This is a genomic window from Microbacterium sp. zg.Y1084 (genome assembly GCF_024623595.1).
Lineage (GTDB): Bacteria > Actinomycetota > Actinomycetes > Actinomycetales > Microbacteriaceae > Microbacterium > Microbacterium wangruii.
Window position 1 is genome coordinate 57,672 of record NZ_JANJGV010000003.1, and the last position, 57,671, is coordinate 115,342.

Consider the following 57,671-nt stretch of genomic DNA (forward strand, 5'->3'; position numbering starts at 1 on the left):
TCCCTCGACGGGGAGGTGCCCGTTGCTCGGCCCGCCGTCGGTGGTGTCTTGGAACACGCGGGAGGCGAAGTCGCGCAGGTTCTCCTGCCAGCTCTCCCAGGTGCCGCCGCTGTCGGGGTTGGCGCCGTCCATCTCGTATTCGACGCCGGCCGCGCTCAACTTGTCCGCGAGGCTCACGGTCTGGTTGTACGCGCGGTCGGTGGTGTTGCCGACGTACAGGCGCACCAGGTCGGTGCCCGCGTTGATCTGCGCCGCCTTCGCGGCGCTGACCGATGCGGTCAGGCGCCCGGAGAACGACCCGACCTGGGAGAACTCCCCGGGGTCGGTGACCATGAGGGTCAGCGCCTGCGACGCGCCGCGGCCGATGCCGGCGATGGCCTGGTCGGCGGGGTCGGACGACACGTTGAAGCCGTCCCGGGCGGCGGGCAGGAGGTTGTCGAGTACCTCGGTGCGCGCGTCGGACGAGTCGCCATCACCCATGACGACCACCATCGGCTCCAGGTCGCCTTCGACGGCGAGGTTGTCGAGGATCTGCGCGGCGCGCCCAAGTTCGCTCCACTCGGCAGGGCTCTGCCCGGCATCCTGCAGCAGGTAGAGCACCGGGTACGGCTCGGCGCGGTCGGCGTCGTAGCCGGGCGGCGTCCACACGTACGCGGAGCGTTCCTCCTCGGCGACCGTGCTGTCGTAGGTCAGGGTCTCGATCTGCCCACCTGCGGGCACATCGGCCATCCAGGCGACCTCGTCACCGGGGACGAAGAACGTGTTCCACGCCGGCTTGGACGTCACCGCCTGCGGGCTGTCGGGGTTGCGGAACCCGACCTTTTCGCCGGAGGCCAGCGTCGCCGTGTACTGGTAGTAGTACAGACCGGGCTCCAGCGGGCCGATCGTCGAGGTCCAGCTGCCGCCGGAGAGTCCGGAGTTCAGCTGCGCCCACTGCTTGTTCTGCGCGAGGTTCCCCTCCACCGCGATCGCGGCGGGGGTGGCGCCCACGGCGGCATCCGCTGCGGCCGCCGGAACCGTGAAGCGATGCACGCCGTCCGCGGGCATCGAGAGCCACGGGTCTTCGCCCGGGGCGGCCATCGCGGGCTGCGCCACCAGCGCGCCGCCCAGTCCCACGGCCGCAGCGGTGCCGAGTGCGATCCACCTGCGGTGGCTTCGCTCGGCACCTCCCCGGCCTCTGATCGTCTTGCCTGACATCATCGTCGTCTCCGATCGCCGAGCGCACGGCAGCGTGCGCGGATGAGGCTCGAGGAACCAGCTGTCCAGCAGTGATCGGGGCGAGCCGTCGCGGAGCCCGATCACCCGTACGCCGCGCGCCCGGATGGGGTTTTACAACGTAGTAAAGCCTCCGCACGGATATGTTGTCGATCCCCCCAAGCCCTGTCAATACCCCGCGTGTTCCCGCGCCCCACTCGCCGCGGCATCCGCCGCTCCCTCGACGCTGAAACGAATGCCGACAGCCGAGACCATGGGGAATACCCACTGTCTCGGCGGTCAGGATTCGTCTCAGCGCTGACGCGGCGCCGACGCGGCGGCGCGGCGCGCGCCGGCGGCGGCGCCGGCGGCGGGCAGCGGCGCGCGCCGGTCAGTCGCCGAGAGCGGCGGCGACCACGGCGCGGGCCTCGGCCTGCACCTCGCGCAAGTGGTCCGGGCCGCGCAAAGACTCGGCGTAGAGCTTGTACACGTCTTCGGTGCCGGAGGGGCGGGCGGCGAACCACGCGTGCTCGGTCTGCACCTTCAGCCCGCCGATGGCGGCGCCGTTGCCCGGCGCATGCGACAGCTTCGCGGTGATGGGTTCGCCGGCCAGCTCGGTGGCCGTGACGGCCTCGGGCGACAGCTTGGCCAGCGTCGCCTTCTGCGCGGGCGTCGCGGGGGCGTCGACGCGCTCGTACGCCGACGCGCCGAACTCGGCCTCGAGCTCCGCATAGCGCTGCGACGGCGTCTTGCCCGTGACGGCCAGGATCTCGGCGGCCAGCAGGCACAGCAGGATGCCGTCCTTGTCGGTGGTCCAGACGGTGCCGTCCTTGCGCAGGAACGACGCCCCGGCCGACTCCTCGCCGCCGAAGGCGACCGACCCGTCGAGCAGCCCGGGGACGAACCACTTGAATCCGACCGGCACCTCCAGCAGACGCCGGCCCAGGGACTCGGCGACGCGGTCGATGATCATCGACGACACCAGCGTCTTGCCCACGGCGGCATCCGCCGGCCACCCCTCACGGTTGCGGAAGAGGTAGTCGATCGCGACGGCGAGGTAGTGGTTGGGGTTCATCAGCCCGGCGTCGGGGGTCACGATGCCGTGGCGGTCGGCGTCGGCGTCGTTGCCGGTGAGGATGTCGTACTGGTCGCGCCGGGCCACGAGCGAAGCCATCGCCGACGGCGACGACGGGTCCATGCGGATCTTCTCGTCCCAGTCGAGCGTCATGAAGCGCCAGGTCGGGTCGACGTCGGGGTTCACGACGGTGAGGTCGAGACCGTACACCTCGGCGATGAGCGCCCAGTATTCCACCGAGGCCCCGCCGAGCGGGTCGGCGCCGATGCGCACACCGGCGGAGCGGATCGCGTCGATGTCGATGATGCTCGCGAGGTCGCGCACATACGCGTCGCGGAAGTCGTAGCTGCCCAGCGCGTCGGCGTCGATGTCGGCGAACCGGGTGCGGCGCACCCCGTCGAGGCCCGCGGCGATGAGGGCGTTGGCGCGCTCGGCGATCCACCCGGTCGCATCGGTGTCGGCGGGTCCGCCGTGGGGCGGGTTGTACTTGAAGCCGCCGTCGCGCGGCGGGTTGTGCGAGGGCGTGACGACGATGCCGTCGGCGCGGCCGGGGTCACCGGCATCCCTGCCCCGGTTGTGGGTGAGGATCGCCAGGCTCAGCGCCGGCGTCGGCACCCAGGCGTCACGGGAGTCCACCCGCACGTCCACGCCGTTGCCGACGAGCACCTCGATGGCGCTGCGTTCGGCCGGGCGCGAGAGGCCGTGGGTGTCGCGGCCGAGGAAGAGCGGACCGGTGATGCCCTGCGCGGCGCGGTAATCGACGATCGCCTGCGTGGTGGCGAGGATGTGGTCTTCGTTGAAGCTCGTCGACAGCGACGAGCCTCGATGGCCGCTCGTGCCGAACGCGACGCGCTGCTCGGGGATCGAGGCGTCGGGCTTGCGGTCGTAGTAGGCGTTGACCAGTTCGTCGATGTCGACGAGGTCGGAGGCTTCGGCGGGCTGTCCTGCGCGGCTCATTCGCTCAGTCTGTCACTTGATCCGCCCGCGTGCCCAGGCATCGGGACGCGGCGGGACACGCGACTAGGCTTGCTCCCCGTGACCACCGATCCGTCCACCACCCGCCGCACCTACAGCTATCTGGGTCCGGCAGGCACCTTCACCGAGGCGGCGCTGGCGCAGGTGCCCGAGGCCCGTGACCAGGTGTGGCGCCCGGTGCGCAACGTCGGCGAGGCGCTCTCCGACGTCGTCGACGGGCGCTCGGATGCCGCGATGATCGCGATCGAGAACTCCGTCGACGGCGGTGTCTCCACCGCGCAGGACGCCCTGGCCACCATGCCGGGCCTGCGCATCGTGGGCGAATACCTCGTGCCGGTGAACTTCGTGCTCGTCGGCCGCCCCGGCACCCGGATCGAGGACGTCTCCCTGGTCGCCGCCCACCCCGTCGCCTACGCCCAGTGCCTGCGGTGGCTCTCGGGGGCGCTCCCGGCGCACGCGCACCTGCCGGCCGCCAGCAACGTCGCCGCGGCGGTGGACATGCTCGACGGCACCAGTCGAGCCGATGCCGCCATCGCCCCTCCCGGCATCCTGGAGCACCACGATCTCGAGCTGCTCGCCGAGTCGATCGGAGACAACCCCAACGCCGTGACGCGGTTCGTGCTGGTGAGCCGGCCGGGCACGCCGCCCACCCCGACCGGCGCCGACAAGACTTCGCTGATCGCCGAGCTGCCCGAGGACCACCCCGGGGCGCTGCTGGAGCTGCTGGAGCAGTTCTCGACCCGGGGGATCAATCTGTCGCTCATCGAATCGCGCCCGATCGGCGACGCGCTGGGCCGCTACCGTTTCGTCATCGACGCCGACGGCCACATCCAGGACGAGCGCATGGCCGACGCCCTCATGGGGCTGCGCCGCTTCAGCCCGCGCGTCATCTTCCTCGGCTCGTACCCCCGGGCCGATCGCGCCATCGTGCGCTACCCCGACCGCTACTCCGACGAGGTGTTCGTCGAGGCGCGCGACTGGCTGCGGGGGCTGCTGTCGGGCGAGCCCGCCGACTGACCGCCGCCTCCCCGCGGGCGCGGCCGGTCAGCCGGCGATGGCGGCGGCCAGCAGCTCCAGCGTGCGGTCGCGACCGGTGGGGGCATCCATCGGCTCGTCCTCGCGGGCGGCCGCGATGGGGGAGACCATGATCTCGTCGACGTCGTGGGTGCGTGCGAGGGTGCGCAGGTCGGATGCCGCCTGCTCGCCCGTGCCGATGATCCAGCGTTCCCGCATCGCCTGGATGAGCGGCGTCATCGCGTCATCGGGCGCGGCCGCGAGTGCCGCCTCGACCGTCTCCATCGGTCCCATCGGGCGGTTCAGCCGAAGGCGGGCCATCGCCCGCAGCTGGGGGAGTGCGCGCGCCTCGGCCTCGTCGGCGGTGTCGGCGGCGACGACGTTGGCGGTGAGGAATGTCACCGGCTCCGGGTGCGCCTCGCTCGGGCGGTACTGCCCGCGGTACAGCCCCAGCGCCCGCTCGAGCCCTTCGCCGGAGAAGTGGTTCGCGAAGACGTAGGGCAGGCCGAGGGATGCCGCCAGCTGCGCCGAGTAGTCGCTCGACCCCAGCAGCCACACCTGCGGCGTGCCGGTGGCCGCGGGCGTCGCGTGCACGTCGTAGGTGCCGCCCGAGGTGAACTGCAGCGTCGCCCCCTCGGGGGAGACGAGCGCGAGGATGTCCTGCACGTGCTGCGGGAAGCGCTCGACGTCGCTGGAGGTGCCCGACATGCGCAGCAGCTGCGTGATGACGGGGTCGCTGCCCGGCGCACGGCCAATGCCCAGGTCGACGCGGCCCGGTGCCAGCGCTTCGAGCGCGGCGAACTGCTCGGCCACGACGAGCGGGGAGTGGTTGGGGAGCATCACGCCGCCGGAGCCGACGCGGATGCGGGACGTGCGTGCTGCGGCGGCGGCGATGAGCACGGGGGGAGTGGTCGAGCCCACCGACGGCATGTTGTGGTGCTCGGCGAACCAGTACCGCCGCAGTCCCAGTCGGTCGGCGGTCTCGGCCAGCGACAGCGCTGCTGCGACGGCTTGGGCGCTGCTCTGCCCGGTGCGGACCGGGACGAGGTCGAGGACGGAGAGGGCCGGGGCGGGGGTGGGGGTGCTCATCACTTCGTGCAACCGGACGCGGGCTCCAGGCATTCCAGCCGACGGCTACGCCGAATCGCGCCAGACGATCGGGCACTCCAGCAGCTGCCGACCGCCATCGCCCTCGCCGCGCAGCTGGCGCAGCACGGCCTCGGCGGCGGCGCGGCCGAGTTCCGTGGCGGGCTGGTGCACGGTCGACAGCGGCGGGTCGCACCGCAGCGCCCACGAGCTGTCGTCGAAGCCGACGATCCCGACGTCGCCGGGAACGGAGCGTCCGGCCGCCTGCAGAACGTCGAGGGCGCCGGCAGCGACGGCGTCGCTCGAGGCGAACACACCGTCGATGTCGGGGTGGCGCTCCAGCAGGGCCCGCATGCCGTCCTGGCCGCACGAGAACGAGTAGAGCGGGACGCTCTGCACGAGCTGCGGGTCGAACCGGTGCCCGAGTGCGTCGACGAAGCCCGCGAGGCGGTCCGATCCGGAGTCGCGGTCCAGCGCCGCCGCGATCATCCCGATGCGACGGCGCCCCGTCGCGGCCAGCCGAGTGGTGATCTCGCGGGCAGCGGCCCGGTTGTCGATCGCGACGTAGGCGGCATCGCCGATGTCGCGCGGGTGCCCCACGAACGCCGCCGGCAGCTGCAATTGCGCCACGGCGCGCGTGATGGGGTCGCCGACCCGCGCGGAGACGATGATGACGCCGTCGATGAGTCCGGCGCCCAGGTAGTGCGACAGGCGCTCGATGTCGCGGGGGGAGTCGGCGATGAGGCAGGCCATCTGGTAGTCCGCCTCGGAGAGGGCGGCATTGGCGCCCAGCAGGATCGACCCGATGTTGGGGTCCTCCACGAACAGTGAATGCGGCTCGTGCACGATGAGCCCGATCGCCTGGGAGCTCTGGACCACGAGGCTGCGCGCGGCTCGATTCGGCACGAATCCGACTTTCGTGATGGCGGCGTCGATCGCCGCACGCGCCTCGGCGGAGACGTAGGGCTGACCGTTGAGCACGCGGCTGACCGTGCCGCGGGACACCCCGGCCTCGAGTGCCACGTCCTTGACCGTTGCCCGGCGTCGTCGCCCCGTCGCTTCCACGCTCACATCGTATGTGCACGCGCACACCCCGGGGTGCACGTGTTGACAGCGATGGGTGCCGCTCATAATGTGTTCACGTTCACAGGTTCTCAATGCGGAGAAAAGTCGCATCGGGCTGTGCACGTTCACAGATCCGAGGAGACAATGACGCCCCCCGCCCGCCGACCCTTCGCGCACGACGGCATCGCGTTCGGCTGCGATTACAACCCCGAGCAATGGACGCCCGACGTCTGGGACGAGGACATCGCCCTCATGGCCGAGGCGAAGGTCGATCTCGTCGCGATCAACATCTTCGGCTGGTCGCACATCGAGCCGCGCGCGGGGGAGTACGACTTCACCCGCCTCGACGACATCGTCGCGCGGCTGCACGCCGCCGGCATCCGCATCAACCTCGGCACCGGCACCGCGTCGCCGCCCGCCTGGCTCACCCGCAGCCACCCCGAGATGCTGCCGATGGCCGCGGACGGCACGCGCCGGTACCCGGGCGGCCGGCAGGCGTTCTGCCCGAGCTCGCCTGTCTTCCGCGAGGCCGCCGTGCGCCTGACGACCGAGGTCGCGCGCCGCTACGGCGACCACCCCGCGGTGGCCCTGTGGCACGTGTCGAACGAGCTGGGATGCCACAACGCGCTGTGCTACTGCGACGTCAGCGCCGGCGCCTTCCGCCGCTGGCTGCGCGAGCGCTACGCCACGATCGACGCGCTCAACACCGCGTGGGGCACCGCGTTCTGGAGCCAGAGCTACCGCGACTGGGACGAGATCCTGCCGCCGCGCACGACCCTCTCGACGGGCAACCCGTCGCAGATGCTCGATTTCCACCGCTTCAGCTCCGACGAGCTGCGCGGGCTGTACCGGGCCGAGGCCGATGCCATCCGGGCCCTCAGCGACCGGTCCGTCACCACGAACTTCATGGTCACGGCCCACATCGAGAACATGGACTACTGGTCGTGGGCCGCCGACATGGACGTGATCGCGAACGACCACTACCTGGACGGACGGCTGGCCGACCCGGTCTCGGAGCTCGCCTTCGCCGCCGACCTCTCACGGGGCCTCGGCGACGGGGCGCCGTGGCTGCTGATGGAGCACTCCACCGGCGCGGTCAACTGGCAGCCGCTGAACACCCCGAAGGCGCCCGGCCAGATCATCCGCAATTCGCTCACCCATGTCGCCCGCGGCGCGGACGGCGTGTGCTTCTTCCAGTGGCGCGCCTCAGTGCAGGGCAGCGAGAAGTTCCACTCCGCGATGCTGCCGCACGCGGGCACCGACTCCGCGCTGTGGCGCGAGGTGACCGAGCTGGGCGGGATCGTCGAGCGCATCTCCGAGGTCGCCGGATCCCGCGTGGTCGCCGATGTCGCGGTGGTGTTCTCGTGGGAGGCGTGGTGGGCGACGCAGACGGAGTCCCGACCCAGCCAGGCGCTCGGCTACCTCGACCAGGTGCACGCCGCCTACGGGGCGGCCCATGCCCTCGGCCTCACCGTCGACGTCGTGCGGCCGGGGGCCGACCTATCGGGTCACCGGCTGGTCATCGTGCCCGGTCTGCACCTCGTGCGTGCCGACGAGGCCGCCGCGATCACCGACTGGGTGGCGGCGGGCGGCACTGCGCTGGTCACGTTCAACAGCGGCATCGTCGACGCCGAGGACCGGGTGTGGACGGGCGGCTACACCGGCCCCTTCCGTGAGGCGCTGGGCGTGCGCATCGAGGAGTTCGCTCCTGTCGCCGCCGACGACGTCATGCATCTCACCGACGGCACGACGGCACGGCTGTGGAGCGAGCGGGGACAGGCCGACACGGCCGAGGTCGTGGCATCCTTCGCCGCCGGGCCCGCCGCCGGGCACCCCGCGCTCACCCGCAACGCCTGGGGCGACGGTGTCGCCTGGTATCTGGCGACGCTGCCCGACGAGGCCGCCTACCGGGACCTCATCGCGCGCCTCGCCGCCGACGCGGGCGTGCGCCCGCCCGCGCACGTGCACGGCGATCTCGCCCAGCTCGAACTGGTGCGCCGCCGGGGGCCGCAGGCGTCGTATCTGTTCATCGTCAACCACGCGACGGATGCCGCGAGCGTCGAGGCCGACGGCGTCGAACTCATCACGGGCGACCCGGTGCGCGGTCGCGTCGACGTTCCCGGCGGTGCGGTGCGCATCGTCAGAGAGGAGGCGGCAGCATGACCGCCACAGAGGCCATCACCCGCGCCCCCGACGCCGCACGCCGCTCCCGGCCGCGTCGCGGCGAGCGCCGCAAGGTGCAGCACAAGGGCGCGATCGCGATCTTCACCGGCCCGTTCGGGGTGCTGTTCCTGCTGTTCTACCTGATCCCCATCGGCTACGCGGTGTGGAAGTCGCTCCAGGTGGTCCAGCGCGAGGGCACGTACGGGGCGCCGCAGGAGGTCTTCGGAGGGCTGACGCAGTATGCGCTGGTGTTCCAGAACGGCCCTTTCTGGGAGTCCGTCGGCCGCGTGCTGCTGTTCGGCGTGGTGCAGGTGCCGATCATGCTCGGGCTGGCGCTGCTGTTCGCGCTGCTGCTGGATTCGCCCGCGTTGAAGGGCAAGCGGTTCTTCCGCCTCGCCTTCTTCGCCCCCTATGCCGTCCCCGGTGTCATCGCTGCGATCATGTGGGGCTTCCTCTACTCCCCGAACCTGTCGCCGTTCACCGATGTGACGCGCACGATCAACTTCCTCTCGCCCGAGATGGTGCTGTGGTCCATCGCGAACGTCGTGACCTGGGTGTTCGTCGGCTACAACATGCTCATCATCTACTCGGCCCTGCTGGCGATCCCGTCGGAGGTGTACGAGGCGGCGCGCCTGGACGGCGCCGGGCAGATCCGCATCGCGTGGTCGATCAAGATCCCGATGGTCGCCCCGGCGATCGTGCTCACGGCGGTCTTCTCCATCATCGGCACGCTGCAGCTGCTGGCAGAGCCTCAGGTGTTCCGCTCCTTCAGCTCCGCGGTCTCGTCCGGGTTCACCCCGAACATGCTCATCTACGCCACCAGCTCCGTCCCCAACACCCAGCTGGCGGCGGCGTTCTCGGTCGTGCTCGCGCTGGCGACGTTCGCCCTGTCGTTCACGTTCCTCAAGTCCACCCAGCGGAAGGCAGCGCAATGAGCATGCTCACCCGTACCCGCGGAGCCACCGCGGACGATCTCGCCCCCGCCCGTTCGCGCGGTGCGCGCGAGAGCATCTTCTCCCGGGGCGCGGCACTGCTGGTGATGGGGGTCTTCACCCTCTACTTCCTGGTGCCCATCTGGTGGCTGTTCATCGCATCCACCAAGGACCGCGGCGACCTGCTCACCACGCCCGCCCTCTGGTTCGCGGAGTGGAACTTCTTCACCAACGTCGGCGACCTCATCTCCTACGGCGACGGGATCTACTTCCGCTGGCTGCTCAACAGCATCGGCTACGCCGTCGTCGGCGCGCTGCTGGCGACCGTGTTCGCGGGCATGTGCGGCTACGCGCTGGCCAAGTACCGCTTCCCCGGCAGGGAGCTGTTCTTCAACGTGGTGCTCGGCGGCGTGCTGGTGCCGGCGACCGCGCTCGCGCTGCCGCTGTTCCTGCTGTTCAGCCAGGTGAACCTGACCAACACCTACTGGGCCGTGCTGCTGCCGAGCATCGTGAGCCCGTTCGGCGTCTACCTGAGTCGCATCTACGCCGCGTCGTCGGTGCCCGACGAGCTCATCGAAGCCGGGCGCATCGACGGGGCCGGCGAGGTGCGCACTTTCTTCACCGTGTCGGTGCGACTGATGACCCCGGCGCTGGTGACGGTGTTCCTGTTCCAGTTCGTGTCGATCTGGAACAACTTCTTCCTGCCGCTGATCATGCTGCGCAGCGCGGAGCTGTTCCCGATCACGTACGGGCTCTACTCCTGGAACACCCAGCTCAATCAGATCCCCGAACTGCGCACCTACGTGCTCACCGGCTCGTTCCTGTCGATCGTGCCGCTCATCGTCGCTTTCCTGCTGCTCCAGCGGTTCTGGCGCAACGGACTGGGCAGCGGCTCGGTCAAATGACCTCCGGAGGGCTGCGGCCCTCCGGTTCCCTGTAACACCACCACCGAGTAAGGAAGATCATGCAGCACAACAAGAGGGCAGTCGCCACCGGCGTCGCACTGCTCAGCGCGATCGCGCTGGCCGGATGCTCCGCGGGAGGCACCACTGACAGCGGCACGGATGCCGCCGCCTGCGCGCCGTCGGAGGGTGACGTCACGCTGGAGTTCACGTCGTGGATCCCGGGCATCGAAGACGTCGTCGACATGTGGAACGAGGAGAACCCCGACATCCAGGTCGCGGTGCAGACCGGGCCCAACGGCAACTCCGGCACGTACAAGAGCTTCTTCAGCCAGCTCGAGGCGGGCAACGCCCCCGACCTCGGTCAGATCGAGTACGACGCGCTGTCGAGCTTCCGCGTGCAGGACGGCCTCGAGAACCTCGCCGCGTGCGAGGACGTCGTCGCCGCCGAGGCCGACTTCATCCCGTGGACCTGGGGTCAGGTGACGCTGGGCACGTCCGACGGCGTCTTCGGCATTCCGCAGGACTCCGGGCCCATGGCGCTGTTCTACCGCTCCGACCTGTTCGAGCAGAACGGCATCGAGGTTCCGACCACGTGGGAGGAGTTCAAGGAGGCCGCGGTGAAGGTGCGCGAGGCCGGCGGCTACATCACCAACTTCTCCACCGGTGACATCAACCAGTTCGCGGGCTTCGTGTGGCAGGCCAACGGCGACTGGTTCACCAATGACGGCGATGCCTGGACGGTCGACCTCACCGCAGGCCCGTCGACGCAGGTCGCCGACTACTGGCAGGAGCTGCTCGACGAGGATCTCGTCTCGACCTACCCGGCGTGGACCGAGGAGTGGAACAACGCCTACAACTCCGGCGCGGTGTGGGGATGGAACTCCGCGGTCTGGGGTGCCAACTCCATCTCGAGCGGCGCCCCTGACACGGCCGGCAAGTGGTCGGTCGCGCCCGCCCCGCAGTGGGAGGCCGGCGGGCAGAGCTCGGGCAACTGGGGCGGCTCGTCGATCGCGGTGTTCAAGGGCACCGACCACCTCTACGAGGCGACGAAGTTCGCCCTGTGGCTGAACACCTCGGAAGAGGCGCTGACGGCGCTGAACACGTCGGCGAACATCTACCCGGCCACGACCGAGGGGCTGTCGCTGCCGTCGCTGCAGGAGGGCGTGGAGTTCTACGGCGGGCAGAAGATCTACGACGTGTTCGCCGAGGCGGCCGAGCAGGTCAACCCCGACTTCGTGTGGGGGCCGACCATGACGCAGACCTACGCCGACGTCTCCGACGGCTTCCAGAAAGCCGTGACCGGTCAGGGCACCCTGCTCGAGGCGCTCGAGAAGGCGCAGGCGTCGACCATCTCCACGCTCGAGGCTCAGGGCATCCCCGTCGCCGAATGATGACCGCGGCGTGAGCCGCCGTGACCCCGTGCGCTGCGTGCGCGCGGGGTCACGCGCGTTTCACGGACTCGAAGGCGTCGAGCGCCGCCTGGCGCGACAGCTTGAGATCGACCAGCGGCTCGCGGGCACCGGCATCCGGCGCCCATCGGCCGGAGTAGGTGCCGTCGGGGTCGAACTTCTCGCGCTGCAGCTCGGGGTTGAAGATGCGGAAGTACGGCGCCGCGTCGGCGCCGGAGCCGGCGACCCACTGCCAGTTGAACGGATTGCTGGCGTCGTCGGCGTCGACGAGGGTGTCCCAGAACCACTGCTCGCCGTGCCGCCAGTCGATGAGCAGGTTCTTCACCAGGAACGACGCCGTCACCATGCGCACGCGGTTGTGCATGTACCCGGTGCGCCACAGTTCCATCATTCCGGCGTCGACGAGGGGGATGCCGGTGCGCCCGCGCTGCCACGCCTGCAGGTGCGCCCCGTTCAGCCGGGGCCAGGGGAAGGCGTCGAACTGGGGGCGCAGGTTCTTCGTGGCGAGGTCGGGGAAGTGGAACAGGGTGTGCCAGGCGAACTCGCGCCAGCCCAGCTCGGAGAGGAATCTGCCGGCGCCGGGCGTCTGCGTGGCCGCGTGCCACACCATGAACGGGCTGATCTCACCCCACCGCAGCCGCGGCGACAGTCGAGAGGTCGCCCCCGCCGCGGGGGAGTCGCGGGCGCGGTCGTAGCGCCCGAGATCGTCGGCGAGGAACTCCCGCAGCCGCGCGCGGGCTCCCGGCTCGCCCGGCTCCCACGTCTCGCGCAGACCGCCCGCCCAGTCCGGCCGGGTGGGCAGCAGGTCCCAGTCGCCGAGCGCGTCGGATGCCGCGGCGCGCTTGGCGGCGGTGAGCCTGCGCGGTTCGGGGAGCGGCGCGCGGGGAGCGGGGAGCGAGAGGCACGCCCGCCAGAACGGTGAGAACACCGAGAACGGGGTGCCGCCGCCGGTCCGCACCGTCCACGGCTCGAACAGCAGCGACCCCGCGAACGAGGCCACCTCCACGCCGTCGGCGCGCAGCGCGGTCTTCAGCTGCGCATCCACCTCCCGCGCCGCGCCACCGTAGCGGCGGTTCCAGAACACCGCCCCGGCGCCGACATCGCTCACCGCCTCGCGCACGACACGGTCTGCCGGTCCTCGGCGCAGCAGCAGGGTGCCGCCGCGCTCGGCGAGGCGTTCGGACAGCGAGGCGAGGCTGTGATGCAGCCACCAGCGGGCGGCGCCGCCGTGGGGGCGCAGCCCCGGCGACTCCTCGTCGAGCACGTACAGCGCGATGACCGGCTCGTCGCGGTCCACCGCCGCGCGCAGCGCCGGATTGTCCGCCAGACGGAGGTCGTCGCGCAACCAGACCAGCGAGGGTGAGCCCATCACCCCATGCTGAAGGCGCGGTCGCCGCCCCGCGCGGGCTTGACAGCAGGCATCCGCCGCCGGCGTCAGCCCCGCGTCCGCCGCCGCGGCGGCGGCGGGGTGAGGGTGTGGCCCGTCGGCACCGCCACCAGCAGCGACCCCTTCTCGACGCGGGCGCGCACGTGCACCGCCTCGCCGAACTCGTCGCCGTCCAGCTGCACCGGCTGCGGGCCGGCCGGGGCCAGCTCCAGTGCAGGGCCGCGGGCGTAGCGCACCGCGGTGTCCGGGGTGCGCAGGGCCAGCACGTCGCGGCCGGCGCGGAACCGGCGCAGCACGCTGTTGTCCCACGCGACCCGCCGCCACACGAACAGCCACCCGAACGGTCCCTTGGGCTGGAAGACGACGATGTCCAGCAGCCCGTCGGCCACCGACGCCTCGGGGATCAGCTCCAACCCGGCCGGCAGCGAGCCGCAGTTGGCGAACAGCACGCTGTGCGCCCGAGCCGAATGCATGCGGTGTCCGGCCACCTGGTAGACCACGCGGTACGGCTTGGCGCCCACGAGGGAGCGTGCGGCCCCGTCGACGTAGGCGATCCAGCCCACCGATCGCTTCAGCTGGGGGCTGGTCCGCGCGATCATCGCAGCATCCAGCCCCATGCCGCCCATCACGACGAACGCGTGCTCATCGACGTCGCCCTCCGGGCGGCGCAGCTGCACGAAGCCGACGTCGATTGCGTGCCGCTCGCCGGTGAAGGTGGCGCGGATCATGGCCTCGGGGTCGGTCAGCGGCAGGCGCAGATTGCGCGCCAGCAGGTTGCCCGTGCCGACGGGGACGATCGTCAGCGGCACGCCGCTGCCGCTGACCGCGCCGGCGACGGCGCGCACGGTGCCGTCGCCGCCGGCCACGAGCACGGCGTCGACCCCCAGTCCCAGCGCCTCGCGGGCGGCCACGTCGCCCAGGTCGTCGAGGGTGGTGCCGAACAGCAGCGGCTCGTCCCACCCCGCCTCCGCCGACAGTCGCTGCACGGCCGTGCGCAGCGCGGCGGCATCGGTCTTGATGGGGTTGTAGACCAGGGCGGCGCGCGGCGCGGCGGACGAGGTCATGCCCTCACGATAGCCGGGGCCCGGTGGTGGCTCCTGTGCGAGGATTGTGGGGTGATCGATCCCTCCCTCCTTCGCGACCAGCCCGACCTGGTGAAGCGCTCGCAGCAGGCCCGCGGCGAGTCGCCCGAGACGGTCGACGCCGCCGTCGCGGCCGACCGCGATCGGCGCGCCGCGATCACCGCGTTCGAGGAGCTGCGCGCCGCGCAGAACGCCCACGGAAAGCGGGTCGCGCAGGCGCCCAAGGAGGAGAAGGCCGAGCTCGTCGCGCAGGCCAAGCAGCTCAGCGAGCAGGTCAAGGCCGCCCAGCGCGCCGTCGTCGAGTCCGAAGCCGCCGCCGAGGCCGCGTTCGCCCGGCTCGAGAACATCGTGCTCGACGGTGTGCCCGCCGGCGGCGAGGAGAACTTCGTCACCCTGCGCACGAACGGCGAGATCCCGACCTTCGATTTCGAGCCCCGCGACCACCTCGCCCTCGGCGAGATGCTCGGAGCCATCGACATGGAGCGCGGCACCAAGGTGTCCGGTGCCCGGTTCTACTTCCTCACCGGCATCGGCGCCCGGCTCGAGCTGGCGCTCATGACGCTGGGACTCGACCGCGCGCTGCAGGCCGGGTTCACCCCGATCATCCCCCCGACCCTCGTGCGTCCCGAGGTCATGCGCGGCACCGGATTCCTCGGCCAGCACGCCGACGAGGTCTACCACCTCGCCGAGGAGGACCTCTACCTCGTCGGCACCAGCGAGGTGCCGCTGGCCGGCTACCACATGGACGAGATCCTCGATCTCTCCGCCGGCCCCAAGCGCTACGCCGGCTGGTCCACGTGCTACCGCAGCGAGGCGGGCTCGCACGGCAAGGACACCCGCGGCATCATCCGCGTGCACCAGTTCAACAAGCTGGAGATGTTCGTCTACACGACCCCCGAGGACTCCGAGCGCGAGCACGAGCGGCTCGTGGAGATGCAGGAGGGGATGCTGCGCGAACTGGGCCTGAGCTATCGCGTCATCGACGTCGCCGCCGGCGACCTGGGATCCTCCGCCGCGCGCAAGTACGACATCGAGGCGTGGGTGCCCACGCAGGACGCCTATCGCGAGCTCACCAGCACGAGCAACTGCACGACCTTTCAGGCGCGGCGACTGAACATCCGTCACCGCCCGGACGGCGGCAAGACCACACCCGTGGCGACCCTCAACGGCACGCTGGCGACCACCCGCTGGATCGTCGCGCTGCTGGAGACCCACCAGCGCGCCGACGGTTCGGTGGCGGTGCCCGAGGTGCTGCGGCCGTACCTCGGCGGGCTCGAGATCCTGGAGCCGATCGCGTGAGCCGTGCCCATCTGCCCCCCGCCGGAGAGGTGGAGGTCACCGACCCCGCCGACGCCGCCGAGATCGTCGAGGACATCGCAGCGGATGCCGAGAACCCCGCGGTCCGCACTGAACGTCTGCTGATCGTGCTCGACATCGACGGCACCATCCTGCTCGAGGACGAATCGCTCAGCCCCGGCGTGGTCGAGGCCGTCGCCCACGCGCAGCAGGCCGGGCATGAGGTCATGCTCGCGACCGGACGCAGCTGGGAGAGCACGAGGGGCATCCTGCGCGTGCTGGAGATCTCCCCGACGTATGTGGTGTGCTCCAACGGCGCCGTCATCATGAAGCGGGTCAAGGGCGATGAGGTGCGCTACGAGCGCTTCCACACCGAGACGTTCGACCCCGCCGAGGTGCTGACGCTGCTGCGCGAGCACCTGCCGAACGCCCGCTACATGGTCGAGCTTCCCGACGGCCGACGGCTGTACACCGAGGAGCTCGACGACTGGAACCTGCAGGGTGCCCGCCGGGTGTCGTTCGAGGAGCTCTCGGCCCAGCCGGCCTCCCGCGTCGTCGTGGTCTCCCCCGACGAGACCGAGCAGGACTTCGTCGACCTCGTCGCGCGCATCGGCCTGAATGAGGTGTCGTACGCGGTCGGATGGACCGCCTGGCTCGACATCGCCCCCCGCGGCGTCGACAAGTCCAGTGCGCTGGCGCTGGTCTGCGACTGGCTCGGCGTCGAGCCGTCGCATGTGATCGTCATCGGCGACGGACGCAATGACATCGGAATGTTCCGGTGGGCGCGGGAGAACGGCGGTCGCGCGGTCGCGATGGCACAGGGCGTCGACGAAGTGCGCTCGGTGGCCGGCGAGACCACGGGCTCGGTGCAGGCCGGCGGTGTCGCCGAGGTGCTGCGGGCCCTCTGACACACCCGCCGTCGCCGGTCATCACGGTGCTGCGCGCCGTACAGCGGCTGCCCAGCCGTCCCGGCGAGAATGGGCACTGGCGCCGTCGACTAGACTCGGGGCCTGTTCGACGGATGCCGTGAGGCGTTCGCCGGGAGGGTTGTCCGAGCGGCCGATGGACCTGGTCTTGAAAACCAGTGGGCAGCAATGTCCCGTGGGTTCGAATCCCACACCCTCCGCAGACGCGTCCCGGGTGTGGCGGCACGGCCCGCCCCACCGAGAGGACACCCGTGACCGACGCACCCGAACCCGGCCGCGCGCCCACCGCGCGCTCCGGTCGGCGTCCGCTGGCGCGCCACGGCGTGCAATCATCGCCCGGTCCCGTCGCGCAGCTGATGAAGGCGGTCGCGATCGTGCTGGCCGTCGTGCTCGTGTCGGGGGTCGGTGTCGCGGCCTACACCTGGTTCACGCTGGCATCCACGTTCGCCGACGGCTCGGTCGATCTCGATGGGCAGGAATCGGTGCCGCCGGACATCGGCGCGATCGAGGGCGGAGTGAACCTGCTGCTGGCGGGCACCGACGCCTGCGAGCCCGAGTACGCGCAGTATTTCGGCGACCGGTGCACCGGAGCGGATGCCGAGGCCGAGCTCAACGACGTCAACATGCTCGTGCACATCTCGGATGAGCCCCGGCGCGTCACCGTCATCTCCTTCCCGCGCGACCTGATGGTCCCGATCCCGTCGTGCACGCACTCCGACGGCACGGTGACCTCCGCGATGAGCAAGCGCCCGCTGAACTCCGCCTACACGAACGGCGGCGACGCCGGCCTGGCCTGCGTCGTCTCGACGATCGCCGCGCTCACCGGCCAGGACATCCCGTTCGCCGCCAAAGTGACGTGGGGCGGGGTGATCGAGGTGACCAACGCCGTGGGCGGCGTGGAGGTGTGCATCGCCAACGGCATCCGCGACCACCACACCGGAATCGACTGGGAGGCGGGCAACCGCACCATCGCCGGGCTCGAGGCCTTGCAGTTCCTGCGCACCCGCCACGGCGTCGGCAACGGCGGCGACCTCGGGCGTATCTCCAACCAGCAGCAGTACATGTCGCGGCTGGCCCGCAAGCTCATCAGCGACGAGGTGCTGACCAACCCGGCGACCCTGTACTCGCTGGCGTCGACCGCGGTCGAGAACGTCACGCCCAGCAAGAGCCTCACGAACCCCCTGACGCTCATGCAGATCGCTCTGGCGGTGAAGGACGTTCCCTTCGAGGAGATCGTGTTCCTGCAGTACCCCGTGGTGGAGGACCCCGACGACCCGAACAAGGTCGTCCCCGACGAGGCGGCCGCGGCGGCGCTGTGGGCGGCTCTCGAGGCGAACCAGCCGATCGTGCTGAGCGGCGAGGCCAGCCAGGGCGACGGCGTGGTCGTTGTCGAGCCGGAGACCCCGCAGGAGGCCACGCCCGAGGAGCCGGCGACCCCGGCGGACCCCGGCGAGACCGCCGCGCCGGGGGAGACCCCGGGCACCGTGACGACGCTGCCGGAATCGATCACCGGGCAGACCGCTGCGCAGGAGACCTGCTCGAACGGTAACCTCGGAGGATGACCTCGCGCGGCACCCGGACGCACGGGCGACGCCTTCCGGTGGCACGCCACGGAAAACTGCGTTCCCCGCACCCCCTCACCCAGGCCCTGACCGTCCTCGGCGTCATCGTGGCGGTCGTCGCGGTGTCGGGCGCGACGGTCGCCGGCTACGCCGCCGTCGGCCTCGTCTCGGACTTCGCCCAGAACTCGGTCGCACTCGATGACGCCCCGGCGCAGCCGCCCAGCCTCGGCCCGCTCGACGGTCCGATCACGATGGTGGTGACGGGCACCGACGAGTGCGAGGCAGAGATCGCGGAGTGGTTCGGCGATCGTTGCACGGGCAAGGATGCCGGTGGCCAGCTGAACGACGTCAACATGCTGCTGCACATCTCCGACGCCCCCCGTCGGGTCACGGTCGTGTCGTTCCCGCGCGACCTGATGGTGCCGATCCCTTCGTGCACGGGCGAGGACGGCCGCCAGACGTGGGCCATGAGCAAGCAGCCCCTGAACTCGGCGTACTCCTACGGGGGCCTCGGCTGCGTCGTGAACACGCTGTCGGATCTCAGCGGCATGAGCGTGCCCTACGCCGCGAAGGTCAGCTTCGGCAACGTCATCAACATCACCGACGCGATCGGCGGCGTGGAGGTCTGCATCGCCGGCGGCATCCGCGACCCCTACACCGGCATCGACTGGCCGGCCGGCACGCGCACCGTCGCGGGCTACGACGCGCTGCAGTTCCTGCGCACCCGGCACGGCGTCGGCGACGGCTCGGACCTCGGGCGCATCAGCAACCAGCAGCAGTACATGTCGCGTCTCGTGAAGAAGCTCGTCAGCGAAGAGGTGCTCACCGACGTCGGCACGCTGGGCTCGCTCGCGGGCACCGCGGTGAAGAACGTCACGCCCAGCGAGTCGCTCACCAACCCGATGCGCATGGTGCAGATCGCCCTCGCGGCCAAGGATGTCGCGTTCGAGGACATCACCTTCCTGCAGTACCCGACCCTCACCGACCCGTACGACGTCAACAAGGTCGTCCCCGACCACGCTGCAGCCGACCTGATGTGGGACGCGCTGCGCGCGAACCAGCCGCTCGAGCTGAGCGGCGAGGCCGGCAAGAACGACGCCGTCGTCGTTGTCGAGCCGCCGGCGGATGCCGCGCCGGCCGATCCCGCGGCGCCGGCCGCGCCGCCCGTGGGCGAGGGGGAGGGCCCTGCGGAGACCGAGGCCCCGGTCGAAGACGCCACCGTCTCCGACGGCACCGTGGTGCTGCCGCGGTCGATCACGGGCTCCACCGCCGCCCAGGAGACCTGCTCGGTCGGCAACGTCCGCGGGTGAGCGTGTTCTTCGGAGGGCCCGCGACCAGGTTATGATGGCTGAGCGCATCCGTCGCTCGTCGTCGGATGCCTGGAGACGTCGCATAGTCAGGCCTAGTGCACCACCCTGCTAAGGTGGAGTCCCCTTATGGGGACCGAGGGTTCAAATCCCTCCGTCTCCGCTCCAATAATGACTCGATCAGACGTGCAGTCGGGTCTTCAATCCGCAGATCTGCGTCCGACCACGCGTGCGCATGGAGCATTGCCGGAACGCACGGTCAGAGGAGACCGCGCACGTGGGCTTCGCTGAGGAAGTCGTCGCGGCTGGTCGCACGGAACTTGCGGTAGATGCTCGAGATCTGCGTCTTGACGGTGTTCTCCGAGACGAACAGGCGCTGCGCGATGTCGCGGCGGGGCAGGCCCTCCAAGAGCAGCGGGAGCAGCTCGCGTTCGCGCGCGGTCAGCGCGCCGGCCTGCGCGAGGACAGGCCAATCGGCGACCATCGCGCCCGCGGATGCGGCGGGGCCGACAGGCGCGGCTACCGCGAGGTCGAACGCCGGAAGGCCGTGCGCGAGCGCATGGGCGCGGTCTCCGGCGCGCTGCGCGGCCTCGGGTTCGTCGAGCGCGCGGTGCGCGAGGGCGAGGAGCGTGAGGCGCCACATCTCCGCTTGACGCAGCCCCGCAGTGTGCGGTGCGAGGCGCAGCGCGATCGTGCGGGCGCGTCCGGGCTCGCCTGCGGCGAGCGCGAGCGCAACCGCGAGGAGGCGGTTGAGCGGTGCCTGGGCGTCCGCGGTCGGCAGGGTGTCGCGCGGGACCGCGACGTGTCCGCGCGAGAGCGCGAGGGCGGCCTCGGCCAGATCGAACACCGCGCCGGGCAGGCCGTCGCCGTCCGCGCCGGGTGGGTCGGCCGCGCGCAGGTTCGCGAGGAGGCCGTCGATCCCCGCCGACGGGTCGGCGAGCGCGATGCGCGTGAGCGCGAGGACGTAGAACGGCCACATCTCGCCGATGTCCGGCCGTGGGATCGCGCGCACGCGCTCGAGGCGTGTGGTGGCATCGATGTCGTCGACGAGCGCCGCGGCGATGCCCGCGGACGCGTCGACGACGTGCTCGGCCCAGCTCGCGGTGCGCTCGACGGCTGCGGCATCCGCGAGTTCGCGGCGTGCGTCTTCGGGATCTCCCAGGACGGCATGGATGATGGCCGACTTCACGTGCGCGTCACGCACGAGGAAGCGCAGCTCGGCGGGCGGGCGGGTCCACTTGGCGCGCTCGAAGTCGGCGAGCGCGGCGCGGTACCGGCCCGCGAGCATGCGCGTGATGCCGGCCTGCACGGCCAGGAAGATCCCGGAGACGGAGGCCGCGTCCGCGAAGAGGTTGCGCGCACCCGCCCGGGAGCCGCCGCCGGACAGCAGTGCGAGCGCGGTGCGGTGCTGCCCCGTGACGCGCGCGCCGAGCACCGCGAGCGCGAGCGTGGCGGGGTCGCGGCGCAGTGCCTCGGCGCCTGCGCTCGCGCGATCGACGTCATCCATGAGCGGGACGTGCTCGCCGCGCAAGAACGCGAGCACGTGCGTCGACACGACCGATGAGCGCAGCGCGTCGTCGGGCGCGGCCTCGAGGATCTCGCGGACCTCGGCGGGGGGCAGCCCGAACCACGCTTCGATCGCGGAGTCAGCGAACACCGCGGGGATCTGCTCGCGCGGACCGGCGCTCCGCAACGTCCGCAGCCGCTCGACGACACTCATGGCGCGCGCACTTCCGATCTGGCGAAGGCGTTGCACTCGGGTGGGTGCGCGGGGTCGCGTCGCCAGTCCCAGCCCCGCGGATCACTGTCCAGGATACCCGCGGCCCGCCCCGATCCCCGCCGCGGAGGCGGCACGGGTGAACCGGCGGGTGAAATCGCCCGCAAACAGCCGGGCGCGCCGAGTCGCGTGGAGAAGAGTGGTGCATGCGGCGCGAGCCGCCCCGTAGCTGTGCTTGCACTGCGTCCCCTCAGCGTCCACCCGAAGGACCGACGGGCGCGCGTGCGCACGCGCGTCCGTGGAACCAGGGGGGAACCATGCCCGAAACCCGTGTCGCCGATACGCGCCGATCCCGGCGCGTCGCCCGTCGCCGCATCCGTTCGCGCGTGGTCGCGTTCGTCCTGGCTCCCGCGCTCGCGCTCGGCGCCGTCGGCGCGGGTGCGCTGACCGTGACCAGCGCGTCGGCGGCCGCCCTGCCGGCCCCCACAGCCGGCATCGCGCTGCGCGACACGGGCGGCGCGCACGGCGACGCCGACGCCAAGCCGTTCATCCTCGCGGGTGAGGACGCCGTGCTCGACGTGTCGCTGACCAACAGCGCGCCCGCCGACGGATTCAACATCGCGTTCTCGCTCGCGCTGCCCGAGGGCATCGCTTTCGTCTCGAGCGGTCTGGGGACCCCCGTGCGCTACGGGCCGGGGGAGACGCTGCCCAACAGCGCCAAGACCCCGCCCGCAGCGGCCGTCCCGGCGGGCATGCAGCTGTGGGTGTTCGAGGACGTCGCCGACCTCCCCGGTGGCGCGACGTACGACGCGAGCATCATCGTGCGGCCCGACGCCGCCGTGTTCCCCGTGGGTGCATCCCCCGACTTCGCCGTCGCCGGGCACGTGTCGTCGGCTGCCCCGTTGCGCCCGATGTTCGACGGGTCGACCGGTGTGGGCGGCGCCGAGGCGCTGCGGCACTCCTCTTCGGGCACGGACGTGCAGAGCGTGCCGGTGCAGGCACTGCGCCTCACGAAGCACGAGCCGAGCCCCGAGGAAGAACTCCTGCGCGGCGTGCACGACAACCACACGACGTACACCGTCACGATCGAGAACACGCCGCAGGGCACGACCGACGACGTCGTCGTCGTCGACTACCTGCCGGCGGGCCTGGAGTTCCTCGTGTGCGCCGACACCGACAACACGCAGGCCTCCCCGCTACTGTATGACGGCGTCGGTGCGCTCGGTGGCACGCGCGAATACCCCGGCGCCGGCCCGATCACCTCGACGGCGCCCGCCGACTGCGTGCAGCCGGTGCGCGTCGAGACGGTCGACTCCGACCTGCCTGCCGGCCTGCCTGCGGGCGTCTATACGAAGGTCACATGGGAGCTGCCCGCGCTGTCGGGTGCGACCGCGCAGGCGTTCCCGGACACCGCGGGAACGCCGGGCGTCACCACCCTGCGCTACCGCGCCGCGGTGCCGCTGTTCGAGAACACGATGACGTTCACGACGGCCGTCGGCGACGCGACGCCCGATGCGCAGACGGTCGCGCAGGCCGCGAATCTCAACAACAACACCGGCGCGTCGACGCGTCACGGCCTCGGCTCGCGTCACGACGACGGGCGGCAGTTCCGCAACGCGGCGACCGTGAGCGGCACCTACACGTCAGCGACTCCCGCATCCGCGCCGGTGCCGGCGAGCGACAGCGACACCGAGCGCATCATCGCGATGGACCTGCGCATCCTGAAGTCCGTCGCGACGAGCGCCGGCACCGACTTCGTCACGGGCGAACTCGCGACCTTCACGCTTGACCTGGCGACGAGCGAATACGCGGGCGCCGACCGGATGCGGATCACCGACGTCCTGCCGAACGGTCTGTGCCCCGCGCTGCCCGCGTCGACCGCCGTACTGACCGGCGACCCGTGGCCGGGACACTGCGCGCATCCGTCCACCGCGCCCGGCGCACAGGTCACGGGGGCCGACGTCGCCGGCATCTCCTACGACCAGGGCTTGGGCGAATTCACGGTGACGTTCGAGCCGGATCCCGACGCCCTCGCGGCGAAGCAGACGCACCAGATCGTCTACACCGCGCTCATGCGTCCGTCGTACACCGACCACCATCCGTTCGTGGGCAGCACGACCTCGGGCGATCGGCTCGTCAACGAGGTCGAGATCGAAGGCGTCACGCTCTCCATCGACGCGCTCGACGGTGTCGCCTCAGTCGCGGGCGCGCCGGCCTTCGGGGAGCAGGACGTGTGGGACGACTCGTCCGCATCGCTCGGCTCCCAGTTCTCCGCGATCGGCAAGCGCGTCCTCGCGCGCGACGCGGTCATCGAAACCGCACCCGCGGCGCCGACCGCCGCGACCGCGTGCCCGGTGGATGCCACGAACGCCGCATGGGCGGACGACGTGACGGGCCCCACCCACGTGCCCTTCGTGCCCGGTGACGTGGTCTGCTACGAGCTGACCGTCCGCTTCGCGAACCAGCTGGACGTGCGCAACGCGCGCGTGACCGACTTCCTCCCCGCGGGCGTCGCGTACGTCGATTCCGCGGTCGCGGCCGGTACGACGCCCGGGCTCGAGGTGTCGGCGCCGTCGCGCGACGGTCAGCGCGTCGACTGGCGCGTGGGCACCGAGGGCGCCGACGGCGCTCGCTTCGTGCCGCTCGGCTCCACGCTCGTGCTGCACGTACTGGGCGCCGTCACGTCGTGGACCCCCAACGATGCGGCCGACCTCGACAAGCCCGCGAATCTCATGAAGTACCGCCAGGAGAACGTGCACGGCGACGTCTTCTTCCTGCGCGACGAAGCTGTGATCGCGACCGGGCGCGGTCCCGCGCTGATCAAGGGCGTCCACTCGGTCGACGGCGACCCCCGCCGCACGGCGCGCACGCAGCGCGACGGTGACGGCGACACGTTCGCGTCGAACCGCGACGGCATCCACGTGCGCCAGGGTGAGATCGTGCGCTACCGCATCGACCTCACCGGCGGCACGAATGCGGTCACCGACCTGCACGTGTGGGATGCGCTGCCTCCCGGCGTACGCGCCGTGGACGTGGACGTGGACGTGGACGTCGACCCGAGCTGGGCGCACGGCACGGTGCTCGATCCCGGTGCCCCCGGCTATCCCACGTCACTCCCGGCCGCGCTCGCCGACCGCTCGGTGATCGTGTGGGACGGCATCGGCCTCGCGGCGGGAGCAGAGCGCACGCTCATGTACGAGATCACGGTGCCCGACGGCACGCTCGTGAACACGACGCTGCCCAACACCGCCGCGATCCCGCGATACGACCTTCCGCTGAACACCGGCGGCACCGCGACCGTGTACCCGACGGGTTCCCTCGATGAGACGCCGCGCGATCCGGTGGTCACCGTGCCGGGCGCGGGCACGCGCGACGACTCCGCGGTGCACACACCGCCCGCGGCCGTGCGCAAAGACCTCGTCGGCTCCGAGATCAGTCCCGCGACCGCCGACCGCGACCCTGCGGACGGCCCCGCCGACGTCGTGCAGGGCGAGATCATGACGTTCAGCTATGCGGTCACCGTTCCCGCCGGCACGTCCGTGCGCGACGGTGTCCTCGCCGATCGGGGCACCCTCACTCCCGGCGCCGTGCCGTTCATCGTGACGGGCGGATCGTGGGCGGCCTCCGCGCTCACGGGTGCGACGGCATCCGACTTCACGTTCGCCGAGACGCCGCCGGCCGGCACCCAGCGCGGGGTGCTGACCTTCCCGACGACCTACACGAACAGCTCGGCCGTCGACCAGGTGTTCACGGTGACCCTGACAGGTTACGTGGGGGACGCGGGCGCGAACGGCACGACGCTGAGCAACCGCGCGTCGTTCACCTCGGCGTCGTGGAACGGCACGGACGACGCACGCGTGACGTACCGCGAGCCGGCGCCGGAGATCGACAAGACCGCGTCGAAGACGACCGACGTGAGCAGCAGCGACGTCATCACGTACACGCTCACGGTCGGCAACGCGTCCGGCCGCGTGCACAGCTACGACAACGTTGTGACCGACACGGTTCCCGCGGGCCTGCGCGTGGACGTCGCAGGGATCACGCCGCAGCCGGTGTCGGTGGATGCCGGCGTGAGCACGGGCGTGGGCGGCGACATCGTGTGGCATCTGGCGACGCTGTCGCCGACCGCGACGATCACGTACAGCGCGCGCATCGACCCGAGCACGGGTGCGGGCGGCGCGTTCACCAACGTCGCCGACGTGCACGGCTATACGCTGCCCGCGACCCTCGCCCCGGACGCGGACGACCGCCGTGGCGAACGCGCCGCCGACGACGACGCGACCGTGACGGCGGTCACCGCCGATCTCGCCAAGGGTGTGCGCATCGCCGGCACGACGGCCGCGTTCGCGGAAAGCGCGAGCGCGCCCATCGGCCAGACCGTCGAGTACGAGATCGTCGCGACGCTGCACGCCGACATCAACTACTACGGCGCGCGCATCCAGGACGACCTGCCCGCCGGCGCGCAGCTCATCGAGTCGTCGATCTCCGGACCGGCCGTGGCACCGCTGGCGCTTCCCGGAGCGTGGACGCGCACGCACGACGCCGCGACGAACACGTGGACGTGGGCGTACGGCGACATTCCGTCGGCGGGCGTCGACCGGACGCTCACGCTGCGTTACCGCGTGCTGCTCTCCGACGACATCGCGAACTCGATCGCGTCGCTGCCGAACACCGCGGCGCTGTCGTGGACGACGGCCGCGGGCGACGAGTCCACGCGGACGCCGGTCGACGACACGGCGACCGTCACCGTGCTCGACCCGCGCCCCGCGATCACCAAGACCGTGGACGACACGACCCCCGCACCCGGGCAGCGCTTCACATACACGCTCGAGGTCACGAACGCCGGCGCGACCCCCGGGTACCGCCTCATCGTGACCGACACGGTGCCCGACGGCGTCGTCGTCGACCCCGCGTCGATCTCGACGGGTGGCGCGCTCTCCGGCGCGACCGCGACCGGTGGCGGGGTCATCACGTGGGATGCCGCGGACCTGCCCGGCCCGCTGCATCCGTCGGCCTCGTCCGCGTCGCCGACCGCGATCACGCTCACATACGACGCGGTCCTCGCGGCGTCCGCGACCATCGGTGACGATGACGAGTTCGAGAACACCGCACGCGTCACGAGTGTGGAGTCCTTCCCGGACGGCGGCCGTGCGCTCACGCCCGCCGACGTGCAGGACACCGCGATCGTCGACCCCGCGTTCCCGCACGTCGTGCTCCACAAGACCGCCGCCAATGGCACGACTGCGTACGCCGGCGAGCCGTTCGCGTGGACGCTGACCTTGCGCAACACCGGCGACGGCGACGCGACCACGATCGCGGTGACCGACGTGCTGCCGCAGCACTGGAGCTACGACATGGGATCCGCGACGATCCGCGTCGGCACGGACGCGCCGCGCGCGCTCGCCGACCCGAGCGTCGCCGCGGCAGGCGACGTGCAGACGCTCGTCTGGAACGCCGCCGCGATTTCCGCCGCCGCGCCCGCGCTGCCCGGAACCGCGAGCGGCGCGTACGAGGCCGCACGCACGATCGTGATCGGGTTCACGGCGACCCCCGCGGTCGCCGCGCTCACCGCCGCGGGCGCCACGACCGACGCGGGCGTGCGCGTGCCGCACACCAACACCCTCTCGGCGACGACGACCGACCCCACCGGCGCGACCGGCAACGCCGATGGTCCGTACACGGCCGCCGACGACACCGCCGACGCGTACCTGCACGCCGCCGACCTGCGCCTCGACAAGGTCGCGGGCCCGGGCCTGGTCGCGGGCGCCGCGCCCGCCGTCGCGTGGACGATCACGGTGCGCAACACCGGACCCGACACCGCGGTCGGACCGTTCACCGTGACCGACGAGTGGGGCACGCTGCCGGACGGGTTCACCGTGACCGGTGTCGCGGGCGACGGCTGGACGTGCGACGCGCCGACCGCCGTCGGCGTCACGTGCACGCGCAGCGACGCCACCGAGACGCTCGCGAAGGACGCGGCGTTCCCGGCGCTGTCGATCACCGCCGCCGCGGCCTCGAGCTTCGACCTCGCCGACGCGCCCGTTTCGAACAGCGCGACCGTCACGGCGCGCACGTTCGACCCGGATGCGGACGACAACACCGACTCCGCCGAGGTGCCGGTCACGGCATCCGCCGACCTCGCCGTGGGCAAGACCGGACCGGCCACGCCCCCCAACGCGGGCGATGCGCTCACGTGGACGATCACCGTCACCAACTCCGGGCCCAGCGACTCGGTGAGCACGACCGCGAAGCCGATCACCGTCGCCGACACGATTCCCGCGGGGATCGAGGGCGTGGTGCTCGGCGCGTTGCCGGCGGGATGGAGCGCGAACACCGCGGCGGCTCTGGACGCCGGCGATGAGCTCACGCTCACGCTCGCGGACGGCGCACGGCTCGTGAGCGGTGCGGCCGTGACGTTCACGCTGACCGGTACTGTGTCGCCGTCGCTCGCGCCGGGCACCACGATCGCGAACACCGCGACCGTCACTCCGGGTGCGACCGACGACCCCGTGCTGGCCAACAACACGAGCACGACCACGACGATGCCGGCGACGGACACGACGATCGGGGTCAGCAAGACGCGGCAGGTGCTCGAGGGCGGGACGTGGCGTGACGCGACCGCCGACGACGCGCCGGTCGCCGGTGCACCTGTGTCGTACCTCGTCGCCGTCGCGAACACGGGAACCGCGGATGCGCGCGGCGTGAGCGTCACCGACGCCGTCGCGGACTATCTCACGTACGCGTCGTTCGTGAGCGTCGAGGGAAGCTGGACGCGCACGTCGACCACCGCGACCGCGGGCGACGACCAGGCCTTCGCACTCGCGGGTGCCCTCGTCCCGGGTGCGACCGCCGCGTTGCGGCTCACGTTCGATCTCGCGGCGGGCCACACCGGCGACGTGGTGAACGCCGTCGTGGCCGGCGCGGAGAACGCACCCGACGCGAGCGACGACGACGGACACGGCGCGGCGCGCTTTGCGAACCTGTCGATCGCGAAGACGCACACGGGGGACGCCGTGGCCGGCGAGAGCATGCCGTACACGCTCACCGTCACCAACCACGGGCCTTCCGACGCCTCCGGGCCGCTCGTGGTCACCGACACGCTGCCCGCAGGGTTCGCGTACGCCGCGGGCTCCGCGACCGTGCGGGTCGACGGTGGCGCGGCTGCCGCGCTCGAACCGACGGCGCGGGACGGCGTGCTGACGTGGACGATCGGCACCGCCGCATCCACCTTCGCCGTGGGCAGCACCGTGACCGTCGCGTTCACGGCCGATGTCGACGCAGACGTGACCGCCGGCACGTACACGAATGTCGCGACCGTAGACGGTCCGCACGACACGGATCCCAGTGACGACGTCGCGCACGACCCCACGATCGTCACGACCTCGGCCGACCTCTCGGTCGTCAAGACCGCCGCGGCCGGATCGCACGTCGCCGGCACCGACGTCGCGTTCACGCTGCGCGTCACGAACGCGGGCCCCTCGGTCGCGCGCGACGTCGCCGTGATCGACGCCGTGCCGTCCGGCATGACCGTGACCGCACTGAGCGGGGCGGGCTTCACGTGCGACGTCGCGAGCGCGACGTGCGTCCGTGCGATCCTGCCCGTCGGCACGTTCGACATCGCCGTGACCGCGCGCGTCGCATCCGCCGTCGCGGACGCGACCGACCTCACGAACACCGTGACCGTCACGAGCTCGACGCCCGACCCGGACGGCCCGGCTACCGACGACGAGACGGTGCGCGTGAACGCGCTCGCGGATCTCGCCCTCACGAAGACGGCCGTAGACGACGCGCTTGTGCCGCGCACGACCGCGGACGCGGGGGCGACCGTGCGCTACCTGCTCGAGGTCACGAACGAGGGCGCATCCGATGCCGTGGGGCCGCTGCGCATCACCGACACGCTGCCCGCGGGCATGACGTTCATCGCGGTCGCGGACGGCGGCGCCGCGTGGACGTGTGCCGCGGACGCCGGTGCACCCCGCCTCGTCGAGTGCGTGCACGCGGGCGGGCTGCCTGCCGGCGCACACGCGAGCGCCCTCGTGATCCATGTTTCGCTGGATCCGGGAATGCCGACCGGTCCCGCCGTCAACGTCGCGAGCGTGTCGTCGGCGACGCCGGATCCCGAGCCCGCGAACGACACCGACGACGCGCTCGTCGAGGTCACGCACGCGACCGACCTGTCGATCACGAAGACGCACGACCCGGCATCCGTGCGGATCGGCGATGCGCTCACGTTCGGTCTCGTCGTGCGCAACGACGGGCCGTCCGTCGCGACCGGCATCGAGGTCGTCGACACGCTGCCGGCGGGCCTGGAGTACCTCGACGCGGGCGCGACGGCCCCGGAGTGGTCCGTCACCGCGGTGCCCGCGGCCGACGGCACGACGGTGCTCACCGCTGCGCTCGCGACGGCCCTCGCGCCGGGTGCGTCCGCTCCGGTGCTCGAGGTGGCCGCGCGCGTGCACGCCGCTGCGTATCCCGCTGTCGTCAACGTCGCGCAGGTGAGCGGCGCGCAGCCCGATCGGGACCCCTCCGACAACATCGCCGAAGACCCCGTCGATGTGCCCGCGCAGGCCGCCCTGGTGCTCGAGAAGCTCGCGCACGGCGCGTTCGAGGTCGGGGGGACGGGCAGCTATACGCTCACGCTCACCAACCGCGGTCCCACCGAGGATCCGGGTCCGGTGGTCATCACCGACGACCTGCCCGCGGGCCTCGACGTCCGTGGCGTGACCGGGCACGGCATGACGTGCGCCGACGCGTCCGGGACGGTGACGTGCACGGTGAACGGGCCGCTCGCGGTCGGAGCATCCGCGACCGCGCGCGTGAGCGTCGCGATCGGCGTCGCCGCGTTCCCCGAGGTGGTCAACACGGCCGTGGTCGACTCGCCCACCGAGCAGACGCCGGACGCGCGGCTGAGCGCGTCGGCGACGACGTCCGTGTCCGCGCAGCCGCTGCCTGCGACCGGGGGCACGCCGTCGCTGTGGCTCGGCGCCACCGCTCTGCTGCTCGCACTCGCGGGTGCCGCGCTGCTGATCGTGCGGCGCCGCGGCGCCGTGCGCCGGGCGTGAGTCGCCCTCCGGGACGGAACTGCGCGCGGTGCCGCGAGTTCCGTCCCGGAGAGTGAGCATCGCGCACGCGAGCATCCCCAGTCAGGCCTCGTGCACCACCCTGCTAGGGTGGGGTCCCCTGAGGGGGCCGAGGTTCGATTCCTCCGTCTCCGCCATTTCTTCTCGCCTCTCGCCCTTCTCGGCAGCGAGGCCCGGGCCCGGCGCTCGTCAGAGCACCGTCGGAGGTGAGGTGTCATGAACACGATCCTCGTCACGGGAGCCTCCGGGGGCATCGGTGCCGCCGTGGCGCGACGGTTCGCCGCCGCGGGCTCCCGCGTCGCCGTGCATTACGCCACCGACCGGGCCGGCGCGGAGGAGACCCTTCGCTCCCTCGACGGCACCGGGCACGCGATCGTGACCGGCGACCTGGGAGCTGCAGAGGGGGGACTGCGCACCGTCGAGTCGGCGCTCGAGGCGGTCGGACCGCTTGACGTGCTCGTCTGCAACGCGGCCGTCGCTCCGGTCGCCTCCCGCCGGCATGTGATCGGCGAGACCTCCTATGAGGACTGGAACGCCGTCTTCCAGCAGATGGTGAGCGTCAACCTGGTGGGTGCCGCGAATCTCGCGTGGGCGTTCGCCGACCACCTCATCGGTCGCGGTGCACCCGGCGCCATCGTCAACGTCGGGTCGCGCGGCGCGTTCCGCGGCGAACCCGACTTCCCCGCATACGCGGCCAGCAAAGCCGGCCTCCACGCCCTCGGTCAGTCGCTCGCGGTGGCTCTGGCCCCCCACGGCATCTCCGTCACCTCCGTCGCGCCCGGGTTCGTCGCGACGCCGCGCCAGCTGTCGAAGCTCGACGGCGCCGAGGGCGACGCGCTGAGAGCCCAGAGCCCATTCGGCCGGGTCGGCACGCCGGAGGAGATCGCCGCGGCGGTCTTCTGGCTCGCCTCGCCCGAGGCGGCCTGGTCGTCGGGGACGATCCTCGACGCCAACGGCGCGTCCTATCTCCGGCCGTAGCAGCGCCGGTCGCGCCCCGCGCGTGCCCGGTCTCCTCCCGTCACGCGCGTCCCTTGAGGATCATGTGCCAATAGACCCACGGCAGCACGTAGCGGTCCATGATCCAGGTCAGCCGATTCTCGCGCATCGACCCCTTCCACCACGGCAGCGTCGGCTCCGGGCCCCCGAGCCGGTCGAACTCGGCGAAGACCACGGTGTGCCGCGAGACGGTGAACGGGCACACCGAGTACCCGTCGTAACGCGCCGCGGGTGCCTCGCCGTCGAGGGCGGCGAGCAGGTTCTGCACCAGCACCTTGCTTTGCGTGCGGATCGCGCCTCCTGAACGCGGCGTCTGCGTCTCGGCGACGTCCCCGAGCGACCACACCGACGGCACCCGGCGGTGGCGCAGCGTCTCCGGGTCGATCTCGACGTAGCCCCGCGCATCGGTGAGCCCGGAGGAGGCGAGCCACTCGGCCGGCGCCTGCGGCGGCTCGGCGTGCAGCAGATCGTAGGCCAGCGCCTCCTCGCCGCCCTCGCGGCCGAGGGTGATGGTGCGGGCGTCGGCATCCACCGCCCGCAGTTCGGTGGCGCGGCGCACCTCGATGCCGTACTCGGCGACCTTGCGCCGCAGCTCGGCATCGACCTCGGCCACGTGGAAGAGCGCCGGCTCCGGAGTGACGAAGACGACGCGGATGCCGGGGAGCACGCCGCGCGCCCGCCACCAGTCGCACGCGAGGTACATCGGCTTCTGCGCGGCTGCGGCGCAGGATGCCGGGCTGGGCGACTGCACGAAGACCACCGTGCCTCCCGTGACATCGCGCAATGCCGGCGACGCCTTGCGGGCCAGGTCGAGATCGTAGTTCGACACCCCTGCCTCGGTCGACATCGCCTCGGCGAGGCCGGGCACGGCGTCCCAGCGCATGCGGATGCCGGGGCAGATGACGAGGTCGTCGTACGGCATCTGCGCGCCCGATGTCACGGTCACGATGCGCCGGTCGGGATCGATCCCGGTGGCGGCATCCTGCACCCAGGTCACGCCCCGCGGGGTGACCTTCTGCTGCGGCCGCACGGCGTCGGCCACCCGCGCCCGACCGCCGGCGATGTGTGACTGCAGTGGGGCGAACACGTGGGTCGTTCGCGGTTCGATCACGGTGACATCGCGCACCCCCGCCCGGCGCAGGCGTCCGGCGACGCTCAGGCCGGCGTTGCCGCCGCCGATCACCACCACCCGATGTGCTGCTCTGGTTCTGCGCGCTGCGGTCGTCATCGCCCCAGTAGCCCTCACCCGGCGCGGCCGGGCAAGGTCTTGTCCTGTCGCAGATGATCGCCTAGGCGGTCGCTGGGGCGTCCCCCGTCGCGGGGCCGGTCAGCAGGCGCTGCAGGCTGGCGCCGTAGAGCGCCAGGACACGGTCGGCTTCGACCGTCTGCAAGAACCGGTCGTCGTAGACCTCGAGGGCGCACAGGATTCCGACGAGCTGGGCGGCGAACAGGTGCGCCCTCACCTCGGCATCCGGCAGTGTGATGCGCGCCTTCAGCGGATCGACGAAGATGTCGGCCACGATTCCGGCCAGGTGTGCACGCACGTCCGTCCGCCCCGATGCGCGCACCGTCGCCGCGAAGATCCGCTGGCCCGGTCGACCGCGCTCCTGCATGACCACGCGCACCACCTCGTGGCCGAGCCGATCCAGCGGTCCGTTCAGAAGGTGGGTCAGCGACTCCGCGGCATCCACCGAGGTGAGGAACAGGCGCTCCTTCGACTCGAAGTGCCGGATGACGATGGCCGGATTCACGGCGGCGTCGGCGGCGATGTCACGGATGCCCGTGCTGTCGAAGCCGCGCTCGGTGAACAGCTCCCGCGCCGACCGGAGGATCGCCTGCTTGACGTCGTGTGAGCGGTCGGCGCCGGGGGTGGGGGTCATGTCTGCGCTCTCCTCGGGTTCGGTGCCGCCGGATTCCTGCTTGTAAACGCCGTTTACTCTCGATAGGTTTCGGACAACAGTCGATCGGGGCCGCTGGCCCCAACCATGTCAGGAGAATCATGTCATTGGATGGAAGAGTCGCCGTCGTCACGGGTGGCGGCCGCGGTATCGGCCGCGCGATAGCGACGGTGCTGGCCGGCAAGGGTGCCGCCGTAGCCGTGTGGGACCTCAATGCAGAGGGTGCAGAAGCGACGGCCGACAGCATCCGAGCGGCAGGCGGAACCGCGATCGCGTGCGCCGGCGATGCCGCGGACGCCGAGGCTGTCGCAGCGGCGGCGGCGCGGACCAGGGAAGAACTCGGTCCGGTCGGCATCCTCGTCAACAATGCGGGCATCAGCGCTTTCGAGCCGTTCCTCGCGATCACCGAGGACTCCTGGGAGCGCGTCATGCGCATCAACCTCAAGGGACCGTTCCTCTGCACGCAGTCGCTGCTGCCCGACATGCTCACCGCAGGCTGGGGGCGCATCGTCAACATCTCGTCGTCGTCGGCGCAGACCGGTGCTCCGGCGATGGGGCACTATGCGGCGTCGAAGGGCGGCGTCATCGGCTTCACGAAGGCGCTCGCGGTCGAGTTCGCCTCCCAGGGGATCACGGTCAACAACGTCCCGCCCGGGTTCGTGGACACCCCGATGCTGCGGGAGTCGCCGGTCGACGTCGACCAGCACGCGCGCGAGACGATGATGGGTCGCGCGGGGACTCCCGACGACATCGCGTACGCAGTCGCCTACCTGGCCTCGGACGAGGCGGGATACGTCACTGGCCAGACCCTCAGCGTCAACGGCGGCCGCTACCTGGTCTGACGCTCAGTCCGCCCCCGGCTCCGCGCCGCCGGGGGCGGATACCCCCACCGGCTGAGCGGGCCGCTCCCCGAGCAGCGAGTGCGCGAGCATGGTCGAGCCCACGACCGCGGCCGGCATGACCGCGACCGCACCGAGGGGGACGAGGAAGCACAGCTGCGTCGCCACGCCGAACCCGAGCGACCGGCCGCGACTGCGCCGCAGCAGCCGCCGCCTCTCCGCTGCGCCGATCCCGCGCGCGGCGAGCGCACGTGCGGTGAGTTCTTCGGCCAGCAGCCATCCGGTCAGCAACACGCCGACGACGGCGCCGAGTGCGCCGCCGACGAGCGGCACGAGCCCCAGCAGCGCCGCAAGCGCCGCGATGACGGCACCGCGGGCGAGAAGCGCCAGCGCGTCGCGCACCGACCGCCAGAACCCGTAGTCCGCCTCGGCCCGTCCGTGGCCGGTCTCCGTCTCGGCGGCCTTCCAGATGCGGTCGTAGAACGGCTCGCCGACCACGAGCGTGAGCGCAGTGAACGACACCGCGGCGACGACGAGCGCTGCTCCGAGCACGGCCGTGCCGACGGCGAGGCGCACCACCGTCGCCCACATCACCGGCCACGCGTCGGCGAAGGGGGTGAGGGAGTCGGCGATGTCGGGGAAGAAGGTGCCGAGCGTCACCAGCCCCGCAAGCAGCAGACCGGCCACGATCGCGGCCGGCAGCAGGCCCAGGGCCATGAGGCCGGGGCGCCGCGACCAGAACGCGAAGCCCCGCACCAGCAGCCGCATACCCCGGAAGAACTCGCGCATGGGATCCGAGCCTAGATCCTGGCGCGCCTCCGGCGACGCAGAGCACATGCCGGCGGCCTTGGCAACCGCCTGCGCGGCGGCGCCGCTTCTTCGGATACTGGCTTGTCGATGACCCACCCCGGGGCGATCCGCACGGCAGAGGACGATGACGATGAGTCAGCAGCAGAACACCAGCACCAACCCGCCGCACCCCGAGCAGCCCGGCAAGCCGGACGCGCCCACCCAGATCAGCAAGAGGTCGTGGAAGTACGTCCTCGGCAAGACCGTGCGGGAGTTCACCGCCGACGGCTGCGTGGATGCCGCGGCGGGCCTGACCTACTACGCCGTGCTGGCGATCTTCCCGGCGCTCATCGCGATCTTCTCGCTGCTCGGCGTCGTCGGTCAGAGCGGCGCCGCCGCCGACGCGGTGCTGGGAATCGTCGAAGACGTCGCCCCCGGCGACACCGCTGACGCGCTGAGCGGTCCGATCGAGCAACTCTCGCAGGCTCCTGGCGCCGGCCTCGCACTGATCACCGGCATTCTGCTGGCGCTGTGGTCGGCGTCCGGCTACGTCGGCGCCTTCAGCCGCGCCATGAACCGCATCTATGAGATCGAGGAAGGGCGGCCCTTCTGGAAGCTGCGGCCGATGCAGCTGATCGTCACGATCATCGCCGTGGTGTCGCTGGCCGTCGTCGCGGTCGGCCTGGTCGTGTCGGGCGATGTCGCCGACGCGGTGGGCGGCGCACTCGGGGTGGGCGAGGGCGTGCGGCTGGCCTGGGAGATCGCCAAATGGCCGGTGCTGCTGCTGATCGTCGTCTTCCTCGTGGCGGTGCTCTACTACGCCACCCCGAACGCCAAACAGCCGAAGTTCCGCTGGATCAGCGTCGGCGCCCTGCTGGCGATCGTCGTGCTGGCGCTGGGAACGCTCGGGTTCGGCCTGTACGTGGCGAACTTCTCCAACTACGACCGCACCTACGGGTCGCTGGCCGGCGTCATCGTCTTCCTGCTGTGGCTCTGGATCGCCAACCTCGCCCTGCTGTTCGGCGCGGAGTTCGACGCCGAACTCGAGCGTGGCCGCCAGCTGCAGGGAGGGATGGCGGCGGAGCAGGACATCCAGCTGCCCGCCCGCGACACACGCAAGAGCGACAAGCGTGCGAAGAAGGAGCGCGAGGACATCATCGAGGGGCGCCGCATCCGGGTGGAGGCCGCCGCGCACAGCGACGCGTCAGAGGGCGACACGGACACGCGCTGACGCTGGATCTTCCAGTCCGTAGAGGATCTTGTCGTGCAGCTCTTCGGCGAGCTTCATCTCCGCCCGCCCGAACCAGATCGGCAGCGGGATGCTACGCGCAGGCGGCGGGCATGCTCGAGGAAGGACATGGGCCACACATACGGCCGGGCGGGCGCGCCGCCTCCGAGGCTGCATCCGCCTCCGCGACCTGAACTGCACATGAGCAACTCCTCACGTGGCAGGGAGGTTTCACGGCTCTTACACAGTCTGCGGCGTCGTAGTGTGAGAGACCAGGTCCCGCAGACGACGCTCAGTCATCGTCCCCGCAGCAACCCGAATCGCTCGTAGCAGTCCTTCTCTTTGAACACTCTCCGCGACCTGGTCCCGCTAGGCAAAGGAGAGCGCCATGGGCACGTTGTATTACGGATCCGCCACCTCACCCATTCACATCCAGGATGAGATGCTGGCCCACCTCAAGGTCGTGATGGCCACCAAGCTGCGTCGCGGCGAGAGCTTCACCGTCACGTGGCGCCACGACGAGAACAGCCCCGCCGGGCGCACGACGCTGTGGATCGAGCCGAGCATCCCGCTGCGGTTCACTTTCGACTCGGCCGACCCGGCCGTGCTCGATCCCGCGCTGCTGCGGGAGTTGGCCGACGAGGTCAGCCGCGGCGGAAGTCTCACCCTCCCGCCCCTGTGGACACCGTCCGCCGACGCCGCCCGCACCGGAAGGCACCTCGCTGGCCCTCGGCGCTCGCGGGTGCCCGTCGCCGTCGATCTGGCGGCCGAGACCGCCTGACGGGGTCAGAACCCGTCGGCATAGGGCGCACCGTCCGGGTCCTGCGGATCGGGCGCGCCCGAGGTCTGCGGGGCGGGGCTGCGTTCGTCGCGCACCCGTGCCGCCAGCATGTTCAGCCGCTCGACCAGCTCGGCATCGACGATCTCGTCGTGAGGGGAGCCCTCCGAATCGGAGATCAGCTGACTCGCCGGTCCGATCAGCACCTCAGAGCGCCCCCGGGTGCCGTCGTCTCGGAGGGTCGGGATCGACACGGTCGCCGACGACTCCGCCTCCGCCAGCGCCTGGGCGTAGCCGAGCAGAGCGTGCGCGATGTCGGTGCCGGTGACGATCGAGTTGCCGGCGTAGTGCAGTCGGTCCATCAGGCGTGTCTATCCGCGCCGTCCGCGGGCGGATAGGGGCTTCCGCCCGCGGGGCAGGTGGGCGAGGATGGAGCGTCGGCCGTGTCGGCGGGGGGAAGTGGAGAGGTGCCACGATGGGCAAGTTCATCTTCGAAGGCCAGCTGAAAGCGGACTTCGAGGACCGGCTGCTCTCACACCTGCAGCTGGTCATCGGGAACAAGCTCCGCCGCGGCGAGTCCTTCCACTTCACCTGGCGCGACGACGCGAGCGTCGGCGACGGACGCACCTCCATCTGGGTGCACCCTCGCAGCGTGATCGTCTACAAGTACTACGGCAGCCGTCGCGCCGCGCTGAATCCGGCGTGGCTGGGAGCGCTCGCCTACACAGCCAACTCCCCACAGGGGCTGTACGTGGTGCCCGAACCCGCCCCCGACACCGCGACTGCGAGCTTCGATGAAGCGGATTGACATCGCCTACGGCGCCAACTCCTACTCGGTCGGCGGTCGCGACCTCGATGAGCTGCGCGCGCAGATCATGGCGAGCGTCGAGGGGGCCGCGCCGCCGTTCTGGCTCGAGGTCAACCACGGCGAAGGCCAGCCCCGGCCGACGTCGCTCCTGATCAGCCCCGCCACCCAGCTCGCGCTGACACCCATTCCGGGAGATGACGAGCTGCTCTGACGCCCCGGCCGCGGACGTGTCAGCGGTCGTCGCCCGCGGCGCCCGCCCAGGGCACCTCGGGGACGCGCGCGTAGCGGATGCCGGCGGCATCCCATGCCGGCCCGAGGGCGGCGACACGAGCGACGAAGTCCTCCGCGTCGCGCTCGCCGGCCGGCGACCAGCCGATCTCGGCCAGCGCCGCGACGCGGGGGAAGACCAGGTACTCGACGTCGGCCATCGTGTGGGTGGTCTCCGCCCAGAGGGGTCCCTCGACGCCCAGGATGTCGGCCTCGGAGATGCCGTCGACGATCGCCGTCGGCTCCCAGCCGTATGCCTGTGCCAGTGAGGTCGCGCCGTCGGCCCAGTCGAGCCCCAGCGGGCGGCCGCCGGGGGTGGCGGGCGGCTCGGGGTAGGCCATGTCGAGGTAGGCCGCATCCGCGGGCGACATGATCACCTGTCCGCCCTGGGCGACGACGGCCCGCACGTTGTCGGCAGAGTCGCCGACCGGACTCACGTAGCTCCAGTACTGCGCGACCGTCCCCGCGGGCAGGTCTTCGGACGCGCCGATCTCATGCCACCCGATGACGCGCTTGCCGGTGGCCGCCGCCGTCGCGGTGATGCGCCGCACCAGGTCGCGATAGTCCTCGGCAGGTGTCGACCACGACTCATCCCCACCGATGTGCAGCCACGGTCCCGGAGTCAGCGCGGCGACCTCCCCCAGCACATCCCGCAGGAACCGGTCGGTGGCCTCGGCGCGCTCCGGAGCGGCGCTGAGGGACGAGAAGCCGACCTCGACGCCGTGGTAGGGCTCGCGGGCGACGCCGTCGGCGTTGAGCTCCGGGTAGGCGGAGAGGGCGGCGTTCGTGTGGCCGGGCAGGTCGATCTCGGGCACGACCGTGATGTATCGCTCCGCCGCGTAGGCGATGATGCGGCGGAGGTCGTCCTTCGTGTAGAAGCCGCCGGGAGCATCGTCGACCGCCCCGCGGGCGCCCACGCTCGTCAGACGCGGCCACGAGTCGATCTCGATGCGCCACCCCTGGTCGTCGGTGAGGTGGAGATGCAGGTGGTTGATCTTCAGGAGGGCGAGCGCGTCGATGAGGCCGAGCACCTCATCGACGGCGAAGAAGTGCCGCACGACGTCGAGCATCACGCCGCGGTAGGCGAACCGGGGGGAATCCTCGACATGCACCGCGTCGACCGCCACCGCACCGGAGAGGTCCGGCGGCAGCAGCTGCAGCAGGGTCTGTGAGCCGCGGAAGAGGCCGGCGCGAGTCGGAGCGGTCAGCTCCACCCCGGCCGAGGTCACGTCGAGGGTGTACGCCTCCTCCGGCGCCGAGGTCGCGGTCGCACTCGGCTCGGCGGGCTGCTGACGCAGCGCGATGCGGGTCGCCGGGCCGTCGACCTCCGTGGTCGTGACGCGCCGGCCGCGCGCGCGGAGAGACGCCGCCAGCAGCTCGGCGACCGCGGCGGCACCGGGTTCGGCCTCGATGCGCAGAGTCTCGGACAGGTGCAGCGGAGTCTCCCCGGCCGGTGCCTGCTGCACGCGGGGGAGCGGGACGATCGATGTCATGTTCTCTCCTCTGGGCACCGCTGCGCCGCGCCGCCGGAGGCCGGTGTTCGCGGTGAGCAAGTGATGTCGGTGGGACGTGCTTGCGACTTGAGCATACGCGGAGTCGCGGTATTGTGAACGCAAACATCCATCTCATCGACGAAGATGGCGAACGCACAGCTCGCAGAAGTCGCCGATGGGCAAAACGCCGCGCGACATCGTTGCGGCATCCTCGAAGGGGAGCGATCACATGACAACGAAGTTCCGCGCCGGACGTCCCGCCGCCGTCACAGCCCTGGCGGCTTTTTCCGCGGTCGCGTTGGCGGCATGCAGCACCGGGGGAACCGGTACCGAGCCGGCGGCATCCTCGGATGATGTCGTGGAACTCAGCTATGTCCACCGCCTTCCCGACGGCGAGGGCATGACGGCGGTCTCCGACATCGTCGACCGCTGGAACGCGGACAACCCCGGCATCCAGGTCACCGCCACCAAGTTCGACGGCGCGGCCAGCGACCTGATCCTGAAGCTCGAGACCGACGTCAAGGCCGGCAACGGCCCGTGCCTGGCGCAGGTGGGGTACTCCGAGGTGCCGCAGCTGTTCGTCAAGGGTCTGCTGCAGGATGTCGCCGAGCACGCCGGCGACTACAAGGGCGACTTCGGCGCCGGAGCCTACGCGATGATGACCGTGGGCGACGCCGTCGTCGGTCTGCCCCAGGACACCGGCCCGCTGGTCTACTACTACAACGCGGCCGAGTTCGAGAAGCTGGGCCTCACCGTCCCCGCCACGGTGGAGGAGCTGGCCGCCGGTGCGGCGATCGCCGCGGATGCCGGCAAGTACGTCGCCGCGTTCACCCCGGATGAGGCCCTCAACTGGCTGTCCGCGCAGTCCGCCGCCGCGGGCGACGCCTGGTTCGACACCTCCGGCGACGCGTGGAGCGTCCAGGCGGAAGGGCCCGGAAGCCAGAAGGTCGCTGCGTTCTGGCAGGGACTGATCGACGGTCAGGACGCACTGGTCACCGAGCGCTGGGGCGAGGGCTTCACGCAGGCGGTCAACTCCAGCTCCCTCATCGGCCACATCGGCGCCGCCTGGGAGGCGGGCTTCATGCTCGACTCGCTGGACGGCACTCCCGCCGAGGGTCAGTGGCGCGTGGCGCAGCTGCCCGACTTCGGCGCCGGTGAGCTCTCCGGCCCCGACGGCGGCTCGGGCGTGGCCGTGCTCGACGGTTGCGAGTACCCGGCCGAGGCCATGGCCTTCAACGGCTGGTTCAACACGCAGATCGACGACCTGGCCTCCCAGGGCCTCGTCGTGGCCGCCAACGGCACCCCGGAGACCAGTGAGAAGATGCTGCGCCAGTTCGGCGGACAGGACGTGCTGGCCGAGCTCGCCACCGCTTCCGCTCGCATGAACCCGGAGTTCGTCTACGCGCCGGGCTTCGCCTCGCTCACCACGATGAACGAGACCGCTTCCGGCGTCGGCGCGGGCAAGACCACGGTCGCCGACATCTTCACCACGGCTCAGAACGACGCCGTCGCCTCGCTGACGGATCTCGGTCTTCCCGTCGCGGACTGACGCGCTTCGCTGACTCCCGCTGAGCCGGCGGAGCGCAAGGGACCCGCCCCTGTGCTCCGCCGGCTCCTGCCCGTGAAAGACGAGAAATGACACTCACCACGCCCACCGTGGCCGCAGCCGCAGCGACGGCCCCCGCCACCCCGCCCTCGCGACAGCGCCGCGGCCGACGCGGCGGCAGCCGTCGCGAAGCGCTGACGGGGCTGCTGTTCCTCACCCCCTTCGCCCTGCTGTTCATCGTCGTCTTCGTCGTGCCGATCATCGTCTCGATCCGGGCATCGCTGTTCGCCGAGCTGCCCTCCGGCGAGGGCCTCTACGGCGGCGGCGGCCTCGTGGAGACCTTCGTCGGGTTCGACAACTTCGCCCTCGCGCTCGGCAATGCCACGTTCTGGGCGGGCATGGGCAGGGTGGTGCTGTACGGCCTCGTGCAGATCCCGGTCATGATCATCGCGGCGCTCGGACTCGCACTGCTGCTGGACTCGTTCATCGTGCGGCGCCCCGGCTTCTTCCGCCTGGCCTTCTTCCTCCCCTATGCGATCCCCGGGGTCATCGCCGCGATGATGTGGCTGTACCTGTACACCCCCGAGGTCTCGCCGTTCATGCAGTACCTCCCCGAGGGGACGAACTTCATGGCTCCGGGCACGATCCTCTTCTCGATGGGGAACATGACGACCTGGACCTACACCGGCTACAACATGCTGATCTTCCTCGCGGCGCTGCAGGCGGCGCCGCGCGAGCTCTACGAGGCGGCGCGCATCGACGGCGCCACCGGCTGGCAGATCGCGGTCAAGATCAAGGTGCCGCTCGTGCGGGGCGCCGCGCTGCTGGCCGTGCTGCTGTCGATCATCGGGACCATCCAGCTCTTCAACGAGCCGACCGTGATGGAGAGCCAGAACCCGTGGATGGGCAAGGGCTACACGCCCATGATGCTCACCTACAACTCGCTGCTGGGCGCGGTCTCGCCTTCGGGCACCGGCGTCGCCTCGGCTTACTCGCTGCTCATGGCCGTGATCGCCGGCATCCTCGCGATCATCTATGCGCTCGTGCAGCGCCGTAAGGGAGGAATCTCATGACCACGGCACTCCTGCGCACCGTGACGCGCCGTGCGCCCAAGGTCGACTACGACCTTCCCCCCAAGAACGCCCTGCCGTCGCTGCGCGGCAAGATCGGCGGCATCGCCGCACTGGTCGTCGCCGCGGTGTACTTCCTCGGCCCGGTCTACTGGCTGCTCATCGCCGCGACGAAGAACAACCGCGATCTCACGTCGACCTTCGGGTTCTGGTTCGCCGAGTGGAACCTGGGCGCCAACTACGACAGCCTCATGTCCTGGACCCAGGGCATGTTCTGGCGGTGGGTGGGCAACTCCATCTTCTACTCGGTCACCGCTGGTGTCGTCGGCACACTGTTCGCTGTGATGGCGGGATACGCCATCGCGAAGTTCTCCTTCCCCGGCAAGAAGATCGTCGTCGGCGTGATCATGGCCGGCCTCCTGATGCCGGTGGCACTGCTGACGGTGCCGCTCTATCTGGAGTTCCACGCGCTCGGCCTGGTCGACACGGCGTGGGCGATCATCATCCCGTCGGCCGTCTCGCCGTTCGGCGTGTTCCTGGGCATGGTCTACGCCAGCTCGGTGCCGACCGAGCTTCTCGAAGCCGCGCGCATCGACGGCGCCGGCGAGGTGCGGATCTTCTTCACGATCGTGATGCGCCTGCTCGCCCCGGCGATGGTGACGATCTTCCTGTTCGTGTTCGTCGCCACCTGGAACAACTTCCTGCTGCCGCTGCTGATGGTCTCGTCGCAGGAATTGAAGCCGGTCACCCTCGGGCTGTTCGGGATGATGAGCTACTTCTCGCCCAACAAGGGCGCGGTGATGCTCGGCGCGCTCCTCGGCGTGCTGCCCCTGATCGTGCTGTTCTTCACGCTGCAGCGCTACCTGCGCTCGGGCCTCGCCGCGGGGGCCGTCAAGGGCTGAGTCCACCGCGCGAACGAGAAGGCCCCCAGCGCCGTGGCGCCGGGGGCCTTCTCGTCGCCGCGGCGACTCAGGAGCCGATGAATTCCTCGCGCTCGCCCAGCGACGGGCGGTCGCGGATGTCGAGGGTTCGGGGCAGCTGCTCCAGGTCCAGCACGCGCACCTCGTTGCTCCCCTCGCGCCACAGCGGCGCGGGAGCGTAGAGCGTCTCCTGAGGACCGACGCTCCAGTAGCGCCCGAGCAGGAAGCCGTTGAGCCAGATCAGTCCCTTGCTGCCGCCGGGCACCGCCAGCCAGGCGTCGGCCTGCTCGGTGACCTCGACGGTGGCGACGGCGAAGCCGTCGGCGGTCGCTTCGCCGCCTGCGCCGCGGAGCGACCCATCGAGCGGGACCACGCGGTGGGTCCATCCGTGCACGTAGCGACGGCCGAGCAGCACGCCGCCGAGGATGCCCTTGTGCTCGCCGATGCGAGGACCGTAGTTGATGCGACCGAGGCTCTCCACGACGAGCGTGAGCCGGTGCTTCCCCGTCACGCCATCGAGCGCGACAGTGGTGGCGCCGTCGCGCTCGAGGGTGGCGATGCGCCGGCCGTCGAGCAGGACGGCGGCGCGGTCGTGCAGTCCCATGATCGACAGCGTGGCGTCGGATCCGATGTCCACCTGCGTCTCGTAGGCGACGATGCCGTCGGCGACTCCCAGCTCCTCGAAGCTGGCGGGGTTGGAGCGGACGCTGCCGGCGGGGAGCGCCTGCAGTGCGGCGTCGAGCGTGCCCTCGGGGGTGAAGGGGACCGCGTGGGGCGGCAGGAAGACAGGCTCGGGGGGAAGCGAGGGAAGAGGGCCGTCGTGGAACGGGGCGAACGCCTCCCGCAGCGCGGCGAACTTGTCGCCGAGGCGTCCGTCCTCGGCGATGGGGGCGTCGGAGTCGTAGCTGGTGACCGTGGGTTGCAGCACGCCGTCGAAGTTCGCGCCCGCCCACAGCCCGAAGTTGGTGCCGCCGTGTGCCATGTACAGGCTCACCGAACCGCCGGCGGCGAGGAGAGCGTCGACGGTGCCGATCATGCTCTGCGCGCTGCGGACGTGGTGCCGCTCGCCCCAGTGGTCGAACCACCCGCCCCACATCTCGCTGCACAGCAGCGGTGTGGCCTCCGGCAGCAGCTCGCAGGCCGTCTCGACACCGGTGCCGAAGGTGAAGCTCGGCATGGCGCCCTCCACCGATCCGTGGCGCTGCATGTCAGGCGTGATGCCGTCGGCGGTGGTGAGCAGCTCCACGATGCCGTGGGCGCGCAGCAGCTCGCGCTGGTGCTCGAGGTATGCCCGGTCGGAGCCGAACGAGCCGTACTCGTTCTCGACCTGCACGGCCACGATCGGCCCGCCGTGCACGGTCTGCAGCGGCGCGAGACGGGGCAGGAGCTGCGCGTACCACTCCTCGACGGCGCGGAGATAGGCGGGGTCGCTGCTGCGCACGTGGCGGATGCGCCCCGTGAGCCAGGCGGGGAGCCCGCCGTTGGACCACTCGGCGCAGATGTACGGGCTCGGCCGCACGTAGACGTCGAGACCCACCTCCGCCGCGATGCGCAGATAGCGCTCTATGTCGCGCCACCCGTCGAAGCGCGCGTCGCCCTCGGTCTGCTCGTGGAAGTTCCACGGGATGTAGGTGTCCACCGTGTTGGCGCCCATGGCGGCCAGCCGGCGCAGGCGGTCCTCCCACTGGTCGGGGTGCACACGGAAGTAGTGCACGGCCCCGGCGAGCATGCGGTGCGGCCGTCCATGACGCAGCAGCGTGCTGTCGGCGTATGTGAGCGCCGCTACTGACGGTCGCACGGTGGCGGCCGAGCTCGGATCCATCCTCAGTCGTCCTCTCGGATTACGGGACCGATCGGTCCGCACACGGTGATGTTTGCGTTCACATCACCTAACATCCTGCCCTATTCGGCCCGATGATGGCTCGTGCGCCGCACGCCTCACTACGATGAGGGGATGCCGCGCCGCTCCTCCGGGGACAAAGCCCCCAGCCAGGTCGACGTCGCGCGCGTGGCGGGAGTGTCCACCCAGACCGTGTCTCGGGTGATCGCAGGTCACGTCAATGTGCGCCCCGAGACCGCGCAGCGGGTGATGGCTGCCGTCGAGGCGACCGGATACCGGCTTCACGCCGCCGCCGCTTCGCTGGCGTCCGGGCGCACCCGCATGCTCGGGGTCATCACCATCTCGACGGGCCGCTACTCCACGGGCGCGATCCTCCTCGGCGTGGAGGCGGTCGCCGCGGAGGAGGGCTACGCCGTGACCACGGCGAGCGTGCCCCATCACTCCGGCCCCGCCGCCTTCGTCGAAGCGTTCGACCGGCTGGAGCGACAGGGCGCGGAGGGGATCGTCATGCTCGCGCCGGTGGGATTCCTCGCCGACGCGCTGGGCGCGCGCACCGCGCGCACCCCCACGGTGGGGCACCGTCAGGACGACGGCCACGGCGTGGATGAGCTCATCGATCAGCGTGCGATCGCCCGAGTGGCGACGGAGCATCTGCTGGACCTCGGCCACGAGAACGTCTGGCACGTCTCCGGCGACGAGTTCTGGCAGGAGTCGCTGGCGCGGCGGGAGGAGTGGGAGAGCGTGCTGCGCGAGCGCGGCATCGCCCCGCCGCCGGTGATCCCCGGGGACTGGTCCCCCGAATCGGGATACCGAGCCGGGCGCACCATCGCGGCGATCCCCGGCGTCACCGCGGTCTTCGTCTCGAGCGATGAAATGGCTTTCGGTGTGACCCGCGCCCTGCACGAGGCCGGTCGCGCGGTCCCCGGTGATGTGTCCGTCGTGAGCGTCGACGACATCGCGCTGTCCGCCTACGCCGCACCGGCGCTGACGACGGTGCGCCAGCCGTTCGAGCAGGTGGGCCGCACGGTCGCCGCCCGGGTGATCGCGATGGTCGAGGGTGGCGAGCCGCCCGCCGTCGAGCCCATCGTGCCGGAACTCATCGTGCGCGCCTCGACCGCAGCCCCCGCCGTCGTCTCCGTGTGATCGGGTCCACCGGAGGGCGGCGATTCGTGCTGCCCGCGAATGAGCAGTAATCTGATCGGAACGCATGTCTTGCAATCAGAATCGATCAATCAGGGATCAATGTGAGCGGCGGGAGAGGCACGGCGATGACCATCACGTCCACGCACATGGAGGCCGAGCTTCGCTCGCAGCCGCAGACCTGGACCCAGGCGGCCGAGATCGCACGGGAGACGACCGCCCTGCCGCCGGTGGGTGCGCGCGTCGCCGTGGTCGGCTGCGGCACGTCGTGGTTCATCGCCCAGGCCTACGCCACCCTGCGCGAGCGCAGCGGGGCGGGCGTCACCGACGCCTTCGCGGCATCCGAGATGCCAGATCGCGACTACGACGCCGTCGTCGCGCTCACCCGTTCGGGAACCACGACGGAGGTGCTGCAGCTCGCGCGGCGCCTGCGCGGGCGCACCCCGCTCATCGGCGTGGTCGGCGACCCCACCTCCCCGCTCATGGACCTCATGGACTCCGTGGTCACGCTGCCCTTCGCCGACGAGAAGTCGGTCGTGCAGACACGCTTCGCCACGACGGCGCTGGCCCTGTTCCGGGCATCGCTCGGAGAGGACCTCTCCGGCGCGATCGCCGACGCCGAGCGCGCGATCGACGAGGACCTCGACCCCGAGCTGGTCGACGCCGAGCAGTACACCTTCATCGGCAGCGGCTGGTCGATCGGCCTCACGCACGAGGCTGCGCTCAAGATGCGCGAGGCCTCCCAGTCGTGGACCGAGTCCTACCCCGCCATGGACTACCGTCACGGCCCGATCGCCATCGCGGCGCCCGGGCGCGTCACCTGGGCGTTCGGCGACATGCCCGACGGCCTCGCCGACGACGTCCGCCGCACCGGCGCACGCTTCGAGGACGCGGGCCTCGATCCCATGGCCGAGCTCGTGCGCGCGCAGCGCGTGGCCCTCGCGCGGGCGGTGGCGCGCGGCCTGAACCCCGATGAGCCGCGCAACCTCACGCGGTCGGTCATCCTCGACGCATGAGTGCGCCGGTGATCGGCGACGGTCCGGTCGTCCTGTCGTTCGACGTCGGGGGGACGGCCACCAAGTCCGCTCTGGTCGACGCGTCGGGCCGCATCGTCGACCTGCGCCGCACCCCGACGCCCCGCTCGGCCGGCGACCCGGCGGGGGCCATCGCCGGGCACCTCGCCGGCCTCGCGGCGTCGTATCGTGCCGCCCACCGCGGGCTGGTGCCCGTGGCCGCCGGGGTGAGCGTCCCCGGGCTCGTGGACGAGGACGCCGGAGTGGCGGTGTTCTCCGGCAACCTCGGCTGGCGCGACGCCCCGATCCGGGAGCTCGCCGCACAGGCGCTCGGGATGCCGGTCGCCTTCGGTCACGACGTGCGCGCCGCCGGGCTGGCGGAGCACCGATGGGGCGCCGCGGCCGGCCATCGCGATGCGGTGGTGGTCGTCATCGGCACCGGGATCGCCTCGGCGATCCTCATCGACGGGACGCCTCTGGTCGGCGGCGGCTTCGCCGGCGAGATCGGTCACGTCGTCGCGGACCCCGAGGGCGACCCGTGCCCCTGCGGCGGGGTCGGGTGCCTCGAGACGGTCGCCTCCGCCGGGGCGATCGCGCGGCGGTACGCCCGCGCCGCCGGGGCGCCGGTCGACGGTGCTCGGGAGGTGCTGCACGCGCTGCGGGCCGGTGACCCGCGGGCGCAGAAGGTGTGGGACGAGGCGGTGGAGGCCCTCGCGCGGGAGATCGTGCGGCAGATCACCGTGCTCGCGCCCGGCGTCGTGGTGATCGGCGGCGGGCTCGCCGAGGCGGGAGACGACCTGTTCCTGCCGCTGCGCGGGCGCGTCGCCGCACTGCTGACCTTCCAGCGGCGGTGCGAGATCGTGCGGGCCGGACTCGGAGAGGATGCCGGTCTCATCGGCACCGCGCTGCGCGCGCGCCTGCTGGCCGGGGAACGCGGCGCATGATCCTGACTGTCACGCCCAACCCCGCCCTCGACGGCACCTGGCACGTCGACGGTCTCGCCGCGGGGGAGTCCCACCGCGTCGCCACCGGCGCGCAGCGGGCCGGCGGCAAGGGCGTCAACGTCGCACGGGTCCTCGCCGCCGCGGGCGACGAGGTGCTCGCGCTCATGACCGCCGGCGGTGCGAGCGGCCACGCCCTGGGCGACGACCTCCGCGCGGCAGGCATCGCGCATCGTCTGGTCCCGGTGGCTGCGCCCACGCGGCGCAGCATCGCCGTGGTCGACGACACCACGGGTGAGGCGACGCTGCTGAACGAGCGCGGTGCGGCGCTGTCGCCCGAGGAGGCCGCGGCCTTCCGGGACGAGGCGTGCAGCCTGGCGACGCGCGCGGCGGCGGTGGTCGTGTCGGGAAGTCTGCCGCCAGGGCTGGCTGCGGGCGATGTGGCCGCGATCGTGGCGGCGCCGGTCGCCTCGGGCATCGTCACCATCGCCGACGTGACCGGCGCGGCGCTGTGGGCAGCGGCCGAGGCCGGCGCGCACGTGCTCAAGCCCAACGCCGCCGAACTGCGTGAGACCACCGGCACCGACGACGTCATGGCCGGCGCGCAGGCGCTGCTGCAGTGCGGCGCGGGCCTGGTGGTGGTCTCCCTCGGCGCCGAGGGGATGCTGCTCGTGCGCCGCACCCACCCGAGCCGAGGACTGCGTGCGCGGCTCCCGTGCGTGCTGCAGGGAAACCCGACAGGGGCGGGGGATGCCGCCGTCGCCGCCCTCGCGCACCTGCTGGCGGCGCGGGGGACTGCCGAGGACCTGGGCGACGAGGAGCTGGCGCAGCTCGCGCGCACCGCCGTCGGCTGGTCGGCCTCGGCGGTGCTCATGCCGCTCGCCGGCGATCTCTCCTCCGAACGCGACGCCCTCACCGCCGCCGTGATCTTCGACACCGATTCCAGGAACCAGACATGACTCTCACTTCCACCGCCGTCATCCTCGACGAGGCCCGCCGGGCGGGTACCGCCGCCGGAGCCTTCAACGTGATCCATCTGGAGACCGCCGAGGCGCTGGTGCGCGCCGCAGAGGAGACCGGTCTCCCGGTGATCCTGCAGCTCTCCGAGAACTGCCTGCGCTACCACGGCGCCCTCGAGCCGCTCGCGCGCGCCACCCTCGAGATGGCGGCCGCCTCCCGCGCCGCCATCGCGGTGCACCTCGACCACGCCGAAGACCCCGAGCTGGCGCTGCGCGCGATCGAGCTCGGGTTCACGTCGGTGATGTACGACGGGGCGAAGCTGGACTTCGCGGAGAACGTCGCGACCACCCGCAGGGTCGTCGCCGCCGGAGACGCCGCGGGCGTGCTCGTCGAGGCGGAGCTCGGCGAGATCGGCGGCAAGGACGGTGCGCACGCACCGGGCGTGCGCACCGATCCCGACGAGGCGGCGACATTCGTGGCCGAGACGGGCGTCGGCGCGCTGGCGGTGGCGGTCGGCTCCTCACACGCGATGGCCGAGCGCACGGCGGTGCTCGACCTCGAGCTCATCGCGCGCCTGCGGGACGCCGTCCCGGTCCCGCTCGTGCTGCACGGATCGTCGGGCGTGCCCGACGACACGATCGTCGCCGGCATCGACGCCGGGCTGACGAAGATCAACGTCTCCACCCACCTGAACGCGTTCTTCACCCGCGCGGTGCGTGCGCACCTGGACGACCACCCCACCGTCGTAGACTCGCGCCGATACATCGACGCGGGGAGGTCCGCCGTGGTGACCGAGACCATGCGGCTGATGCAGCTGTTCGCTTCGCCGCGGAGCAACGGGTGAACCGAGCCGAAAGACTGAGCGCGGTGCTCGACCTGCTCGCCGAGTCGGGCAGGCTGCAGGTCGAGGAGATCGTTGAGCGCCTGGGCGTCTCGCCCGCCACCGCACGCCGGGACCTCGACGCCCTCGCCGAGCAGCAGCTGCTCGGGCGCACCCGTGGGGGTGCGGTGTCGCACTCGGTCGCCTACGACCTGCCGTTGCGCTACAAGAACCAGCAGCGACGCGAAGCCAAGCATGCGATCGCACGGACGGCCAGCGCGCTCGTCCCGCGCGGAGCGATCGTGGGGCTGTCGGGAGGGACCACGGCCACGGCGATCGCCGATGAGCTGATGACCCGGGGCGACGTCATGGAGCACGCCGAGGACCCCGGCCTGACCGTCGTCACCAATGCCGTCAACATCGCGGTGCAGCTCGCGATGCGGCCCCAGATCAAGACGGTGGTGGTGGGCGGCGTGCTGCACCCGCGCTCGTACGAGCTGGTCGGCCCGCACGCCGAGGAGACGCTCGGGCGGGTCAACCTCGACATCGCGTTCATCGGCGCGAACGCCCTGCACCCCGATCACGGAGCGACGACGCACGACGAGCGGGAGGCCGCCGTCAACGCGGCCATGGCGCGGCGGGCCGAGCGACCGGTGCTGGTCGTGGACTCCGCGAAGCTCGACAAGCGCGTCTTCGCCGTCATCGGCCCGGAGCGGCTGTTCCACACGGTCATCACCGATTCCGGCATCACCGACGAGCAGCGCACGCGCCTGGAGGACCGCGGCTACGACGTGATCGTGGCGGAGGACCCCGGCATCCCGTCCGCGCCGGACGGCGTCACGGCCGCGCCGCGCTGAGCGGGCGTCCGCGGATGCGACGGGCGAGGTCGGCGGCCGCGGCCGAGACCTGAGCCACGATCGCCGCCACGGCCTGGTCGGACCGGCCGGAGTCGAACGTCACCGCGATGCTCGCCGCCGGCCACCCGGTGTGGTCGCGCACGGCCACGGCGACCGACGCCAGGCCGGGGGTGATCTCGCCGTCCTCGGTCGCGTGCCCCTGTGCGCGGACCTCCGCGAGCAGGCGGCTGAGGGCGGAGTACCTCGAGATGCGGTCGTCGGTGCGCTGGGCGAACGCGTTGCGGTCGGGGAAGAGGGCCCGCACCTGTCCCTTGGGCAGCGTCGCCAGCAGCGCCCGCCCGCTGGCCGTGAGGTGACTGGGCAGGCGCACGCCGACGTCGGTGACGAGGGAGGGCCGCCGCGGCGCCCGCTCCTCGATGAGGTAGATGACATCGCGTCCGTGCAGCACCGCGAGGTGGCCGCTCTCCCCGACGCGGTCGACGAGCGTGGCGAGGACCGGACCGCCCAGGCGGGTGAGCGGCTGCTGCCGGGAGAACCCCGAACTGATCTCGAACGCCGCCAGGCCGATGCCGTAGCGCCGTTCCTCGGGGAAGTGCAGCGCGAACCCGTGTTCCTCGAGCACCCCGAGCAGCCGGTACACCGTCGAACGGGGCAGCGAGAGGGATGCCGCGATGCTCGCCGCGGTCACCGGTCCACGCTGCGCCGCGAGATGCTGCAGCACCGCGAGGGTCTGTCGGGCGGCGGGAGCCGTGGGCGTGGTGGCGGCGATGATCGTGTCCTTCCCGGCACCACTGTCTCACGGGTGAGACGGATTCTGCGATTGCGCATCCCGGGGGAGCCGAGCGATGCCGTGGGATGTGAACATGAAGCCCGTCGCCTCGCGCCCCGCCCCCGTCGTCGTCGGGACCGGCCCCGTCACCGTCGACGAGGTGGTCGCCGTCGCGCGTCACGGCGCCCCGATCGTCGTCTCCGACGAGGCCATCGCCGCCGTCCGCGCCGGACGCGAGACGATCGACCGGCTCGTGGCCGACCCGCAGCCGCACTATGGCATCTCGACCGGTTTCGGCGCCCTCGCCACCACGTTCATCCCCACCGCCGACCGCACCCGCCTGCAGCAGAGCCTGGTGCGCTCGCACGCCGCGGGATCCGGTGAGGAAGTGGAGCGCGAGACCGTCCGAGCGCTCATGCTGCTGCGGCTGTCGACCCTGCTCACCGGCCGCACGGGCGTGCGGCCGATCACGGCCGAGACCTATGCCGCCGTGCTGGACGCGGGGATCACCCCCGTGGTGCACGAGTACGGATCGCTGGGGTGCTCGGGAGACCTCGCCCCGCTCGCGCACTGCGCGCTCGCCGTCATGGGCGAGGGGACGGTGCGCGACGCGTCCGGCCGGCTGCAGCCGGCCGCCGAGGCGCTCGCCGCCGCCGGCATCACCCCCGTCGTGCTCGCCGAGAAGGAGGGGCTGGCGCTCATCAACGGCACCGACGGGATGCTCGGCATGCTCGCCCTCGCCATCGACGACCTCCGCCTGCTGCTGAGCACCGCCGACATCACCGCGGCGATGAGCGTGGAGGCGCTGCTCGGCACCGACGCGGCGTTCGCCGACGATCTCCAGGCGCTGCGGCCCCAGCACGGGCAGCGCCTCGCCGCAGCGAACATGCGCCGCATGCTCGCCGACTCGCCGATCGTGGCCAGTCATCGTGGCCCGGAGTGCACCCGCGTGCAGGACGCGTACTCGCTGCGCTGCGCCCCGCAGGTGCACGGTGCGGCGCGCGACACCCTCGACCACGCCGCACAGGTGGCCGAACGCGAGCTGGCCGCTGCCGTGGACAACCCGGTGGTCACCGCCGACGGGCGCGTGGAGTCCAACGGGAACTTCCACGGCGCGCCGGTCGGCTACGTGCTGGACTTCCTCGCCATCGCGGTCGCCGACGTCGCCAGCATGTCGGAGCGCCGCACCGACCGGATGCTGGATCCGGCCCGCAGCCATGGACTCCCCGCCTTCCTCGCGCACGACGCGGGCGTCGACTCCGGGCTCATGATCGCCCAGTACACCGCTGCGGGAATCGTCTCGGAGCTCAAGCGCCTCGCCGTGCCGGCGTCCGTGGACTCGATCCCCTCATCGGCCATGCAGGAGGATCACGTATCGATGGGGTGGGCGGCGGCACGCAAGCTGCGCACCGCCGTCGACGGGCTCACGCGGGTGCTCGCGATCGAGGCCATGACCGCTGCGCGCGCCCTCGACCTGCGTGCCCCGCTGACGCCCGCCCCGGCCACCGGCGCCGTGGTCGCGCACCTGCGCACCGGCATCCCCGGTCCCGGTCCCGACCGTCATCTGTCTCCCGAGATCGAGCAGGCCGTCGCCGCGGTGCGCTCGGGCTCGCTGCGCGACGCCGCCCTGGCCCGCACCCTCGAACTCCACTGACGCTCCACCCGCCCCCGGAAGGAACCCCGTGACCGACCACCAGCCCCGTCCTGTCCGCGCCGCCCGCGGCACCGCCCTCACCGCGAAGGGATGGCAGACCGAAGCGGCGCTGCGCATGCTGATGAACAACCTCGACCCCGAGGTCGCCGAGCGACCCGATGATCTCGTCGTGTACGGCGGCACCGGCCGGGCGGCGCGCAGCTGGGCGGCGTTCGACGCGATCGTGCGCACCCTCGAGACGCTCGAGGACGATGAGACCCTGCTGGTGCAGTCGGGCAAGCCCGTGGGGGTCTTCCGCACGCACGAGTGGGCGCCGCGGGTGCTGATCGCCAACTCGAACCTCGTGGGCGACTGGGCGACCTGGCCGGAATTCCGCCGGCTCGAGGCCGAGGGGCTCACGATGTACGGGCAGATGACCGCCGGATCGTGGATCTACATCGGAACGCAGGGCATCCTGCAGGGAACGTACGAGACCTTCGCGGCCGTCGCGGACAAGCGCTTCGGGGGGACCCTCGCCGGCACTCTCACCCTCACCGGCGGCGCCGGGGGCATGGGCGGCGCGCAGCCGCTGGCCGTCACGATGAACGACGGCGTCGTGCTCATCGTGGATGTCGACCCCGCGCGCCTGCAGCGCCGCGTCGACCACGGCTACCTCGACGAGATGACCGACGACCTCGAGGAGGCGCTGCGCCGGGTGCTGGCAGCCAAGGCCGAGCGCCGTCCGCTGTCGGTCGGCCTCGTCGGCAACGCCGCGACCGTGTTCCCGCAGCTGGTGCAGCAGGGCGTGCCGGTGGACATCGTCACCGATCAGACCTCCGCCCACGATCCCCTCAGCTACCTGCCCGAGGGTGTGTCGCTGGGCGAGTGGCACGAGCGGGCGGCGACCGACCCGGAAGCGTTCACCGAGGCATCCCGCCGGTCGATGGCCGCGCAGGTGCAGGCGATGGTGGATTTCCAGGATGCCGGTGCCGAGGTGTTCGACTACGGCAACTCGATCCGCGCCGAAGCGCAGCTGGGCGGGTGCGAGCGGGCGTTCGAGTTCCCCGGTTTCGTCCCCGCCTACATCCGCCCGCTGTTCGCCGAGGGCAAGGGGCCTTTCCGCTGGGCGGCGCTGTCGGGGGATCCCGCCGACATCGCCGCGACCGACCGGGCGATCCTGGAGCTGTTCCCCCACGATGAGAAGCTGCGGCGGTGGATCACCCGCGCCGGTGAGAAGGTGCACTTCGAGGGCCTCCCCGCCCGCATCTGCTGGCTCGGCTACAAGGAGCGCCACCTGGCGGGCCTGAGGTTCAACGAGATGGTGGCCTCCGGTGAGCTGAGCGCCCCGATCGTGATCGGCCGGGATCACCTGGATTCCGGCTCGGTCGCGTCGCCCTATCGTGAGACCGAGGCGATGAAGGACGGCTCCGACGCCATCGCCGACTGGCCCCTGCTCAACGCCCTGCTCAACACCGCGTCGGGCGCGACGTGGGTGTCGCTGCACCACGGCGGCGGCGTCGGCATCGGCCGGTCGATCCATGCCGGTCAGGTGGTGGTCGCCGACGGCACGGCGCTGGCCGCGCAGAAGATCGAGCGCGTGCTCGTCAACGACCCCGGCACCGGCGTCATGCGTCATGTGGATGCCGGCTACGAGCGTGCCATCGAGGTCGCCGCCGAGCGGGGCCTGCGCGTGCCGATGGCCGAGCGATGACGCCCACCGTCGCGGTCACCGCCGGTCGCCTCACAGGGCTGCACGAGATCGTCGACGTCGGGCGGGATTCCCGTCGCGGCGGCTACTCGCGGCATGTCTTTCAGCCGGCCGAGCTCGAGCTGCGGGCGTGGTTCGCCGAGCGGGCCGGTCGCCTGGGGCTGCACGTCGAAACCGACCGCAACGGCAACATGTGGGCGTGGTGGGGGGAGCCGGGACCCGATGCGGTGGTGCTCGGGAGCCACCTCGACTCGGTGCCGGGAGGCGGGGAGTTCGACGGCCCGCTCGGTGTGGTCAGCGCCCTCGACGCGATCGCGCTGCTGCGCGCCGACGGCTTCGCGCCGTCGCGGCCCTGCGCCGTGGTCGTCTTCGCGGAGGAGGAGGGATCGCGCTTCGGCGTCGCGTGCCTCGGCTCGCGGCTGATGACGGGAGCGATCGCCCCCGATCGCGCCGGCGCCCTCGTCGATGCCGACGGCATCGCGTTCGCCGACGCCGCGGCGGCCCACGGCATCCCGCCCCGCCACCTCGGCCGCGACGACGCCGCGCTCGGGCGCATCGGACTGTTCCTGGAGCTGCATGTCGAGCAGGGCCGCGGACTGATCGACCTCGACGCGCCCCTCGCCGTCGCCTCGAGCATCCTCGCCCACGGCCGGTGGCGCATCGACGTCGCGGGCGAGGGCAACCATGCCGGCGCGACCCGCATGGCCGACCGCCGCGACCCCATGGTCGCCGCCGCCCGCGGCATCATCGCGGTGCGCGCCGCTGCCGCCGTACGCGGGGACGACAGGGCGACGGTGGGGCGCATCTCCGCCGTGCCGGGCGGGACCAACGTGATCCCGTCGGTCGTCACCGCCTGGCTCGACGCCCGCAGCGCCGGCGACGACGACACCCGTGAGCTCGTGGCCGACATCGCCGCGCGGGTGACCGCGGAGGCCGCGGACGAGGGCTGCACCGCCACCGTCACCGAGGAGTCGTGGAGCGGCGCGGTGCAGTTCGACCCCGTCCTGCGCGAGGCGCTGGCTTCGCGCCTGGGCGGCATCCCCGCGCTGCCCACGGGTGCCGGGCACGATGCGGGGGTGCTGGCCGCGCACGTCCCGACGGCCATGCTGTTCGTCCGCAACCCCAGCGGGGTGTCGCATTCGCCCGAGGAGCACGCCACCCTCGACGACACCGTCGCGGGCGTGGTCGCGCTCGAGCAGGTGCTGCGAGGCCTGCTGTGATCATCCACTGCCAGACCGCGCTCATCGACGGCGTCCCGGTGCGCTCCGTGCGGCTGCACGTCGACCCGTCGGGGAGCATCGCCCGCATCGAGCCGGGTGTCGCGCCCGGGGAGGGCGATCTGCGGCTGGGCATGGTGCTCCCCGGCGCGGGCAACGCCCACTCGCACGCGTTCCACCGGGTGCTGCGCGGGCGCACCCACGACGGCGGCGGGGATTTCTGGCGGTGGCGCGAGCGCATGTACGCCGCCGCGGCGCGACTGGACCCCGCCCTCTACCACGACCTCGCCCGCGCCGTCTTCGGCGAGATGCTCGCGGCCGGGTACACCGCTGTCGCGGAGTTCCACTACGTGCACCACCGTCCCGACGGCACCGCCTACGATCCGGCGCACGCCATGGAGCGCGCGCTGGCCGAGGCGGCCGCCGACACCGGCATCCGGCTCACTCTGCTGGACACCTGCTACCTCGCGGGCGGGATCGGTGCGCCGCTCACCCTCGCGCAGCTGCGGTTCGGCGACGGCACCGCCGCAGGCTGGCTGCGCCGCTGGCACGCGCTGCGCGACGCCCTCGGTCCGTCGGTGGTGCTGGGCGCCGCGGTGCATTCCGTGCGCGCGGTGACCCCCGAGGACATCGGGGCGATCGTCGCCGGGCTTCCGGACGACGTTCCGCTGCACGTCCACCTCTCGGAGCAGCCGCAGGAGAACGCCGACTGCCTGGCGGCCTACGGCCGCACGCCGACGCAGGTGCTCGCCGACGCCGGGGCCCTCGCACCCCGGCTGAGCGCCGTGCACGCGACGCATCTCACCGCCGACGACGTGCGGATGCTGGGGGATGCCGGGGTCACGGCGGTGTTCTGCCCCACGACCGAGGCCGACCTCGGCGACGGCATCGGCCCGGCGCGGGAGCTCGCCGACGCGGGGGCGCGCATCGCCCTCGGGTCGGACCAGAACGCCGTGGTCGACCCCTTTCTCGAGGTGCGCGGCCTCGAAGCCGGCGAGCGTCTGGCCTCGGGTCGCCGCGGCCGGTTCAGCACGGTGGAACTGGCCGCGGCGCTCGCCGACAACGGCTACGCCGCCTGCGGTCTGACCGGCGGCATCCGCGTCGGCGCGCCCTGCGACCTCGTCGAGCTGGATGCCGCGACCGTGCGCACGGTCGGCGCAGAGCCCGCGCAACTGGTGCTCGCCGCCACCGCCTCCGACGTCCGCCGTGTCATCGTGGGAGGGCGGCTGCGGGCAGCCGCCGGCGTGCTCCGAGGCCGCGACGGCGGGGCGGGCGTCGACCCCGCCGCGCTGCTTGCGGCGGCCCTGCGACCCTTCGACACGTCCGAGGAGGACTGATATGGCGACCCTGCTGACCGACATCGGCGAGCTCACGACCCACGCCCCCGGCGAACCCCGCCTCCAGGACGCCGCGGTGGTGATCGAGGGAGACCGCATCGCGTGGATCGGCGGCGCCGCCGATGCACCCGCCGCCGATGAGGCCGTGACGCTGGGTGGCCGCGCCGTGCTCCCCGGCTGGGTGGACGCCCACACGCACCTCGTGTTCGCCGGCGACCGGTCCGCCGAGTTCGAGGCGCGGATGGCGGGGCAGGCGTACGCCGCGGGCGGGATCGCGACGACGGTGACGGCGACCCGCGCGGCGAGCGAGGGGGACCTCGCCGCCAACCTGCGGCGGCTGCGTCTGGAGGCGCTGCGCCAGGGGACGACCGTGCTGGAGACGAAGACCGGGTACGGCCTGGACGTCGCCTCCGAGGCGCAGAGCGCCCGCATCGCGGCAGCCGAGGCCGATGTCGTCACGTTCCTCGGCGCGCACATCGTGCCCGAAGGTGCGGACCCGCGCACCTATCTGGATCTCGTCACCGGCCCGATGCTCGACGCGGTGCGCCCGTGGGTGCAGTTCATCGACGTCTTCTGCGAGCGGGGGGCGTTCGACGTCGAACAGTCCCGCGAGGTGCTGCAGGCCGGAG

The 57,671-nt window shown here is 71.8% G+C and carries 44 protein-coding genes and 2 tRNA genes (2 of these 46 cut by a window edge); 32 read left to right on the forward strand and 14 right to left on the reverse strand.

The features are described 5' to 3' along the window. Both NQ165_RS04805 and pgm read right to left on the reverse strand, forming a co-directional pair. A protein-coding gene (locus tag NQ165_RS04805) for an alpha/beta hydrolase-fold protein (RefSeq protein WP_257531880.1) crosses the window boundary here: on the reverse strand, positions 1-1,116 show its 5' end (the start). Its footprint begins 1,521 nt before the window's first position; 1,116 of the gene's 2,637 nt are visible here — the first part of the coding sequence; it begins with the start codon at positions 1,114-1,116; its stop codon lies off the left edge, out of view. 469 nt (positions 1,117-1,585) lie between these two features. Next, the gene (gene pgm, locus NQ165_RS04810; RefSeq protein WP_257526321.1) at positions 1,586-3,226 is read right to left on the reverse strand and encodes a phosphoglucomutase (alpha-D-glucose-1,6-bisphosphate-dependent); all 1,641 of its coding nucleotides are present in this window, start codon (positions 3,224-3,226) and stop codon (positions 1,586-1,588) included. A 78-nt stretch (positions 3,227-3,304) separates the two neighbouring features. Here pgm and pheA point away from each other — a divergent pair, with 78 nt between their 5' ends. Continuing rightward, on the forward strand, positions 3,305-4,261 hold the full coding sequence (gene pheA / locus NQ165_RS04815) for a prephenate dehydratase (protein ID WP_257531882.1): 957 nt from the start codon (positions 3,305-3,307) through the stop codon (positions 4,259-4,261). Between the two features lie 27 nt (positions 4,262-4,288). Here the strand turns inward: pheA and NQ165_RS04820 are convergent, their stop codons facing one another. Beyond that, positions 4,289-5,347: an LLM class flavin-dependent oxidoreductase gene (locus tag NQ165_RS04820; RefSeq protein WP_257526319.1), complete on the reverse strand. Its 1,059-nt coding sequence runs from the start codon at positions 5,345-5,347 to the stop codon at positions 4,289-4,291. 45 nt (positions 5,348-5,392) lie between these two features. Continuing rightward, on the reverse strand, positions 5,393-6,409 hold the full coding sequence (locus NQ165_RS04825; RefSeq protein WP_257531884.1) for a LacI family DNA-binding transcriptional regulator: 1,017 nt from the start codon (positions 6,407-6,409) through the stop codon (positions 5,393-5,395). Positions 6,410-6,553: 144 nt separating this feature from the next. On the opposite strand from NQ165_RS04825, the gene NQ165_RS04830 reads away from it, so the two are divergent. Genes NQ165_RS04830 through NQ165_RS04845 form a run of 4 tightly spaced genes read left to right on the forward strand, consistent with a single transcriptional unit; the run spans position 6,554 to position 11,800 of the window. Then, the gene (locus NQ165_RS04830) at positions 6,554-8,572 is read left to right on the forward strand and encodes a beta-galactosidase (RefSeq protein ID WP_257526317.1); all 2,019 of its coding nucleotides are present in this window, start codon (positions 6,554-6,556) and stop codon (positions 8,570-8,572) included. After that, complete coding sequence (locus NQ165_RS04835) at positions 8,569-9,507, forward strand: carbohydrate ABC transporter permease (RefSeq protein WP_257526316.1); 939 nt, start codon at positions 8,569-8,571, stop codon at positions 9,505-9,507. Before NQ165_RS04830 ends, NQ165_RS04835 begins: the two co-directional genes overlap by 4 nt. Further along, entirely contained in the window at positions 9,504-10,409 is a 906-nt protein-coding gene (locus NQ165_RS04840; RefSeq protein WP_257526315.1) for a carbohydrate ABC transporter permease, read from the forward strand. Before NQ165_RS04835 ends, NQ165_RS04840 begins: the two co-directional genes overlap by 4 nt. Before the next feature lie 59 nt (positions 10,410-10,468). Continuing rightward, on the forward strand, positions 10,469-11,800 hold the full coding sequence (locus tag NQ165_RS04845; RefSeq protein ID WP_257526314.1) for an ABC transporter substrate-binding protein: 1,332 nt from the start codon (positions 10,469-10,471) through the stop codon (positions 11,798-11,800). A 49-nt stretch (positions 11,801-11,849) separates the two neighbouring features. Here NQ165_RS04845 and NQ165_RS04850 read toward each other — a convergent pair whose 3' ends face one another. Both NQ165_RS04850 and NQ165_RS04855 read right to left on the reverse strand, forming a co-directional pair. Then, the gene (locus tag NQ165_RS04850) at positions 11,850-13,187 is read right to left on the reverse strand and encodes a deoxyribodipyrimidine photo-lyase (protein ID WP_257531886.1); all 1,338 of its coding nucleotides are present in this window, start codon (positions 13,185-13,187) and stop codon (positions 11,850-11,852) included. Between the two features lie 65 nt (positions 13,188-13,252). Beyond that, a complete protein-coding gene (locus NQ165_RS04855) occupies positions 13,253-14,269 on the reverse strand; it encodes a diacylglycerol kinase family protein (RefSeq protein ID WP_257526312.1) in 1,017 nt (338 codons plus the stop codon). A 51-nt stretch (positions 14,270-14,320) separates the two neighbouring features. On the opposite strand from NQ165_RS04855, the gene serS reads away from it, so the two are divergent. The 6 genes from serS (at position 14,321) to NQ165_RS04885 (ending at position 19,541) form a co-directional block, all read left to right on the forward strand. Then, positions 14,321-15,586, forward strand: a complete 1,266-nt coding sequence (gene serS, locus NQ165_RS04860; RefSeq protein ID WP_257531888.1) for a serine--tRNA ligase — start codon at positions 14,321-14,323, stop codon at positions 15,584-15,586. Continuing rightward, positions 15,583-16,491, forward strand: a complete 909-nt coding sequence (locus NQ165_RS04865; protein WP_257526310.1) for an HAD family hydrolase — start codon at positions 15,583-15,585, stop codon at positions 16,489-16,491. The genes serS and NQ165_RS04865 overlap by 4 nt, the downstream gene beginning before the upstream one ends. A gap of 133 nt (positions 16,492-16,624) precedes the next feature. Continuing rightward, a tRNA-Ser gene (locus NQ165_RS04870) sits at positions 16,625-16,709 on the forward strand. Positions 16,710-16,760: 51 nt separating this feature from the next. Then, positions 16,761-18,071 carry an LCP family protein gene (locus NQ165_RS04875; RefSeq protein WP_257531890.1) on the forward strand — a complete coding sequence of 437 codons (1,311 nt, stop codon included), beginning with the start codon at positions 16,761-16,763 and terminating at the stop codon, positions 18,069-18,071. Next, positions 18,068-19,381: an LCP family protein gene (locus tag NQ165_RS04880; protein WP_257526308.1), complete on the forward strand. Its 1,314-nt coding sequence runs from the start codon at positions 18,068-18,070 to the stop codon at positions 19,379-19,381. The genes NQ165_RS04875 and NQ165_RS04880 overlap by 4 nt, the downstream gene beginning before the upstream one ends. Positions 19,382-19,452: 71 nt before the next feature. Continuing rightward, positions 19,453-19,541 (forward strand) — tRNA-Ser (locus NQ165_RS04885). Between the two features lie 96 nt (positions 19,542-19,637). Here the strand turns inward: NQ165_RS04885 and NQ165_RS04890 are convergent. Beyond that, on the reverse strand, positions 19,638-21,098 hold the full coding sequence (locus tag NQ165_RS04890; protein ID WP_257531892.1) for a LuxR C-terminal-related transcriptional regulator: 1,461 nt from the start codon (positions 21,096-21,098) through the stop codon (positions 19,638-19,640). Between the two features lie 314 nt (positions 21,099-21,412). Between NQ165_RS04890 and NQ165_RS04895 the strand changes: the two genes are divergently transcribed. Next, positions 21,413-30,157 (forward strand): isopeptide-forming domain-containing fimbrial protein, encoded by an 8,745-nt coding sequence (locus NQ165_RS04895; protein WP_257531893.1) that lies wholly within the window; start codon positions 21,413-21,415, stop codon positions 30,155-30,157. Positions 30,158-30,391: 234 nt separating this feature from the next. Then, positions 30,392-31,153, forward strand: coding sequence for an SDR family NAD(P)-dependent oxidoreductase (locus tag NQ165_RS04900; RefSeq protein WP_257526305.1), 762 nt, complete (start codon positions 30,392-30,394; stop codon positions 31,151-31,153). 40 nt (positions 31,154-31,193) lie between these two features. Here NQ165_RS04900 and NQ165_RS04905 read toward each other — a convergent pair whose 3' ends face one another. Both NQ165_RS04905 and NQ165_RS04910 read right to left on the reverse strand, forming a co-directional pair. Then, a complete protein-coding gene (locus tag NQ165_RS04905) occupies positions 31,194-32,399 on the reverse strand; it encodes an NAD(P)/FAD-dependent oxidoreductase (RefSeq protein ID WP_257531895.1) in 1,206 nt (401 codons plus the stop codon). 61 nt (positions 32,400-32,460) lie between these two features. Then, entirely contained in the window at positions 32,461-33,051 is a 591-nt protein-coding gene (locus NQ165_RS04910; RefSeq protein ID WP_257526303.1) for a TetR/AcrR family transcriptional regulator, read from the reverse strand. Positions 33,052-33,176: 125 nt separating this feature from the next. On the opposite strand from NQ165_RS04910, the gene NQ165_RS04915 reads away from it, so the two are divergent. Beyond that, positions 33,177-33,911, forward strand: coding sequence for an SDR family NAD(P)-dependent oxidoreductase (locus tag NQ165_RS04915; protein WP_257531897.1), 735 nt, complete (start codon positions 33,177-33,179; stop codon positions 33,909-33,911). A 3-nt stretch (positions 33,912-33,914) separates the two neighbouring features. On the opposite strand, the gene NQ165_RS04920 is transcribed toward NQ165_RS04915, so the two are convergent. Beyond that, on the reverse strand, positions 33,915-34,697 hold the full coding sequence (locus NQ165_RS04920) for an EI24 domain-containing protein (protein WP_257531899.1): 783 nt from the start codon (positions 34,695-34,697) through the stop codon (positions 33,915-33,917). Positions 34,698-34,842: 145 nt separating this feature from the next. Between NQ165_RS04920 and NQ165_RS04925 the strand changes: the two genes are divergently transcribed. Together NQ165_RS04925 and NQ165_RS04930 are read left to right on the forward strand one after the other, a co-directional pair. Next, on the forward strand, positions 34,843-35,928 hold the full coding sequence (locus NQ165_RS04925) for a YihY/virulence factor BrkB family protein (RefSeq protein WP_374679342.1): 1,086 nt from the start codon (positions 34,843-34,845) through the stop codon (positions 35,926-35,928). A 385-nt stretch (positions 35,929-36,313) separates the two neighbouring features. After that, entirely contained in the window at positions 36,314-36,706 is a 393-nt protein-coding gene (locus NQ165_RS04930; protein WP_257526299.1) for a hypothetical protein, read from the forward strand. Positions 36,707-36,711: 5 nt separating this feature from the next. On the opposite strand, the gene NQ165_RS04935 is transcribed toward NQ165_RS04930, so the two are convergent. Beyond that, entirely contained in the window at positions 36,712-37,065 is a 354-nt protein-coding gene (locus NQ165_RS04935; RefSeq protein ID WP_257526298.1) for a hypothetical protein, read from the reverse strand. 113 nt (positions 37,066-37,178) lie between these two features. Between NQ165_RS04935 and NQ165_RS04940 the strand changes: the two genes are divergently transcribed. Continuing rightward, the gene (locus NQ165_RS04940; protein WP_257526297.1) at positions 37,179-37,511 is read left to right on the forward strand and encodes an ATP-dependent DNA ligase; all 333 of its coding nucleotides are present in this window, start codon (positions 37,179-37,181) and stop codon (positions 37,509-37,511) included. Continuing rightward, positions 37,498-37,722, forward strand: coding sequence for a hypothetical protein (locus tag NQ165_RS04945; protein WP_257526296.1), 225 nt, complete (start codon positions 37,498-37,500; stop codon positions 37,720-37,722). The genes NQ165_RS04940 and NQ165_RS04945 overlap by 14 nt, the downstream gene beginning before the upstream one ends. Positions 37,723-37,741: 19 nt before the next feature. On the opposite strand, the gene NQ165_RS04950 is transcribed toward NQ165_RS04945, so the two are convergent. Beyond that, entirely contained in the window at positions 37,742-39,271 is a 1,530-nt protein-coding gene (locus NQ165_RS04950; protein ID WP_257531901.1) for a beta-N-acetylhexosaminidase, read from the reverse strand. Between the two features lie 229 nt (positions 39,272-39,500). Here NQ165_RS04950 and NQ165_RS04955 point away from each other — a divergent pair, with 229 nt between their 5' ends. From NQ165_RS04955 to NQ165_RS04965, 3 genes are all read left to right on the forward strand, one after another. Beyond that, a complete protein-coding gene (locus NQ165_RS04955) occupies positions 39,501-40,820 on the forward strand; it encodes an ABC transporter substrate-binding protein (protein WP_257526294.1) in 1,320 nt (439 codons plus the stop codon). 86 nt (positions 40,821-40,906) lie between these two features. After that, the gene (locus NQ165_RS04960) at positions 40,907-41,890 is read left to right on the forward strand and encodes a carbohydrate ABC transporter permease (protein WP_257526293.1); all 984 of its coding nucleotides are present in this window, start codon (positions 40,907-40,909) and stop codon (positions 41,888-41,890) included. Continuing rightward, positions 41,887-42,789, forward strand: coding sequence for a carbohydrate ABC transporter permease (locus tag NQ165_RS04965; protein ID WP_257526292.1), 903 nt, complete (start codon positions 41,887-41,889; stop codon positions 42,787-42,789). The genes NQ165_RS04960 and NQ165_RS04965 overlap by 4 nt, the downstream gene beginning before the upstream one ends. Before the next feature lie 67 nt (positions 42,790-42,856). On the opposite strand, the gene NQ165_RS04970 is transcribed toward NQ165_RS04965, so the two are convergent. Further along, complete coding sequence (locus NQ165_RS04970; protein ID WP_257526291.1) at positions 42,857-44,629, reverse strand: beta-galactosidase family protein; 1,773 nt, start codon at positions 44,627-44,629, stop codon at positions 42,857-42,859. 132 nt (positions 44,630-44,761) lie between these two features. On the opposite strand from NQ165_RS04970, the gene NQ165_RS04975 reads away from it, so the two are divergent. The 6 genes from NQ165_RS04975 (at position 44,762) to NQ165_RS05000 (ending at position 50,378) form a co-directional block, all read left to right on the forward strand. Then, positions 44,762-45,790, forward strand: coding sequence for a substrate-binding domain-containing protein (locus NQ165_RS04975; protein ID WP_257526290.1), 1,029 nt, complete (start codon positions 44,762-44,764; stop codon positions 45,788-45,790). A gap of 125 nt (positions 45,791-45,915) precedes the next feature. Next, complete coding sequence (locus NQ165_RS04980) at positions 45,916-46,803, forward strand: SIS domain-containing protein (protein WP_257531904.1); 888 nt, start codon at positions 45,916-45,918, stop codon at positions 46,801-46,803. Further along, a complete protein-coding gene (locus NQ165_RS04985) occupies positions 46,800-47,744 on the forward strand; it encodes an ROK family protein (protein WP_257526288.1) in 945 nt (314 codons plus the stop codon). Before NQ165_RS04980 ends, NQ165_RS04985 begins: the two co-directional genes overlap by 4 nt. Beyond that, positions 47,741-48,700, forward strand: a complete 960-nt coding sequence (locus NQ165_RS04990; RefSeq protein WP_257531906.1) for a 1-phosphofructokinase family hexose kinase — start codon at positions 47,741-47,743, stop codon at positions 48,698-48,700. Before NQ165_RS04985 ends, NQ165_RS04990 begins: the two co-directional genes overlap by 4 nt. Continuing rightward, entirely contained in the window at positions 48,697-49,545 is an 849-nt protein-coding gene (locus tag NQ165_RS04995) for a class II fructose-bisphosphate aldolase (RefSeq protein WP_257526286.1), read from the forward strand. Before NQ165_RS04990 ends, NQ165_RS04995 begins: the two co-directional genes overlap by 4 nt. Continuing rightward, positions 49,542-50,378, forward strand: a complete 837-nt coding sequence (locus tag NQ165_RS05000; RefSeq protein WP_257526285.1) for a DeoR/GlpR family DNA-binding transcription regulator — start codon at positions 49,542-49,544, stop codon at positions 50,376-50,378. The genes NQ165_RS04995 and NQ165_RS05000 overlap by 4 nt, the downstream gene beginning before the upstream one ends. Here NQ165_RS05000 and NQ165_RS05005 read toward each other — a convergent pair. After that, a complete protein-coding gene (locus NQ165_RS05005; RefSeq protein WP_374940926.1) occupies positions 50,359-51,099 on the reverse strand; it encodes an IclR family transcriptional regulator in 741 nt (246 codons plus the stop codon). The genes NQ165_RS05000 and NQ165_RS05005 overlap by 20 nt on opposite strands. Positions 51,100-51,241: 142 nt before the next feature. On the opposite strand from NQ165_RS05005, the gene hutH reads away from it, so the two are divergent. The 5 genes in view from hutH to hutI are tightly spaced (at most 28 nt apart) and all read left to right on the forward strand, a layout consistent with a single transcriptional unit that may run on beyond the window. Further along, positions 51,242-52,801 (forward strand): histidine ammonia-lyase, encoded by a 1,560-nt coding sequence (gene hutH / locus NQ165_RS05010; RefSeq protein ID WP_257531908.1) that lies wholly within the window; start codon positions 51,242-51,244, stop codon positions 52,799-52,801. A 28-nt stretch (positions 52,802-52,829) separates the two neighbouring features. Further along, positions 52,830-54,491: a urocanate hydratase gene (hutU, locus tag NQ165_RS05015; RefSeq protein WP_257531910.1), complete on the forward strand. Its 1,662-nt coding sequence runs from the start codon at positions 52,830-52,832 to the stop codon at positions 54,489-54,491. Next, positions 54,488-55,708, forward strand: a complete 1,221-nt coding sequence (locus NQ165_RS05020) for an allantoate amidohydrolase (protein WP_257531912.1) — start codon at positions 54,488-54,490, stop codon at positions 55,706-55,708. Before hutU ends, NQ165_RS05020 begins: the two co-directional genes overlap by 4 nt. Further along, entirely contained in the window at positions 55,705-57,042 is a 1,338-nt protein-coding gene (locus NQ165_RS05025; RefSeq protein WP_257526281.1) for a formimidoylglutamate deiminase, read from the forward strand. Before NQ165_RS05020 ends, NQ165_RS05025 begins: the two co-directional genes overlap by 4 nt. A gap of 1 nt (position 57,043) precedes the next feature. Beyond that, positions 57,044-57,671, forward strand: partial view of an imidazolonepropionase gene (hutI, locus tag NQ165_RS05030; RefSeq protein WP_257526280.1) — the 5' portion only. Its footprint extends 533 nt past the window's final position; the window shows 628 of its 1,161 coding nt (coding positions 1-628); its start codon is at positions 57,044-57,046; its stop codon lies off the right edge, out of view.

What these genes read in the sequence shown, in the direction of transcription:
- NQ165_RS05020 (WP_257531912.1), top strand. Translation starts at nt 54,488, where the DNA reads ATGACGCCCACCGTCGCGGTCACCGCCGGTCGCCTCACAGGGCTGCAC.
- NQ165_RS04950 (WP_257531901.1), bottom strand. Translation starts at nt 39,271, where the DNA reads ATGACATCGATCGTCCCGCTCCCCCGCGTGCAGCAGGCACCGGCCGGG.
- NQ165_RS04995 (WP_257526286.1), top strand. Translation starts at nt 48,697, where the DNA reads ATGACTCTCACTTCCACCGCCGTCATCCTCGACGAGGCCCGCCGGGCG.
- NQ165_RS04880 (WP_257526308.1), top strand. Translation starts at nt 18,068, where the DNA reads ATGACCTCGCGCGGCACCCGGACGCACGGGCGACGCCTTCCGGTGGCA.
- NQ165_RS04990 (WP_257531906.1), top strand. Translation starts at nt 47,741, where the DNA reads ATGATCCTGACTGTCACGCCCAACCCCGCCCTCGACGGCACCTGGCAC.
- NQ165_RS04935 (WP_257526298.1), bottom strand. Translation starts at nt 37,065, where the DNA reads ATGGACCGACTGCACTACGCCGGCAACTCGATCGTCACCGGCACCGAC.
- NQ165_RS04900 (WP_257526305.1), top strand. Translation starts at nt 30,392, where the DNA reads ATGAACACGATCCTCGTCACGGGAGCCTCCGGGGGCATCGGTGCCGCC.
- NQ165_RS04845 (WP_257526314.1), top strand. Translation starts at nt 10,469, where the DNA reads ATGCAGCACAACAAGAGGGCAGTCGCCACCGGCGTCGCACTGCTCAGC.
- NQ165_RS04905 (WP_257531895.1), bottom strand. Translation starts at nt 32,399, where the DNA reads ATGACGACCGCAGCGCGCAGAACCAGAGCAGCACATCGGGTGGTGGTG.
- NQ165_RS04835 (WP_257526316.1), top strand. Translation starts at nt 8,569, where the DNA reads ATGACCGCCACAGAGGCCATCACCCGCGCCCCCGACGCCGCACGCCGC.
- pgm (WP_257526321.1), bottom strand. Translation starts at nt 3,226, where the DNA reads ATGAGCCGCGCAGGACAGCCCGCCGAAGCCTCCGACCTCGTCGACATC.
- NQ165_RS04890 (WP_257531892.1), bottom strand. Translation starts at nt 21,098, where the DNA reads ATGAGTGTCGTCGAGCGGCTGCGGACGTTGCGGAGCGCCGGTCCGCGC.
- NQ165_RS04925 (WP_374679342.1), top strand. Translation starts at nt 34,843, where the DNA reads ATGACGATGAGTCAGCAGCAGAACACCAGCACCAACCCGCCGCACCCC.
- NQ165_RS04920 (WP_257531899.1), bottom strand. Translation starts at nt 34,697, where the DNA reads ATGCGCGAGTTCTTCCGGGGTATGCGGCTGCTGGTGCGGGGCTTCGCG.
- NQ165_RS04980 (WP_257531904.1), top strand. Translation starts at nt 45,916, where the DNA reads ATGACCATCACGTCCACGCACATGGAGGCCGAGCTTCGCTCGCAGCCG.
- NQ165_RS04985 (WP_257526288.1), top strand. Translation starts at nt 46,800, where the DNA reads ATGAGTGCGCCGGTGATCGGCGACGGTCCGGTCGTCCTGTCGTTCGAC.
- NQ165_RS04895 (WP_257531893.1), top strand. Translation starts at nt 21,413, where the DNA reads ATGCCCGAAACCCGTGTCGCCGATACGCGCCGATCCCGGCGCGTCGCC.
- NQ165_RS04955 (WP_257526294.1), top strand. Translation starts at nt 39,501, where the DNA reads ATGACAACGAAGTTCCGCGCCGGACGTCCCGCCGCCGTCACAGCCCTG.
- NQ165_RS04910 (WP_257526303.1), bottom strand. Translation starts at nt 33,051, where the DNA reads ATGACCCCCACCCCCGGCGCCGACCGCTCACACGACGTCAAGCAGGCG.
- NQ165_RS04855 (WP_257526312.1), bottom strand. Translation starts at nt 14,269, where the DNA reads ATGACCTCGTCCGCCGCGCCGCGCGCCGCCCTGGTCTACAACCCCATC.
- NQ165_RS04840 (WP_257526315.1), top strand. Translation starts at nt 9,504, where the DNA reads ATGAGCATGCTCACCCGTACCCGCGGAGCCACCGCGGACGATCTCGCC.
- NQ165_RS04830 (WP_257526317.1), top strand. Translation starts at nt 6,554, where the DNA reads ATGACGCCCCCCGCCCGCCGACCCTTCGCGCACGACGGCATCGCGTTC.
- NQ165_RS04850 (WP_257531886.1), bottom strand. Translation starts at nt 13,187, where the DNA reads ATGGGCTCACCCTCGCTGGTCTGGTTGCGCGACGACCTCCGTCTGGCG.
- NQ165_RS04930 (WP_257526299.1), top strand. Translation starts at nt 36,314, where the DNA reads ATGGGCACGTTGTATTACGGATCCGCCACCTCACCCATTCACATCCAG.
- NQ165_RS04820 (WP_257526319.1), bottom strand. Translation starts at nt 5,347, where the DNA reads ATGAGCACCCCCACCCCCGCCCCGGCCCTCTCCGTCCTCGACCTCGTC.
- NQ165_RS04965 (WP_257526292.1), top strand. Translation starts at nt 41,887, where the DNA reads ATGACCACGGCACTCCTGCGCACCGTGACGCGCCGTGCGCCCAAGGTC.
- NQ165_RS04940 (WP_257526297.1), top strand. Translation starts at nt 37,179, where the DNA reads ATGGGCAAGTTCATCTTCGAAGGCCAGCTGAAAGCGGACTTCGAGGAC.
- hutH (WP_257531908.1), top strand. Translation starts at nt 51,242, where the DNA reads ATGAAGCCCGTCGCCTCGCGCCCCGCCCCCGTCGTCGTCGGGACCGGC.
- NQ165_RS04960 (WP_257526293.1), top strand. Translation starts at nt 40,907, where the DNA reads ATGACACTCACCACGCCCACCGTGGCCGCAGCCGCAGCGACGGCCCCC.
- NQ165_RS04970 (WP_257526291.1), bottom strand. Translation starts at nt 44,629, where the DNA reads ATGGATCCGAGCTCGGCCGCCACCGTGCGACCGTCAGTAGCGGCGCTC.
- NQ165_RS04945 (WP_257526296.1), top strand. Translation starts at nt 37,498, where the DNA reads ATGAAGCGGATTGACATCGCCTACGGCGCCAACTCCTACTCGGTCGGC.
- NQ165_RS04975 (WP_257526290.1), top strand. Translation starts at nt 44,762, where the DNA reads ATGCCGCGCCGCTCCTCCGGGGACAAAGCCCCCAGCCAGGTCGACGTC.